This window comes from Desulfovibrio sp. SGI.133, from assembly GCF_050313955.1.
Lineage (GTDB): Bacteria > Desulfobacterota > Desulfovibrionia > Desulfovibrionales > Desulfovibrionaceae > Desulfovibrio.
Window position 1 is genome coordinate 55,755 of the sequence record NZ_JBNPMK010000001.1, and the last position, 56,926, is coordinate 112,680.

Below are 56,926 nucleotides of genomic sequence, written 5' to 3' on the forward strand. Positions count from 1 at the left end.
CATCTCGGCGCTGCATGTGGAACAGGCCCTGGAGCAGGGCGTGCTGGTGGCGGAAGGGGAGGGCACGGGCACTTGGGCCCGGGGCCGCCTGCGAGTGGTGGTGAGCCGTGACGGCATGGTCATCACGGCATGGCGCACGCCGCGCCGCAACCCCAAGCGGCGCATCCAGAAATCACAGAGCCGGAAGCGGCGGGAGAAGCGTCGTTTCCATGTACGGGAGGCACGATGAAGAAGGAACTGCCCATGAGGGCCCAGAGGGCCATCACGGTGACCATGCCGTACCAGCGCGCCTATGCGGCGCCGCTGCCCCGGCACAGATGGCAGATCATCCTGCCGGGTACGGGAGAGGTGCTGGAACTGGACGAGGTCAGCTTTGCCGAGACCTGGGTGCTGGAATCCGAATGCCCGCCGGCGGTGCGCAAGCTGTTCGACGGCTTCGAGAGCTACGCCAGATGGCGCTGGGGGAAGTGAGGATGAACTCCGATTTTCGCGTATCCGTCGATTTTTTCGCCCACCACAAGACCAAGAAGCTCAGGAGGCGTCTGGGCTACGAGGGCGTCGTGGCGCTGCTCCAGCTTTGGGCCTATGCGGCGCGGGTGCGTCCTGACGGCGATTTGTCCGGCATGGAAGACGAGGACATCGAGCTGGCCGTGGATTGGTGCGGCGAGGAAGGCACGCTCGTGCCCACGCTGAAGGGCGTCGGCTTTCTGGACGAGGACGAAGGCGGACTGCGCCTGCATGACTGGCAGGAGAACAACGCCTGGGCCGCGGCCGGTGAGTCGCGCTCCGATGCCTCCCGCCTGTCGCGCATGGCCAAGGTCTTCCCTGACGAATACCAGGCGCTGGTCGGCGCCGGTATTAGGGGCGTCAGCAAGCGGGACTACGAAGCCTTGCGGACATCCAACGACCGTTGGGCCGTCATCGACGGGATGATCAGGGGGTGCCGACGGGCCGGTGGCGACGCTCAGGGCGCGGACAACGACCAGACAACGGTCGTCAACGAGGCTCGAACGGTCGTCGAACGACCGTTAACGACCGTTGAACGACCGTTCGACGATGATTTGAGCCCTGCCCCTGCCCCTGCTCCTTCTCCAGCCCCTATGGCTTATAATAATACACACCCCTTACCCCTAGCGAGCGAGGGGGAGGTGGGTGTGCGGACGGGGACACGCCCACCGGACAGCCCGGCCCCGTCATCCGGCTCACGGAAGGACGGGACGAACCCGCGAGCGGTACGGACGAACCCCAGGGCCAGAGGGACGAACCCACGGGCCGGTGGGGATGCCTCCTGCGCCGATGGGGAGACCGGCAGCAAGGCCATGCCTGACTGCGGGCAGGACACAACGGCATCCGCGGGACCCGTGCCTGAGGGCCGGGGACGCAGCCCATGCCCTGACGGCCCTGCGAAGACCGACGCCCCCAGCAAAGGGCACCCGGAATGGCAGGCGTTCCTCTCCTGCTGGGAGCTCTGGCCCGTGAAGCAGGGGCAGGAAGAGGCCTGGCGCGAATGGATGCGCCTGCACGGCAACGGGACGCTGGCGCCCAGCTATGCCATCCGGGAGGCCATCGCCCGCCTGCTGGCCGAAGACAGCCGCTGGGCCCGGGGCATGGTGCCCAGGATGGCCCGATGGCTGCACGGCAAGGGCTGGCATGACGAGCCCTTCGTGCAGCCGGGGCAGGGCAGCGGGGGCGGCATCGTGGGCGTGGGGCGGGAGCCGCGGGCCCCGACGGAGTTCCAGCAGCGGCAGCAGGACAGCCGCAAGCTGGCACGCGCCCTGCTCGAAGCACGGGAAGCAGAACGGACACAGACGGGAGGACACCATGGACATGCGGATCGACAGGCTCTGGCTGATCATGCGCCTTGCAGAATGTGAGGCGGTTTACCGGACAGGGCGCTCACAGGAAGAGCTGGCCCTGCTGGCCGACATTTGGGCCCAGGACCTGGAAGGGCAGGACAGGGAGGCCGTGGGCCGGGCCTTCGTGCTGCACCGGCAGGAATCCGGCCGTTTCCCCTGCCCGGCGGACATCCTGCGCCTGCTGCCCCGTTGCCGTCATGCCGAGAGACGGCAGGATGCGGCGGCCCTGCCGGTGGAGACAGTGGCCGTGGGGCCCCGCTCGCACCGCGACATGGCCCGCCTGTTGTTGCAGGCCCTGCGCGGGGACAGCGAGGCCCGGAACGAGATGCAGCGCCTGCGGGTGCAGTAGGGGCAGGGATGGACAGGACAGAAGGCTTTCAACGACGCCAAGCGGGCGGAAGATAAGGACAGGTGAGTATGGCTGATATGCAGCAGACAGTCCCGCAGGTCTCAGGACAGTGGGCAGGGGTGGCCTATGTGCCGTGCATCCTGCGTACCATGGCGGAGATCTGCGAAGCCATGGGCGTGGGACAGAAGACCGTGAAAAAGTGGGTGGCTCAGGGCGCGCCCATCGCCGTAGAAGGCGACGGGCGACGGAAACGCTACAGCGCGGAGATGGCCGCACTCCAGGGGTGGCGGGGGAAGGGATAGCTCATCGGCCTGAGATGCGTAATATCATAGATCTGATGTATCGATTTTTATAGCCGCTGAGCTTTCGTACAGCGAAGGAGCTGATCTCGTTTTCTGAGATGGCCAACCGCGTTCGCTCGGGGATATCTTTGTATATCTTTTTATCGATAGATGCTATTTCATAGATATTTTTTTTATGGATGATATCAAAATGATCCGCCAGCCTGTCGATGTCATCCCGAAGCCCTGAGATCAAGAAATAAAACTGGGCATTGCTTAGGCTGGAAACAAGCAGGCGAAGGCGGAGGATGTCGTTATATATCCTTGGGATCGTCTGCGATATCGTTCCCTTCCGTATCCACTTCACCTCGAGGGCAAAACAAATGTTACTATTTTGCCCATTGCGGAGGATGACGAAATCTATCTGCGGGTTCCTCCCTGCATCATAGGATGACAGGACGGGATGGTCATATTCAGACTTCAGGATCCCTACCGTATTGGCCTGCAGATATTCCCCTATGGGCTTGGCAAGATAATATTCAGAGAAAAGTTCCTGCCGGTTGCAGGCAGATTCAAACGTCAGCCATGAGGTCACGGCCCGCGGAAGGTCGCTTGCCAGGTCGATCAGTGCAGCATGCCAGTTCGTATCGGACATAGTGGACTCCTTCCCAGATATTTTTGAGATCAACCAGGCTATCTTCGGTCTTCGCTTTCGTAAAGCCCGGTGCTGCGTTTTCGGCAAGAAGCAGGAGCAGGGGGCACACCGGCAGACGGGACCTCGCGGGCCTGTGGCCGTGGTCCATGCCGTGGACGAGGCCCTGGATGCCGTGGGCCTGCGCCCTGCGGCCATGATGCGGACAGTGGGGCCGCCGTCTTCGGCGGGCCGGGGCAGACGCGAGGGCCGGCAGGGAAAGGGACAGGTGCATCCCCCAGGGCCGGGGCGCTGCGCCGGAGACAGGACGGAGAGCGGGGCGGCAGGGCCGCGCCCGGAGCTGGAAAAAAAGAGCCCTCCACGAAGGGAGGGCTAAAAAGTGCGTGAGCCTGTGGGGTGACTTTCTAAAGTTAGATGGTAGCTTTAAGGCCGTCGATAAGCGGCAGGTACACAGGGAAAATGACAGAATTTACGTAATGAGCGCTGACAGAAAATCGAAAATTTTCAGAAAAATGAGGGATGATGCATGTAGGAACGTACCACAGTTCCTGCGGGTCTACGTAGCTGCACTGTCGCAAGGCTGGTACAAAATTCCTGTTGATCCAGAAATTACGCCTGTGCATACTGACGGAATGACTTGTCGTCGGCACAAAGACGGCATAGGACTTGTACGTGCAGATGAACAGTGCAGGGCGTCTTTTGGTCCTTGCTGTTTTCAGTGGGCAGAGTGCCTTCAGCCCATGGCTCCTGCTGGAAGCATAGAAAGCAGCAAATGAGGCCACAATCATGGGTGGCGGAGTCATCATGGTGATATCCTTTGCACCCCACTCCAACTCACGCTATACAATTATCATCTTCCCTAAATGACATCTTTGCAAAAATTTGTCAACCCCTCTAGTGCTATTGGGGAGAGCTTCCCCAGATCGTCCCCTGTCTTCCCTCCCGTCAACCCCATGCTACGCTTCCGGCAAAACCCCGGAGGCGTTTTTTATGTCCGACAACTTCCACCGCGCCCATGCCTTCACCGCCCATTGGGAGGGCGGCTTTTCCGACCATCCCGCCGACACCGGTGGCCTGACGGCCTACGGGGCCTCGATCAAGTTCGTGCAGGGCATCGCCGCGACCCAGCAGGGCCGCGACTGGTTGCAGCGCATCGGCTTCCGTCTGCCCGTCAACAAGGCCTCCATGCGTTCCGTGACGCCGGATATGGCCGAGGCCATGTTTAAGCGCGAGTTCTGGGACCGGCTGCGTCTGGACGACATGCCGTTCCGGCCCGCCTGCGCCCTGTACGACGCCGCCGTCAACAGTGGCTGTGCCCAGTCCGTCAAGCTGGCCCAGCGCGGCTACAACGCCTGTGTGGGCCCCTACGGCGTGAAAATCGAGGTGGACGGCATCCTGGGGCCCCGGACGCGGGCCTCGCTGGCCTGTGACACGGACGCCCTGATCCGGGCCGTCATCTAGGCGCGCTGCGCTTTCTACGAGGGGCTGGCCCGCGACAAGCCTTCGCAGGCCGTTTTCCTGGAGGGCTGGCTCAACCGGGCCGATGCCCTGGAAAAGTTCCTGCTGGCGCAGAGGAGGGCGTGATGGGCTGGCTTTCCGCATTGCTGGGCCTGGGCGGCAAGGCCCTGGAGAAGATTCTGCCCGACCGTGCCCGGCTCCAGCAACAGCAGATGGAGATCAACACCGAGACGGAGCGCACCAGCGGCGGACGCATGACGCCGCGCAAACTGCTCATGTACCTGCTGGCCGTGGCTGCGGGCTGGGAGTTGCTGCTGCGGCCCGTCATCGCCACCTACTGGCCCGACGTGCTGCTGCCGCCCAGCATGGGCAAGGAACTGTGGCTGGCCGTATCGGCCATGTTCGGCATGGGCTTTTAGGAGGGGGCATGGACAACGGGCATTTCATCACCGTCCTGCTGGGCGTGATCTTCGGCCTGTGGGTACTGCTGCTGGGGGTGGGCGGCTACTGCCTCAAGCGCATCAGCGACAAGCTGGACGACCTGGTGGTGCATCGTGAGGGCTGCATCATGGCCTTTGCCGACCGTGACGGGAACTCCCGCGACCACCGGGAGTTCTTTCGCCGTACCGATGACCATGAGCGCCGTCTGACCCGCCTGGAAGCGGAACGGGAAAGGAAGGGGTAGGGGATGGCTGTCCGTTACGACTGGGAGACCATCCGGGCCGAATTCGAGGCCGGGGCGACCATGGGGGCGCTTTCCCGCAGGCATGGCGTCAACAAAGCCGCCATCAGCCGGCGGGCCCGGAAGGAAGGATGGACGGCCGACCTGACCGACGTGGTGAACCGCAGGGCCGAGGCAAAGGTCAACGGGACGGTCAACGCCGTTGACCCTCAAAAAAAGGCCGCGGCGGTAGAGGCTGCCGCAGCGAGGAAAGCCGCCGTCATCAGCGAACAGCGGGAGGCGTGGGGCGGGTTCAAGAACGAAGTGCGCGCGGCTCTGGACGCCAACGACTTCGACCGCCTCAAGTGTCTGAAGATCGCATCGGAAGCATTGCGTAATGCCCAGGAATGCGAGCGCAAGGCCTGGGGCATCCAGGACAAGGCAGAGACCGAGGTCTCCGGCGGCCTCAGCATCACATGGGAGAAATAGCCATGCGTGTCACCATCCCCTACAAGCCCCGTGACCTTTCCGTACATGAGAGACTGGAGGCTGCGCGGTTTTCGGTCGTGGCGGCCCACCGCCGTTACGGCAAGACAGTGCTGGCCGTCAACCACACCATCAAGGGGGCCCTGACCTGCAATAAGCCCCGCGGCTCTTTCGCCTATGTGGCGCCCTTCCGCAACCAGGCCAAGGCTGTGGCCTGGGACTATCTGAAATACTACACGTCGCCCATCCCCGGCCGTACGGTCAACGAATCCGAATTGTCCATCATGCTGCCCAATGGGGCCCGCATCCGCATCTATGGTGCCGATAACCCGGACTCCTTGCGCGGCCTGTATTTCGACGGGGTGGTGCTGGACGAAGTGGCCGATATGAAGCCCGAAGTGTGGGGCGAGATCATCCAGCCGGCTTTGGCAGACCGTGAAGGATGGGCGCTGTTTATCGGCACCCCGCACGGCATCAACCTTTTCAGTGAACTGTACTACCGCGCCCTGGAGCGGCAGCAAAAGGGCGACCCGCTGTGGTGTGCCATGTCATTCCCGGTCACGGGCACCACCAGCCTGCCGCCTGCTGAAGTGGAACGCCTGCGAGCCGAACTTTCGGAGAACGCCTGGCGTCAGGAGATGCTCTGCGACTTCACGGCCAGCTCCGACGACATCCTCATCCCGTTGCCCGACGTGCTGGAGGCCGAGGCCCGGCAGCTGGCGTGGGACGATGTGGGCGGCATGCCCGTCATCCTGGGCGTGGACGTGGCCCGCTTCGGGGCCGACAGCAGCGTCATCGTCAGACGGCAGGGGCTCAAGGCCGACGGGCCGGTGGTCATGCGCGGGCTGGACAACATGCAGCTGGCCGACAGGGTGGCCGCCGCCATCATGGAGAACCGCCCCCACGCCGTGTTCATCGACGCCGGGCAGGGGCAGGGCGTCATCGACCGCCTGCGCCAGCTGGGCCACGATGTCATTGAGGTGCCTTTCGGCGGCAAGCCGTTGCAGGAAGGTCGCTTTGCCAACCGGCGTTCCGAGATGTGGTACGGCCTGCGCCAGTGGCTCAAGTCCGGCGGCAAGCTGCCGGATGAAGGGGACGACGTGCCCCGCCTGCGGGCGGAGCTCTCGGCCCCCCTGTACTGGTACGATGCCGCGGGCCGCATGGTGCTGGAGCCCAAGGACAAGATCAAGGAGCGCCTGGGGGCTTCGCCGGACATCGCCGACGCCCTGGCCCTGACCTTTGCCGCGCCCGTGGCCCTGCCGGAGCCTGGGCAGGAGATGTTCCTGCCGGAACAGGCCCGTGATGCCCACGGCTTTTTGTTCAGCTGGGATGGAGGAGAGGATGATGCTCGCCCCTGGTAGTCAGCATGCCTACCGCTTCATCCAGGCGGATACGCCGGAGTTGCGGCGTCTGCCCTGGGCCAGGATGCAGGACGAGGGGCTGGCCCATGCCGTGCTCTGGGACCGGGTCGACCCCACGGTGCTGGACTGGCTGGACACGGTCTCGCCGCGTACCACCCTGACGGGCCTCGCCTTCGATGATGTCCGGGAAGGGCGGCTGGCAGGGGCCCTGTGGGTGGTGCCCGCCGGCCTGAGCGGTACGGTGCATTTCGTCATCTTTCGGGACTGGCAGCATGACAGTCTCCGTCTGGGGCGCGAGGCCGTGGCCTGGATATTCCGCACCTGGCCCCTGCGTTCCCTGCTGGCCGCCTATCCCGCTTCGTACCGGCACCTGCACCGCTTCATGGCGGGACTTGGGTTCACGCTTTGGCCGCAGCGCCTGCGCGGCGGCTGTCACATGCCCGGTCCGGGCGCCCCGGCACGTTGCCGGGACATGGCCTTTGCCAGCCTGGACCGCAACGATCTTTGAGGAGGGGATATGGGAGGCGTCGTTTCGTCGATCTTTGGCGGCGGGCAGTCTTCGGGGCCGTCGGTCATCACCTATGAGGCGGAAGAGGCACCGCGCGAGGCCGAACAGGAAGCGGAAAGCCAGTCTATCCGTGACGAGGAGCAGCGCAAGCTCCGCCGCCGGCAGCAGATGGGCGGCACGGTACTGACTTCGCCCCTGGGTACTTCGGGCGGTGTCGCCAGCACCGGCTCCAGCCTGCTGGGGCGCATGGGGTAGACCATGGCAGCCCCGACGTTGAAGGAGCTCAAACAGCTGGTGGCCCATCTGGAAGGGCTGCGCAGCAAACGGCTGGCCCAGCAATGGGAGATCGGCAAGCTCATCCTGCCGTCGCGCGGCCTGTTCCAGGGCGAAGAGACGGAATGTCTGCGGGACGCCAACCTGCTCAACCCGGCGGCCCAGCGCGCCCTGGGCAAAGCCGCTGCGGGCATGACGCAGGCCATCACGCCGGCGTCCTCGCCGTGGTTCCGGCACCAGTTCCTGGACAGGGCCGACAGGGAAGTCACCGGCGGCAACGAATATGTGGACGTGGTGGATGCCCGCATCCGTGCCGTGCTGGCCGCGGGCGGCTTCTACAGTGCCATCCATGCCTTCAACCGCGAGCTGCTTGGGTTTGGCTGCGCGCTGCTTTCCTGTGATGCCTCGGCCCGTACCGTGGCCCGCTTCGCCTGCCAGACCTGCGGCACCTATGCCGTGGCCCTGGACGAAGACCGTACGCTGTCCTGCGTGGTGCGGCGCTTGCGCATGACGCCGGTGGAGATGGCCCGGCGCTTCGGCAGGGACAGGCTGTGTGAGGCCACGCGGCAAAAGCTGGAGAGCCAGCCCTATGCCCCCATCGAGGTGGTGCAGGTGGTGCGCAAGCGTGAGGAACGCGACCCGGAGCGCGGGGACAACCGCAACATGCCCTTTGCCTCCTTCTGGTACGAAGACCAGGGTGGCACGGAACTGCTGCGGGAAAGCGGTTTCCGCTCCATGCCGTTCTTCTTCTCCACCTGGGAGGATGCCCGCGGTGTCTACGGCACCGGTCCCGGTGACGATGCGCTGGCCGACCAGAAGGGCATCGAAGCCTGGGAGAAGCGCAAGGCCGTGGGCATCGAGATGATGATCCAGCCACCCCTGCTGGCGCCGGGCACGCTCAAGCGCCATGTGCGCGCCATGCCGGGCAGTGTCATTTCCGATACGGCCTACGGCCAGTCCAATGCCCTGCGCCCGCTCTATGAAGTGAATTTCGGCCCCGCCGTGGGGGCCGTGCAGCAGGAGATCGAACAGATCTCCATGCGGCTCGAAGACGTGATGAAGGCCAACATCTTCGCCAACATGAGCCTTGAGACACGCCCGGCGGGCATGACCATGACCGAATACATGGACAGGCGCCGCCGTTCTGCCGAGCTCATGGGCCCGACGGTCTCCAGCTATGAGCCGCGTGTCCTGACGCTCTGCATCGAGCGCGTCTACCAGCTGCTGGACGAAGAGGGGCTGTTGCCCCCGCCCCCGCAGGGGCTCAGCCCGTGGGCCACGCTGAACGTCTCGTACCAGTCGCCCATGGCCCAGATGCTGGAACAGGCGGCCGCGGTCTCCATCGGCCAGTTCATGGACCAGGTGGGGCCGTGGGCCCAGAGCCAGCCCACCATCCTGGACAAGCTGGATCTCGACCAGATGGTGGACGAGCTGGCCCAACGTCTGGGCGTACCTGCCAGCATCATACGCAGCGACGAACAGGTGGCCGCCATCCGCCAGCAGCGCGAGCAGGCAGCAGCCGCCCAGCAGCAGGCAGACATGGAGGCCCGGATGATGGAAAGCATGGCCAAAGTCGGCAATGTCAGGACACAGGGCACTGTGGCCGGTGAGGTCATGGGACGCCCACAGGAGGATGATGCCTGATGCCACAGCTCCTGACCCATGAAGAAGAAGCGGCCGAACAGGCCCGGCTGGACGAAGCAGAGCGCCTGGACTGGTTCGAGATGATGCAGTCCCCGGCAGCGGAACGCATCTGGCTCCAGCTGCTGCAGGAGCTGGGGGCAGGCCGCCTGATGGTCACGGAAAACGACATGAGGATGCGGAACATAGCCGACCAGATCCTCAACCGCATGGCCCAGGCCGTACCTGACATCTACATCCGCATCGTGTGCAAACTTCAAGGCATCCAATAGGAGGAATATTTCATGTCCAACGATATCGAGACCTCTACTGTCACCGATCCCGGTACCCCGCCTGCGGGCGACCCTGCGGAAACCACGCCCCAGGGTGGGACACCTCAAGGCGGTGAAGGGACGCCGGCCGGTGACGGCACCACGCCTCCTGCCGACTGGCGTGCAGGTCTGCCCGAAGGCTGGGGCGAAAAACTCAAGGACGTGGGAAGCGCGGAAGAGGCCCTCAAGGCCCTGGAACGTGGCCTTGGCTACCGCCCGGCGGAAAAGGTCGAGGACATCGCCCTGAAATATCCCGACAGCTTCAAGGGGCAGATCGACCAGGGCGTGGAAAACGGTTTCCGCCAGTTCTGCGTGGACAACGGTATCACCCAGGACCAGGCACAAAAGCTGCTGGACTGGCAGTTGGGTGCCAACAAGGAGATCACGGACAAGATCATCGCTGACGGCGTGAAGGAATTGCGCAGCGAGTGGGGCAGCCGCTTTGACGAGAACAAGGCGACGGCCCTGAAGGCGTTCACGGCCCTGGACAAACGCATGGGCGGCCGCCTGGCCACGTCCATCGAAGGTCGTGACATGGCCAATAACCCCGTGTTCGTGCGGGCCTTCCATGAGATCGGCAAGCTGCTGTCCGAAGATGTCCTGTCCGGCGGCAGTGGTACCGCTCCCTCCGATGCCCGGGAGAGCGCGGTCGATACCTACAAGGGCATGTTCAAGGAGTAGTGACGCATGGCTGTTGCACAGACGCTCAAAGAGATCGCCCTTGAGAAGGCGAAGAAGCGCCCGGAACTGGTGGACTACCTGACCGAGGAAGCCCCCATCCTGGCCCTGCTGAAATGGATCCCGGCCACCCACGGCCTGTGGAACGTGGAAGAAGTGCTGGACGAGATCACCGGCGCCAGCTTCACCGATCTGGGCGCGCCGCTGCCCACCATGCAGGCCGAGACCCAGCTGCGCCAGACCTACGTCAGTCTGATGGGCGGCGAGATCGAGGTCAGCAAGGACAAGGCCGCGCAGTTCGGCGGTGCCAAGCAGTATTTTGCCCGTCGCGAGAATGCGTTCTACCGGCAGGCGGGCATGGACACCGAGCTGGCCATCTGGCGCGACTACTGGCGCAAGGCGGCCCTCAAGGACAGGCTGTTCACCTCCTGCAAGGGGACGGGCAGCACGCTTTCCTCCATCCTCGTGGTGCGTTTCGACCAGGAGATCAATGTGGGCATCTATGACCCCACGCAGTTCAACTCCGGCCGTCTGCTCGATCCCACGCCCATCAACGGCGGCAATCTGTACCACCTGCGCTCTCAGCCCGGTGTGACCGGCTACGGCGTGGAGTACCGCGGCCGCTTCGGCTGGCAGCTGCTCAAGCCGTCCAAGGCCGTCCATGCCCTGGTGAATATCGACATCAACGGCGAGACGCCCAAACTGCCTACGCTGGCCCAGATCGAGGACGCCATCGCCAAGATCCACGGCTCGGCCCAGAACACCATGATCTTTGGCCATCACCGCGTGGTGCAGCGCGTGTTCGGCGCCATCAAACAGGCCGACATCATGTACGTCAATGGTGACAAGGATCTCCAGACCATCGTGGGCGCCATCAACGGCGTCAAGGTCGTGGGCTCCTACAACCTGCCCGACAGCAACGAAACGGCCGTGGCCTAAGGAGGAGGGAACATGTCTTTTTCCTACGGTTCCGAGAATCGCTGGTACGACCAGTTCTTCGAGAAGGGCAAAGCCATCAATGCCGCCGAATTTGTCTGCGCCAACGCCCTTGTCGTGGGCGAACATCACGGCGCCCTTGCCGTCACCGTCATGGCGGCCGGTGCGGTGAAAGTGGCAGCGGACAAGACCTTCAAGCTGACCCTGCAAGGCAGTGATACGGAAGACGGGCCGTTTGCCGACATCCCCGGCGCGCCCGAAGTGACCATTACCGGCACTACCGGTACGGGCACGTCCTTTGCCGACGGGGACATCCTCTGCAAGCTCGTGCTGCCGGACACCAAGCGCTACGTCAAGATCAAGGTCACGTCCGACACCACCAGCAGCGGCACGGTGGACGTCGTCCTTTCCTATCTGGCCCGCTAGCCGGGCCCTTTCGTGATGCGGTGGGGCCGTCCTGCCGCATCACGCCCTTTGTGGAGGCTCCATGATACCAGTCCAGAAAGTCCTTGTCCGCTACACCGTCACTGCCGGTGTGCTGGAATACGCCGTGCCCTTTGCCCTGTACGGCACGGGAGACGTGAACGTCTCCTGGGCCGCTGCCGGGGATACGGAGACGCAGACCACGCTTGCGCCGGGTTCCGATTACAGCGTGACGGTCTTCCGGGACATGACGGGCGGCAAGGTGACGCTGGCAGACGGGAAAGTGCCTGCCGGTGCCACGCTGGCCATCGAGTCTGCCGTGCCCCTGACGCAGGAACTCGACCTTTCCAATACGGCCACTGTGGACACCGAAGCCACCGAAGGCCAGCTGGACCGCATGGTGCAGATGATCCAGCAACTGGACGACGGCCTTTCGCGGGCGGTCAAGGTCAACGCCACGGACAGCGGCACGCCGGAAGACCTGCTGGCCTCGCTCTACAGGGCCAGGGACGATGCTCAGGGCGCCGCTACGGCCGCCGCTGCCAGCGAGCAGGCCGCGGAGGGGAGCGAGCAGGCAGCAGCTACCAGTGCTTCACAGGCCGCCGCCAGCGAACAGGCCGCGGCAGGGCACGAGCAGGCCGCACGGCAACTGCTGGAAGATGCCCAGGATAGCTACCTGAACATCGGCAGCCTCACGGCGGAGGCGGAGACGCTGGAGCCCGGGGAGGCTGCGGCCGTGGACTTCGTGCCGGATTCCATGCGCTTCTTCTTTAAGATCCCGCGCGGCATGCCCGGCGCACAGGGCCCAGCCGGTGCCACGGGGCAGCAGGGCGCCAAAGGGGACAAGGGAGACCCAGGTGAACGCGGCCCAGAAGGCCCGAAGGGACAGGAAGGCGCACGCGGTTTGCAGGGAATCCAGGGTGAACCAGGTGAGCGCGGCCCACAGGGCATCCAAGGAATTCCTGGCCCTGCTGGCGCGAAGGGCGATGAAGGCCAACCAGGAGCTCGCGGCCCGCAAGGCGTAAAAGGCGAAAAGGGCGACCAGGGTTTGACTGGGCCGAAAGGCGACACCGGCGATACTGGTGCACGCGGCCCGCAGGGGCCTCAAGGATTGCAAGGCGAGAAGGGGGAAAAGGGAGAACCAGGAGAGCCTGGTCCGCAGGGTCCTAAGGGCGATCCTGGCGATATTACCACGGCCCTTGATGCGCAGTTCATCCAGTTCGCTGTGAACGGCAGCGGGGACTTGATTCTGAACTACACGGGGCAGACCGCCCCGGACGCCACATACAAGATCAATGAAAATGGCGAACTGGAGGTGACGTATGCCTAGCATGACGCTTGGCAGGGTGCGCCCTGTCTTTCAGGGCGAATACAGCAGCGCGAAAGCGTATGTCGTGCTTGACCGCGTGACGCTGAACGGAGAGGTCTGGGAGTGCGTAAAGGATGCGTCTGCTGGCACTGCCCCGCAAGACAATTCCAGCACGTTCTGGGTGAAAATCGGGGCCAAAGGCCCGCAGGGTGAGCGCGGGTTACAGGGCATCCAAGGGCCTGCCGGTGCTGACGGCGCAAAGGGCGACCCTGGAGACACCGGCCCGCAAGGCCCGCAGGGAATTCAGGGGCCGAAAGGCGACACTGGCGATACCGGCCCGCGAGGCCCTGCTGGCGAGAAAGGCGATACTGGCACGCAAGGCCCTGCTGGCCCCAAGGGTGACCCAGGAATCCAGGGGCCGGAAGGCCCGCAAGGGCCGCAAGGGGAGAAAGGTGCAACTGGCAACCCCGGCCCCAAGGGCGATCAAGGGGAGAAAGGCGAGAAGGGAGACGATGGAGCACAGGGTTTGCCTCCGGAACATGAGTGGCAGGGGACAGCTCTGCGCTTCAAGGAGCCAGACGGCTCGTGGGGCCAAGCTGTGGACCTGCGAGGCCCTGCTGGCTCCTCTGCTACGGTACCCATCGCCACTAACTCGACGCCCGGCAAGGTCATGCCCCAGACCGGCGATGAGGATGGGCTAGAGCTGGGAGGGGATGGTGGCCTGTGTGTCCGCAAGGCCAGTGCTTCCCAGCGCGGCAGCGTACTGGCCAGCACCACGGCGGCGGCCGGGTCGGTGCCTCTGGGCGGGGCCGATGGATCTCTTGGTGAGGACTGGCTCAAAAAGGCGATGGACGCGGCTTCCGATGCAAAAGAAGCCGCTAACAAGGCGCAGCAGACCGCCGACATCTGCGCGTCTCTTGTCTTGAAAGCATCAAGAACTGGCGCAGGCCAGTTCACGGTTACAGACTGCGACCCTGATCGTCTGTTATACCTTTCTTTCGAGGGTGGGACAGGAAGAGCTGGTTTGGTTATCAACTGTATAAGCGGTACAGCATGCAACAGCCAAGACCTCGCTATCGGTCTTGTCAGCGAAATGGCGCGAAATTATGTAGTTCCAGTTAAAATCACCAATTCTACCCCGATTTTTAACATCGCTACTTGGACGTCCCAACCTGGGTGGACGCTTCGCTGCTATCAGTGAGTGGGAATATGAACAGAGTATTTATTTACAAAGGTGTTGCGCTCAATGTTGACAATGCCGAAGACGTGGAAATTATCCTCGAAAACGGCGGGGTAGAGCTTGATTCCGAGAAAATCAAAGCTCTTGGAATGCTTGGCTATGAGCATCTTGTTAGTCAGGCTAACACAAAGATCTCTCCAGACAATAAGATCACGTTTACGCCGCCTACGGAAGAAGAGCTAGTCTCGCAGGCAGTAGCGGCGGCCAAGGCGTGGTCTAATAATATACTCATGGCCCGGATGCCGGCGGACATGGTACAGACGGGCGCCTTCGCCGCCGCCGAGTTCGCCACCTTCGCCAGGGCCGGGCTGTTCACAGACTGGGCCTCCGGGCAGACCTACGCCAAGGGCTACCGCCTGGTCCACAAGGGCATCGTCTATGAGGTGATGCAGGAAGTGACCGCCATCGAGAACCAGCCCCCGGATGCTGCCGGGATGCTGGCCGTGTACCGCCCGCTGTCCGTGGACCCGGAGACCGGTGACGAGCCGGACGGCAGCCGGGAACATCCCTATGCCTTCCTCTACGGCATGGATGTCACGAAGAACAGCTACTACAGCTACGAAGGCAAGCTGTGGCTGGCCAAGGCCGATATGCCTGCCTGCGTCTGGGTACCGGGCACGGAAGGCCTGTGGCAGTGGGAAGAGGCGGGAACGATCTGATCCTGCATAGATGCTGCCGTCGCTCGCGTAAAAACTTAAAGTAAAACTTTATATTTTTCTGCCTACAGGCAGGGAATCACCGGTCTCAGGGCCGGATGTCCTGTCACGCACAAGGGAACATCGCCATGCAGAATAAGACTTCCGTCCTCAACACGGCCCTTGTCCGGGTGGGCGCCCGGATGGGCAATGCCGGCTTTCAGGATACGCCCGCCATGCAGGTGGCAGGGGCCGTCTATGACAAATGCCGTACCCTGTGTCTGTCGCTGTACCCGTGGTCGTTCGCCCTGCGCCGCCAGCGTCTGGCCTTGTCGGCAGAGGCCGCTCAGGGCCCGTGGCCCTTCGCCTTCGCCCTGCCGTCCGACAGTGTGCGCGTGGTGGGGGCTACACGCCCTGATCCATTCACGGCACAGCCGGGCCCTGACCTCCGTTTCGAGATCGTGGGGGACAGGCTGGAGACCGATGCGGACGGGGTGTTGCTGACCTATGTGAGCGGCCTCGTGACGACCTTCCCCGATCTGTTCGCCGACATGTTGGCCTGGCGCGTGGCCTTCGAGATGGCGCCCTACATCTCCCAGGGCGGCGCGCAGGCGGAAGGCTACCTGCAGATGTTCGAGCAGGCACTGGACAGGGCAAAGGTGGAGGACGATGCGCAGGCGGCCCCGCCCGCAGTCCCGTGGTCGTCCGTGTTTCTTGGGGAACGGAGGGTGGGCTGATGCCGGTCTTCCATACCCAGAACGTCCTCAACGGCGGCGAGATTTCGCCCCTGCTGCGCGGACGCGTGGACCAGCCCCGCTACAGCACCGGCGCACGGGAGATGCGTAACTTCGTGCCCATGCCGCAGGGCGGCGTCACGCGCAGGCCCGGTACACGCTACCTGGAAACGGCCCTGGGCGACGGCGGCAGGCTGGTGCCCTTCGTCTTCAGCGCCACGCAGGGCCGCATGCTGGAGTTCGGCGACAGGGCCATGCGGGTCTGGCTGCCGGACGGGCGCGTGGTGGCGGACGAGGAGGGCGCTCCCAAGATCTTCGAGTCCCCCTTCGCCGCCGCCGACCTGCGGGCGGTGCGTTATGCCCAGTCGGCAGACGTCATCTATTTCGCGCATCCTGGTTATGCGCCGCGCAAGCTCGCGCGCCATGCCGACGACGACTGGCGCTGGTCCGAGCTGACCTTCATGCCCGCCATCGCCACGCCCAAGAAGCCCACGCTCTCCACAGTGGGCACCCCGGAAGGGGACAAGAAGACGGACTACACCTATTGCGTCACGGCCATCGACGACAAGGGGCAGGAATCCTCGCCCTCCGAACCGGCCAGCATCTCGGCCCAGGCCCTCAACAGCGTGGATTTCCACATCCGCATCAGCTGGGAGGCTGTGGAGGGCGCCACGGGCTACCGGGTGTACAAGAAAAAGATGGGGGTCTTCGGCTACATCGGCAAGGGCGACGCGGACGAGACCCACATCGACGACAAGAACATCGGCGCGGACACCGAAGACACGCCCCCAGAGTACGAGAACCCCTTCGAGGGCGAGGGCAACTATCCCTCGCAGGTCTTTTTCCACCAGCAGCGCCTGGGCTTTGCCGCCAGCAACAGCCGCCCCATCACCATCTGGCTCTCTCGTTCCGGCGAGTTCGAGAGCATGGCCAAGTCCACGCCGCCCAAGGACGACGACGCCATCGAGGTCACGCTGGCCGCCACCCAGGCCAGCCGCATCGTCTGGCTGCAGCCTGACCGCAGCGCCCTGGCCTTTGGCACGGAAGGCAGTGAATGGACGCTGGAGCCTTCCGAGGGCGTGGCCCTGACTCCGGCCACGGCGTCCTTCCAGCTCCAGACCACCAACGGCGGCAGCGATGCCGTGGCGGCCCTCTCCGTGGGAGGGAGCGTGCTCTATGTGCAGCGCGGCGCCGGGGCCATACGGGAGTTCGCCTACAACTACAGCGCCGACAAATACCTGGGGCAGGACCTGAACATCCTGGCCCGGCACATGCTCAGGGACGTGGACGTGGTGGCCTGGAGCTGGCAGCAGGAGCCCTATGCCGTGCTCTGGAGCGTCCTTTCCGACGGCACGCTGGCCGGGCTCACTTACATGAAGGAACAGGAGATCGTGGGCTGGCACCGCCATACCACGGCGGGGAGCTTTGTGGACGTGGCCGGCATCCCCGGCACGCCCGACGACCAGGTGTGGTTCCTTGTGCGGCGGGGCGGGCAGGTCTTCGTGGAGCGGCTGGAGCCTTTTTTCGACAGCGATGATCTGGCCGAGGCCTACTATCTGGACAGCGCCCTGGACTATCAGGGCGAGGCGGCCGCGCGCTTTGACGGTCTTGTCCATCTGGCCGGACAGGCCGTGCAGGTCTTTGCCGACGGCGGCACCATCGACGGGCTGGAGGTCTCGGCCGACGGCAGCCTGACGCTGGGGCAGGCCGCCACGTCCGTCCATGTGGGGCTGCCCTACGTCTCGCGCGTGGTGCCCAACCTGCCCGAGATCCAGACGCAGCAGGGATGGAGCCTGATGCATGACCGCAAGATCCTTGCCGTGCGGGCGCGGGTCTACCGCAGCATGTCCTTCCTGGCCGGGGTGGGCGACAGCCTGGCCCCCATCATCGACCGCGACATCACCGGCGGCCTGTTCGCCACCACACCGTTCTTCAGCGAAGGAACGGATCTTGACCTCGATACCTGCGCCGGCTGGTCGGCGGCCTCTCCCCTGGTGTTCCAGGTGCAGAGCGCCACGCCCCTGACCATCCTGGCGCTGGTCACCACCCTGGAGATTTCTCCCTATACCGGAGGAGGGACGTTCTGATGGGAGCCATGACCCTGGCCCTGACCATGGGCGGCCTGTCGGCGCTGAGCAGCATCGCCAGTACCAGCCAGCAGAACCGGCAGGCCCAGTACAACAAGAAGATGGCCGAGGCCCAGGCCCAGGCCGCACGCAACCAGGCCAAGGTCACGGCGGAGAAAGGCCGTATCGAGGCCGAGAACCTTGACCGCGAGCGTAACTCCCTGACACGGCAATATGCCGACCTGCAGGCCGGGAACGTGGCCAGCTTTGGTGCCTTGGGCGTGGACATGAGCAGCGGCAGCGCCATGGACGTGCTTTCCGGCAATGCGTCCCGCTATGCCGGGGACGTGGGCCTGAACCGCTACCAGAAGGCCGTCAACCAGTGGGAGACGGACGAGAACGTCAAAGCCAGCCTGACCAACGCCGCCAACTACGACGCGGCAGCCAGCTGGTACGGCAATTCGGTGAAGGGGCTGGGCAGCACCCTGCTGACGGCCGGTCTTTCCGGCCTGACCAGCGGTATCGGCGCCTACGCCACGGCGGGAGGCTTTGGGGGTGCAGGGAGCAGCAGCCCCTCGTTGGCGGATATCGGCAATGATCTTTACGACAGTGCGGTCAAGCCCGTGCTGAAAGGAAACTGGACGACCTTCCGCAAGCTGACTTCCTAGGAGGCATCATGGCCATTAGGGTACAGACCTACGACTCCGGCCCCAGGCGCATCCAGGCGGGCCCCATCGACCCCGGCGCGCCGCGCGGAGCCATCCGGGACGTGCGCGGTACGGCGCAGGACAGCCTTTTGGCGGACGTGCTGGCGGCGGGGAAACAGCTCACCGGTATCGCCATCCAGGAATACGTCAAGGACGAGACCACGCGCGTCAGTCAGTCCTTGCTGGGGATGCAGCAGGAGCTCAATGCGGAGCGCGACCGCTACATGGCCGAAAACAAGGGGCAGGATGCCATCGGGGCCGGGCAGCATTTCGAGCAGTTCGCCCGTGCGGCCGTACAGCGTCGCCTGCAGGATGACAAGTTTTCCGGCCGCTTTGCGGAAATGTTCATGAAACAGGCGTCCGGGGCGGCCCTGCACTTCACCGAACAGGGGCAGGCCTATGGTCGGCAGCAGAAAAGCGCCTGGGAAGAATCCGTACTGCAGGGCGATATGGAGGAGTTCCGGAAGCTCGTGGCACAGAACTACGACAACCAGGAACTGATCGAGTTCAACCGGGACGCCCTGCGCCAGCGCATCGAAGGGATGCGGCCAGGCATGGACAACCGGGCGCTGTTCTCCCGCCTGGACAGCCAGACGGCGGGCAGCATCATCGAAGGCTATCTTGCCCACGATAACATCAGCGGTGCCCGCGGGGCGCTGGACAAATATCGAGACCTGCTGGGCGGGGAGGTGAACCGGGTCGAGGCATCCATCGCTTCCCATGCTAGGGCACTGGAGAGCCGGGCGCGGGCCGAGGCGGAACGTGCCAGGGCCGAGGCCGTCACCAACAGGGTCGGGCAGTGGATCGCCGAGACAAAAGGGCTTGCGCCTGAAGAGCGGACGGCGGAACTGTACAGCCGCCTTGACGGCATTGCGGACATGAAAGAGCGGGCGCAGATGGCTGGTCTGGTCAATAGCGAGCTGGCTTTTGAAAAGAGGCGGGATGATGCCAAGGTCATGGGAGAAGCATACGAGCTGGTGCAGGCCGGGAAACAGGCCGGGGAATCTCCTCTGGTGTTCCGGCAGCGGGTGCTGTCCTCTTCCGCCTCTGAAGCGGCCAGAAAGCAGGCATTGGAAGACTACAATGGGGAGCTGAAGACCAATGAGCTTAACATGCGCGCCCTGGATGACCTGCGTACGCAGATAGACACGCGGCAGACGCTGGGGGATCCCATGACGCGGGATGAGGTCTATGCCTTCGCCTATGACAGACGCATGACGACGGAGCAGACGAACAAAGCTCTGACGTATCTTGATGAAGGCGGCAATGCCGGACAGCTCAGGCAAACATCGGTCAATGAGGCATTCCTGACGCTGAATCCCGACAAAAAGAAAGCTGATGTCCCCGAATGGCTGTATGAGGCCGTGCGCATGCAGTTGCAGCAGGAGGGGGGAGGCAAAGCCCTGACACCGGCCCTGATACGGCAGTATGTAGCCCGTGCCATGATGCAAGGTACGCTGAAAGGTGGAGGCTGGTTTGGTGCCTGGGACAGTGGCGGCGTCCGTTACGGCAAGGCGTTGACGGAAGGTACAGCCCAAAACTGGGAACTTCCTGTGGAAGGAGATGATGAATGAGCCAGACCATGACCCCCGAGCTTTTTCCGTCGCATGGACCGTCCATCCGTGCTGCCCTGGAAGTGGCCGATGCCGACGGCGTGACCGCGCAACGTGTGGCCTCCGCCCGCGCGACCGCCCTGCAGCTTGGCCTGCCCGACAGCGTGGTCGAGGCTGACCTGCAATACGCGCAACGCGAAGCCCAGGCCCGAAGGATAGAACAGAACAGCCCCTTTGCCCTGTGGGCCGCACGCTCCAAAGAGCGGGCCGCCCTTGCCCGTGACGATACGGACGGGCTGGCCGGTGTGTTCTCCACGGCCAAAGCCTTTGGGGAATCTGTGGCGAACTTCGGCGACAGGGCCATGCACTGGGCCACCTTTGAGGCCGCCGACGATGTGCGGGATATGGGCCGCTCTCTGGTCCACGGCGCCGCTGACTTCAACCGCTCGCTGCTGGGCGGGGCGCAGGCTTTGTCCGACAACCTGTTCGGGGTGGGGAGCGCGCCTTCGCGTATGCTTGCTTCCGCCCAGGAGTGGGTCAAATGGGCGCGTCCTGAAGAAGTACGGGCCGATACCAGGATCGGGCAGCTCGGCTATGATTTCATCCGTTCCGCACCGCAGCAGCTTGGCAACATCATGGCGGCAGCGGCCAACCCTGCCGTGGCGCTTTCGCTGATGGGCGTGCAGCTTGGCGGCGGGAGCTACGCGGAGTTGCGGGAACAGGGCGTGACGCCGCAGCGGGCACTGGTTTCAGGCCTGGCCAACGCCGTTATGCAGGCCCCGCTGGAAAAGCTCTCGCTCGACCGTTTCATGGGCATCTTCAACTCCGCTTCTTTCAGGGACACCATCGGGCGCACTCTGGGGGCGATGGGCTCCGAGTTCGTGACGGAATACCTGCAAAAGTACCCGGAACTGGTAACGAACCTCTGGGGACTTGCCGAAAAGCAGGGGACAGATCCGGCTGATCAGATAGCCTGGTTCGGGCGGACGCTGTTCGATGCCGATACCCTGGCACAGGCCAATCGTGAAGGGCTGTATGAAGGCCTGATCGGCGCCATGTGGGGCGGCCTTGGCGGTGGTGTCCGGTCTTTGGCCGTCCGTAACCTGGAACGGCAGCGTGCCCGGGATTTTGTCCGCCAAAATATCGAGTTGCACAGCGCCGTGGAAGCCAGCCAGACAAAGCAGATCGCTCCAGACTACATGGAGGACGCACTGGACAATGCTGCCGGGGTGCTGTCCCAGTCCGTGTACATCCCGGCGCAGGCAGCCCTTGACCTGGCCGGGCAGGGACAGGACGTGCTCACGCCGCTGGGCATCAGCCAGGAAGCTGCCAGACAGGCGGCGGAAGCCGGGGTGGATCTGGAGGTCAAACTCTCCTCCCTGCATGCCCGTCTGGATGATGAAAGTATGGCGGTCGTGGCACCGCTGCTGCGGCAGACGGCTGATGCTCCCAATGCGCAGGAAGCGGAACGTGCGGACGATGCCGCCCGGGTGCAGGCCGTGGTCGAGGATGCACGGCAGCGTCGTCGCAGGACCGAGGCTGTGCGGCAGGAAGAACAGCGTCTGGTGCGGGAGATGGCGCCACTGGTGGGCAAGGAGGCCGCAGAGACCTACGGTAAGCTGAATAGCGCACAGGCCCGTGCTTTCGAGGCCGCCTATGGCGTGGATGCCGCCGGACTGATGCGGCGGCGCAGTGTGACGCTTGGGGAGGAAGGAGAAGCCGAAGGGCAGGTCTTCAGCCAGCAGGGCACCCTGCCTTCACGCTTTGCCGACATGCCTCTGATCGAGGCCGACAGCACGCAGTGGTTCGGGCCGGGAAAGGCTATTGATGCGGACAGCCGGAATATGCGCAAGGCCGTCCATGACTGGGCGCGTACCGCCTTTCCCCAGGGGACGACGGTCGCCAATGCGGATACCGGCTGGGGGGTGCAGGTAACGCCATCTGGTATCAAGGCCAGTCTTCATCATGGGTATGATGAGCTGCTGGCCCGTTCCGTGCCCTTCATCCCGCAGATTATCGAAAGCGGCATCCATCTTGATTCCATAGAAAAAAAGCCTGGTCTCATGTCGCATATCTTTGCGAACAAGATCAGGCTGGACGGTCAGGATTATGTGGTAGGCTTCGTGCTGCGGGAAGACGACAACGGCAACCGTTTCTACGACCACGAGTTGACAGAAATAATCAGCCCCGACTGGCTAAAGCCGGGCCGAGACACTTCCGAAGAAGCCTTGGGACACCGGACCAATCGGGGCATTCCCTCCGACTGGCTAAAGCCGGGACCCGCTCTCCAAGAAGGAAACGTTGTACACCGGACCAATCGGGGTGATGTGATGAATATACTCCGGGAACGTCTGGGCGTCAATGACGGGACGGGACAGATATTGTTCCAGCCTGATACCGCCGGAAAAGACCGTGCCCGGATCAGGCTCGATTCCCGGACAGCGGCCATCCGCATCTTCAAGGGCGCGGACCTGTCGTCCATCCCGCATGAGACGGCCCATATCTTCGTGGATGATCTGCGGCGCGTGGCGGCGGATGACGGCAGTATCGCCCGTGATCGTCTTCGGGCCGATCTTGAGCAGTCCGGGCGCGATGCGACGCCCTTTGCCGCCATCCTGTCCGGTGAGGTGGACGCCGAAGGGGCCCGGGCCATGCTGCGGGATGTCCGTGAAGAGCTGGCGTCCCTGGAAGACAGCGAGGCCGGTCTGCGTGACGCTGCCGCGGCTGCCGGAAGGGGAGCTGACAGTGCCTCCATGCGTGAGGACATCGCCGCTGCACGCAAGCAGAACACGGAGCGCCGACGCGAGCTGCTGCCCGTGGAGCGGATGCTGTCCGGCTATGTGCGTCATCTGGATGGTCTGGCGCAGGCCCGGCGGGATATGGCGACCCTGCGCCGTTTTGCCGGTATGCCGGAAGATGGCGACCTAAGCTTTGAGCAATGGCGCGAGGTGCAGGAGTACGCGGCCCGCGGCTTTGAACAGTACCTTTGGGAAGGCAAGTCCCCGGCTAAGGAACTGGACGGCGTTTTCCGGCGCATGATGCGCTGGCTGAAACAGGTCTATGCCAGTTTCGTGCAAATGCAGGGATATGTGGGCGCTGATCTCAATGACGACGTGCGCCGCGTGTTCGACCGGCTGCTTGTTTCCGAGCGTGAAGCCCGCACTGATCCTGCCGTGGAAGCGGCATTCGGGCTGGAAGAAGATTTCATACTTGATGCCGGATTGACGCAGGAAGAGCGCGCGCGGCTGGACGAATTGCGCGGACGTGCCGAGGCCGAAGTGACGGCAAGGATGGACGCGGCCACGGCCCGGGAGCGCGGCAAGCGGTATCGTGAGGCGTTCGCGCGGGCGAAGGAGGGGTTGCAGGCGGCTCCGTTCTGGACGTTCATCCGGGAAGTGTCGCACAGGGACAAGGCCCTGACGGATGGCGAACCGGGCACCGGCGGTATCGACCGGGCTTCCCTCGTGGAATACCTGGGCGAAGACATGGTGAAAGATATCGCCAGAAAGATGCCCAAGCTGGTGAATGCCAAAGGCAGGGGAGATACGGTCGATTCTCTGGCCACGCTGTACCCCCTGACGGATGGCGATGCCGACGCCCTTGCCCACCTGATCTATGACACTCTCGTGGTCGAAGACGCCAGCGTGAACAAGCTGGCGGCACGTCAGGCGGAACAGGCCCTGGCGGAGCAGGACCGTGCCATATCGCCCGAGGACGGTCTGCTGGCCGGCGATGCCTACGGTCAGTACCTTGAGGCAGTGGAAAAGGCCATGCGCAGGCTGGGCAAAGACCGGCAGGCGCAGAACGAGCAGGCCGCGGCGCGGCGCATGGAGCAGGAGAGCCTGCCCGAGCGGTACTACAGGGACCTTGCCCGCCGGGAAGTGGCGGACATGGCTGTGGCCCAGCTCGACGCGCAGCGCTTCGTGTCCGCCCTGCGCCGGGCCCTCAACGAGCGTTCCCGTGCCGTGCAGCGTGGCAAACCTGTTGAAGCCGTGCGAGCCATGCAACGGGCGCGCTTCGCCTTTGCCATGATGCAGGAAGTGCGCAAGGTCCGCGAGCTGGTGGACACAGTGCAGAAGAAGGCGCGCAAGGCGGCCCGCGTCAAGCCGGGGACGTATCCTGCGGCCCAGACGGAAGCCATCCGCAAGCTTGTGTCCGCCTTTGGCCTGCCCGCGCCGCAACAGGCCTGGGATGCCCAGTCCGGTGATATGAAGCTGCGCGATCTTGTGCAGCAGAGCGTGGACGATACGGAAGCCATCGACCTCATGCCCCTGTTCCCGGACTGGCTGCTGGATCTGGCAAATCCTGATCCAGCGGCAGCCCGGCGCGGCATGGCGCTGGACTGGAAGGCGCTGCGTCCGCTGGAGGTGGAGCAGGTGGGCAATCTGCTGGACTTCCTGGTGCATTCCGGGCGGGAGCAGAGCCGCACCGGCAAGGAGAGCCTGCGTGCCCGTGTGCAGGCCGTCGCCGATAAGGCGGCGGCATCCATGAGCGGCATGAAGACCAACTACGCCAGTCGCCGGGATTCCCTGGGCGACGATCTGGACAGGGGCTTTTCCTCCATCGACACCATCGAATGGCAATGTCGCAAGGCCGACGGGTTCCAGAACGTCATGGGCCGTGACGGCAGCACGGAAGGCGTCATGGAGCGTGAAGTCTACGGTCCGTTGCGGGCGGCCACGGACCGTTACCATGCCCGCCTGAACAGCACGCACAAGGCCGTCGTGCCGCATCTGGTGCGTCTGCTGCAAAGCGCCAAGGCCTGGGAAAAGAGATACGGCAGCAAGACCCTGAACGTCCGGGACGAGAAGGGGGCCGTAGTGCCTGTGCCCGAGGCCATCAGGCAGGCAGGCGATCCTGGATGGACGGCGGAAATGGTCATCGGCATGGCTCTGAACATGGGCAATACCGGCAACCGGGAGCGTCTGCGTTCCAGTTACATCGACGGGAACGGGAAGGGCGGGCTCACCTATGACATGGTGTCGCTGCTGCTGGGCGATGATGCGGCGGCCACGCTCTTTGAGCTGGACGCGGCGGCCATGACGCAGATGACAGCCGGCAGGGCGCGCCGGGACGGTATCCTTTCCGCCGCGGACTGGCAGGCCATCCAGGGCGTTTGGGACGTATTTGGTAACCAATGGCCTGATGTGCAGGCCGCGCACAAAAGGATCTACGGTTTCGCCCCACAGGGTATCGAGCCCGGGGCCTTCGCCGTGCGCGTTGGGGACGAGACCGTGCGGTTGCCCGGCGGCTATTATCCCATCAAGTACGATCCACGCCTGGATATGAAGATGCGGGCGCAGGAAGGCAAGGAAGACGTGCTCGACCGTTCGGAAGGCATCTTCGGCATCCCGGCGGCCCGCAAGGGCTTCACCATGGGACGTGTCACGCATACGGGCCGTTCCCTGCGGCTTGGCGTCCAAGCGCTGCAGAAGCATCTGGTGGATTCCGCCCGTTTCATCGAACTGGGATACGACGTGCGCATGGCGGACAGGATCATCAATAACCCGACGTTCGCTGCCGAATACCAGCGGGTGTTCGGCATGCAGGATTACGACCGGTTCCGGCCCAACCTCAAAGGCCTGGTCGTGGATGAAGCCGTGCCTGACAGCTCGCTGCTGAAGGCGGCTGAAAAGGCCCGCAAGCACCTGGTCTACTATGCGCTGTCCATGAACCTGAATACGGCCCTCATGCAGCTGACGGCTGTCTTCCCGGCCGTTGGCGACGTGGGGCTGGTCAACGTCTCGCGCGGGCTGGCCCAACTCGGTACACGGGGCATGGGCCTGGTGCGGGAGGTGTTCGCGGCCAGCCCTTACATGGAGCGCCGCTTCCGCAATATCGACGATGACCTGGCCCGCAAGGCCATGAAGTTCGAGCCGGGGCGGGGCATGACGCTGATCCGTGACGGCAAGGTCTATACCTGGGAGGATGTGGCGAACCTGGGCATGCTGCCCATCGCCGCGGCGGACTGTGCTGTCACCACGGCCATCTGGGCAGGGGCCTACCATAAAAAGATGAAAGAGCTGCGGGGCACGGCGGGCTGGAAGATGGACAGGGATTCCGAGTACCACAGCCAGGCCGTGGCCTATGCGGACAAGATCATCGCCCAGTCCAACCCGGACAACGACGCCCTGAGCAAGTCGGCCTTTGCCCGTGACAAGGGCATCGTCCGGCTGTTCAACGCCTTTTCCGGGGCCACGACGAAGTTTGCCCAGCGCACGCGCTACATGTGGCAGGGCGTGAAGCGGGGCCGGGTGACCAAGTGGGAATTTGCCCGCATGGAGCTGTACGACATGCTGTTGCCGGCCCTGGGCATGGTGGCCATCAAGGGGCTGGCGCAGGGATTGTTCACCGGTGAGGATGATGACAACGAAGAGCTGGCCAAGCTGGCGCTGTCTACTACGATGGGGCAGTTCGCCATGGCAGTGCCGGTGCTGGGCAATCCAGCTGCCGACATGCTCGTGGCTGCCATGGGTGCAGGCGGCGGGCGCCGGGCCGGTCTTTCGACGGCGCTGGATACGCCTCTGCAACTGGCGGGGAAGATCGCGGGGCTGGGCGGCAAGGCTACCCGTGGCGGAGACGTTGACGGGGAAAAGCTGGTGATGTCCGCCCTTGATCTGGGCAGCTACATCTCGAAGATCCCTGTCGGTCCGGTGACGCGCCGGGCACGCCGCGGCTATGAGCAATGGCAGGAAGGCGAAGGTACGCCGCTATCCGTCATCATGCCGCGGGCCAACTAGTCCCTTCACAGCACGCAAAAAAGCCCCCGCTCCGTGATGGGGCGAGGGCTTTCTATTATATGACTATGTCACAACTATTAAGAATTACTTAATAGTTCGTCAGTTACCTTCCCAGCGCCACGGCCACGTTGAGGCTCAGGCGCAGGTGCAGGCTGGCATCATCCAGCGCCTGGCGGAATCGTTGCTCGGCTTCCGTGCGGCTCTGGAACAGGCTGTCCAGCAGGCATTGCGGGCTGAACATGGTATCCGCATTGCGGCCCAGGTCGGACACGGCGTAGCTGAACAGGTCGCCGCGGCGGGCGTCCAGTTCCCGCAGCATGGCCATGAACTCTTGCCGGAGGCTGGCCTCACGCCGTGTCCAGTCCTGCCACAGCTCCAGCAGCGCGGCCTCCTGCGGGCCGGGGACGTGGCTCCGGTCGCGGTGCGGAGGGTAAAAACAGCCGTTGCGGTACAGGGGCAGGCGCTCCGGCTGCGGCGGCAGGGCCTTGGGCAGCGCGTCGATCTTGGCCTGCACCCACGCCAGAGCGTCCGGTATCCACTCCTGCGGCAGCTCCTTGATATTGGCGAGGTTGAAGGCAGCCTTGAGCTGGTTCCAGCAGGCGGCGAAGGGCAGGCCGGAAACCTGCGCCCACGAGCCAACCAGCGCCCGCAGGGGCTTGCGGTCTTCGGTGGTGGACGGCGTGATGGACAGGGGGCTGGTGAAGTCGTCGGGGGAGGAAGAGGCGGCGTGCTGTTCGGCGTCGAGCTTGTCCAGCACGTCCAGCACCCAGCGGCGGAAAGCCTTGGCTACCGGCGTGCGGGCGAACATGGCCACGAGATGGCAGCCGCGAAGGGAGAAGATGCGGGCCTTGCGCCTGAGGTTTTCCAAGGTGCCCATTTCGGGCACGTCGGCTATTTCAATGACTTGCGTCATCTCCGGTGTGAACTCGTCAGCATTGCGCTCATACAGGTGGGTAATCTTCCGAGTATCGGAATATCCCAAAGCGCGGGCGAGTTCGGTAGCCCGAATCCAAAGGCTATTTTGATAGGTGACAGGGGACAGGGTGATTTCGTTGAAAATCAAAGCCTGTGTCATGATGAACCTCGCTACGGTTTCTGATTGGCGTTGGCAGGACGCAAAAAAGGCCGGGAGCTCAGAACCGCGTAGCGTGCGGCAGGGGCATTACTGCTTACCTACTCCCGGCCAATATTGAATATGGCAATAATACCATACTTCTGGCACGAAAAAAGCCATTGACAAGCGGAATGGCGACCGTCGCTACGGAGTTTCTGAGGCTCCATGCGGAGACAACGCCACAAAACGCGGGGAATGTCAAGATTTTTTCTTTCCAAATCTTTTCCCTAGATATCCGAAAAATATTCCGTCAATTATACAAGCCAATACAAGAGAAAAATTGAATTCATCCCCAATATAATAAACACCGGCAGTTAATAAAATAGCATGAATTAGGCCAATGAGTGCCCCATACCAGACAGATTTGATAAAAAAACATATCCACAGTGTAGGGATGGCAAGTCCAGCCAAACATGCGCCCAGAACATATATCATAACTTATTCTCTCTAAATACTTTGTTTAGAATAAAATACTTAACTGTTTAGATCTAAGAGCATTTTTATAGCATGCATGCTATGGTTTTCTGCCCATTTGATTTGTTCTTGTTTGGATTCTTTATCTGTATATGACGCTCTGGTACTTATTGTAATCAGTTTATTTTTTATAAAAACATATGAAACGGATGAAACCGTGTAGACAGAAAAATTTTCTCCAATTATTGTCCATGTTGCGTGGTTTTTGGCTATTCTCTTGCCAATATATTCAATATTGCTGAGATTATTGTTTTCAAATCCATCACTTTGATTTTTGATACTGTTTTCAAAGAAAATTTTAGAAATATCATTTGTATATTTTTTATCATTTCCTATGGATAATGTTCTTATGTTTGAAGAAAACTTTTTTCCAGTTAATAAATCTTTAATCCATTGTTTTGCTGTTTCATCTGAGGCGTATGTTACATAAAAGTCATTTATTTTATCATTTAAATTAAAGTGATTATTAAGTTCTTCCCCAAATAAATTTGTATTTACACATCCTTGTGGTGATTCGTAAAAAATTTTTGTTTCACCTACGATAAAAAAATCTTTTGCATAAGAAAGATTAACACAAACAATGAGGAAAAATATCATCAAAAAAATTTTTTTCATTTTCACTCCCTCTCCTTTGTGTCCCTCAGCTTCCAGCACCGCCGCAGATCATGACGCGTCTTCTGCGGTGCTGCTCTCTGGTTACTCTGTGGTTGACGATAGCGGCAGGCTACCATGTCGACTGGGATGGGGCAATGGAGGGATGAGGAAAGAGAAAAGAAGGCGGCTCCGAAGAGCCGCCTCTCGTAGACAAAAGAGCTTGTCAACGCAGGTAGACAGCGAAGGCGAAACCTTCAGTAGTGGTAGCGGCACTGGAGGACGATCAGGGCCGCCCCCTGCTCGTCAAGGCGATACACAAGGCGGTCCTCCTGATTGATGCGGCGGGACCAGCATCCCGCAAGGTCAAAACGGAGCGGCTCCGGCTTGCCAAGGCCTTCAAACGGATTGCGGAGCGCATCACGCAGCAGCTCATTGATGCGCTTCACTGTCCGTTTGTCGGTAGCCTGCCAGTACAGATAATCTTCCCACGCTTGGGGCGTCCAGGTCAGCAGCATGGTCAGTCCTCAAGGTCATGCTGTACCGTCTTGCCCGCGTCAGCGGCGTGCAATGCTTCCCGCAACCGGGCGGCATTGGCCGGGGAACGCAGCAGGTAAGCTGTTTCCATGATGGCGTTGTAGTCCTCCAGGGACATCAGTACCACGGAGGGAGACTTCTGGCGCGTGATGATGACGGGTTCGTGGTGGTCACAAACCCGGTTCATGGTTTCTGCAAGGTTCTGCCGTGCCTCGGTGTAGGTGATGGCCTGCGACATATGCGCCTCCTTTTGTACAGATATAAGTACATATTTTATCAATTCTGTCAACACGCCATGGGGAGTCTGTGCTTAAGGCGCTTTTGACCCGCAGAAGTCCCTTTTGGGAAATTCCCAGAACTAAAAAAAGCCCATTTCGTCAAAGCGCTCCATATTTTCGTTCTAGGGAGTTTTTCGTATTTTTCCATACCACGTTGCAGAAAAATTTTTTTATGGGCTTAAAATCGAAATTTGAGCGCTGAAAAAAATTTTTCGCTCATTTCGATCACAGTTTCTTCCTTCGAAGGGGGCAGGGGAGTTGAACCCGTATAGCGGGCAAAGAGACGGGGTACATTCGGGGGTATTGAATTCGAGATATTTTAAAGATACTCTTATATTATAAATAGTTAAGCATATTGTTCTATGTCCCCCGCCTCCACCATCAGCGCATGTCCCAGAGGCCCACGGTGTACCAAAATGCACCGTGGGCCTTTTCTTTTCGCGGGGTTACAGTCCCTTGCCGTCCCGGTTTGTCCCTGTTTGTGTCATGGAAGTTCCTTCGTCCATCGAGAGTAGCATTTATCAGTATGCCATAGAAAACCATCTGGTATTATATCGCATATCCTTGCGACAAATCTAGCCTGGAAGTTATTTGATTGGTTTCGCAGATTTCGAAAGATGATTCCGTCCTTTGGAACGATTCTCGGACAGATTGTTTTCAAGAAACGTGCAGAGGTGATCTCATGATTGCGATGGGGGACAACGTGAAGCAAAATCAAATGCTCGTGGACATTTTGGAAAGATGCGTCATACAGCTTGGCATCCTCGTAGCTCAGGGGCAAAAGGGCGGCCCTTTGACGACGCAGGAATATGTTCAGACGCAATTGGATATTTGGCAGGTCATAGAAAAGATGCATGTAACACACCAGAAACACAGATCATCGTCTGGATGGGGAGAAAAGTCGCACATGGGGCGGACATGTCGTTTACCGCGCGCTGCAAACGGACGGCACAGACGGCGCCTGCTGCGGAAAGCACCGTGCATCCCGGTATCCGGCTAGGGAGAAGGGCAGGATTCGCAGGATATTCCGGCTTGCGCAGGCTGACGAAGCCGAAGAAAAAAGCTATGCTGTCCCAAAACTCCGGGAGCAGAATGTGCATTGACCGTCCTGGAGTGCCGGGAATGTTCCGGAGCTGCGTGTCCGCTTCCCGTGCGAACATTTTGAGCAAGGTTGGATACTATGTTTGAATCGGCAGCCCTTGGCAGAGCATGCAGTAACAAAGAATTTGAAGAAAAAGCCCCCCAGCTGCGCATGCGTCTTTTCAATGCTCAGTTGCAGTGCATCGAGCGCAAGATCCCTGTCCTGATCACGGTGGCCGGTCTGGTCGGTTCCGGGCGTGGTGCCATTATCAACCTTTTGTCGGAATGGATGGACAGCAAGCATGTGCAGAACCATGTTTTCTGGCTGGTGACCGACGAAGAGAAGGCCCGTCCCTGGCCCTGGCGTTTCTGGAGGCAGCTTCCGGCTGCCGGACAGACGGCGGTCTTTTATGACGGCTGGTATGGTGAGGCCATGCGGCAGCGCTGCTGCAAGGATGTGGGAGAAAACGAATTCTCCGCCAGCATGCATCGCTGGCAGGCCCTGGAATCCGGACTGGCGGAATCCGGGATGGCCATTATCAAGCTCTGGCTCCATCTCAACAAAAAGGACCATGCCCGCGCGCTCAAGGAGCGTCAGGAGAACCGGGCCCTGGTGCATTTTTCGCCATCCGACAAGAAGATCGCCGCGGATTACGACGGCATGGTCAGTGCCGCGTCCCGGGCCATCATGCTGACGGACCGCGACAATGCGCCTTGGAGCATCATCGACGCCGCGGATCCCAATTTCCGCAACCTGTCCGTGGTGAAAGCCATCATCGCAGGCATCGAGCGGACCATCGCCGCCCACGATGCCCGTGCCGCCCGCCTCAAGGTGCTGGAATCCGTGCCCGAAGTGGAAGAGGACGCTCGTGAGTCCCTGGTCTCCACCCTGGATGCCATCGACCTTTCCAGCGTGCAGGCTCCCGAACATTACCAGAAGGAACTGAAACGCCTGCAGAAGGAGATCTATCAGCTCTCGTTCCGGGCGTACAAAAAAGGCATCTCGTCCACGCTCATCTTTGAAGGCTGGGATGCCGCCGGCAAGGGTGGAGCCATCCGGCGCCTCACGGCCGGGACAGATGCCCGCATCACGCGTGTCATCCCCATCAGCGCACCTTCGGACGAAGAGTTGGCGCACCATTACCTGTGGCGTTTCTGGCGGCACATCCCCCGCGCCGGTTTCATCACCATCTATGACCGCTCCTGGTACGGCCGTGTCCTGGTGGAACGGGTAGAAAAGCTGACCCCCAAGGAAGACTGGGCCCGCGCCTATGCCGAGATCAATCATTTTGAGCATCAGCTGACCAACAACGGCAACATATTGCTCAAATTCTGGCTGCACATCTCGCCGGAGGAACAGCTGCGACGCTTCCGGGAGCGTGAGGCCATCCCGTGGAAGCGCTACAAGATCACCGATGAAGACTGGCGTAACCGTGACAAGTGGCCCGAGTACGCCCGCGCCGCGGATGAGATGTTCCTGCGTACCAGCACGGAAGATGCCCCCTGGCATGTGGTCCCCGCGGAGAACAAAAAGTATGCCCGCCTGATGGTCCTGCGCATTTACAGGGATGCCCTGAAGCGCGCCCTGCGCTGACAGGATCCCTGCAGCAGAGCCCAGGCATGGAAAAGAGCCGGAGAGCTTCTCCGGCTCTTTTTTTATGCCCGGCCGGGGACCTTCGTCAGCTGCAGGACATGGCGCGACGGAAGGATACAGATTTCAGGCTCTTGCGGAAGAGCCTGCTGTGCGGCCATTTCAGGAGAGGACACGAGATGGGGCGAGACTCATGAGGAAAGGCCGAAGGCTTCTGTACACCGCTGTGCGCCGCCGCAAGTGGAGCGGAATTGTCACCGGGCGCTCACAGCGTTGACGAATGAACAGGACAGTCTGAAGGCATATCCGGGCAGGAAGCAGACCGGCGGCAAGATGCTGTCTTTTGTTCCTCCTTGCTCGATCCTGTCCGGCACCCAGCCCCTTTCAGGGAGGTGGCGCATGATTCCCTCATTTTGTCCTGTCATTTGCAGCCGTTGTGGTCGTTCGTTCATTGCCCCCGGACCGCGTGGGCATATCTGCCCCCAGTGCCAGAAGGAACGGCGCATGAATCGGGAAAAATCGTCTGTCAGAAGCCCCCGAACCACCCGGACGGCAGAATCCCGGGTACAGAAGAACGTGGAGGCGCGTTCTTCCAGAGCCGTGGAGCCGGTACGCGTACCTGTGCAGCTTGTGGAATCCCGCTGGCAGGACATGCTTGACCAGGGGATGCTGGCTACCTGCCCGCGCATGCACCTGACGGCATCGCGTCTTCCCTGTGGCGAGCGTTCCGAATGCTTTGGTCTTTCCCGCTGTCAGTTCGTCCCCCAGAACATGAACCGTCCTTTGCGACGTATCTTCTTCTGATATGTTTGAAAGCAACCTGTCCCAGCCGGAATTTACGCGTGTTTCTGTGGAGAAGATGATGGCAGGCAGTCCGGATATCCCGCCCCTGTGCCGTGCCTGTCCGGATTATGAACGCCAGTGCATCATTTGCGGGCATGGGCCCGTGGTCGATTTTTATACTGTGGACGGCCGTTTTGTAGACAGTTCCGACATGTGCGGCGTCTGCACCTTCGGGCGGCAGGAATGCCGCGATCCCAGCTGCTGGTGAGCCGGTAGCCGCTTTCATCTACCTGAAAACAAAAGGCATCCTTTCCTCCGTGGAAGGATGCCTTTTGTCGTTGGAGAAGGCGGGGACGCTGCCGAATCGTCACATTCCCTCTTGCAAACGGTGACGGAAACGTCGGCCTTTCATCACGGACGCGTCACTGTTTCGCCATGCGTTTTGCCCATTGTGAGCCAGTCAACTTCAACGGGAGCATTCGCATGATCCACATCAGCAATCTCAATAAAACGTTCGGCAGCAGCAAAGGCCTTTCTCACATCAACCTGCATGTGGCCCCGGGAGAGATGGTGGCCCTCATCGGCTCTTCCGGTTCCGGCAAATCCACGCTCATGCGTCACATCTGCGGTCTGACCGCCGCAGACAAGGGCGAGAGCTTGGTGCGGGTCGATAACGAAATCGTGCAAAAGAACGGCTGTATCAGCCGGGACATCCGCCGCATCCGCGCCGGTATCGGCATGATCTTCCAGCAGTTCAATCTGGTGGAGCGCATGAGCGTGGCCCGCAACGTCATGCTGGGGGCTCTGGCCCGTACCAGTTTGTGGCGCAGCCTGACCGGTGCTTTCCACACGGATGACAGGGAGCTGGCCCTTCGGGCTCTGGCCCGCGTGGGGATCGGGGAAAAGGCCTGGCAGCGCACCGGTACCCTTTCCGGCGGGCAGCAGCAGCGTGCCGCCATCGCCCGTGCTCTGGTGCAGCGTGCCCGCGTGCTGCTGGCTGACGAGCCCATCGCCTCGCTGGACCCTGAATCGGCCCGCAATGTCATGCAGACCCTGCGCGACCTCAACCAGAAGGATGGCCTCACCGTTGTGGTGACCCTGCACCAGGTGGATTACGCCATGCGCTTCTGCCCCCGTACCGTGGCCCTGAAAAAGGGCGAGATCGTCTACGACGGCCCCACGGAACGTCTGACGCCCCAGTTCTTGGCGGAACTGTACGGCGCTGAAAGCGACGAGCTTTTTGCCGCCAAGACCAGCGCCGCTCAGGAAACGGTGACGCTGCCCGGCAGCCCTGTCCGCGAGACGTCCCGCGCTGCCTAGGCCCCATCCTGATCCCTCTGATCCCTTTGCCTCACCACTTTATCCAAGGAGAAAATACATGTTTTCCCGTCTTCTTTCCGGCCTGCTGGTCTCTGCCATGCTGCTGGGCAGCGCGCTGACCGCCCAGGCGCAGCAGACCCTCAATTTCGGCATCATCTCCACCGAGGCCAGCCAGAACCTCAAGGTGCTTTGGGATCCTTTCCTCAAGGATATGAGCAAGGCCCTCGGCATGGAAGTCAAAGCCTTCTTTGCCAGTGACTATGCCGGTGTCATCGAAGGCATGCGCTTCAAGAAAGTCGACCTGAGCTGGATCGGCAACAAGGGCGCCATGGTGATGGTGGACCGCGCCAATGGCGAGGTCTTTGCCCAGACCACCGCCCCTGACGGCAGCAAGGGCTACTACTCCTGCCTGATCGTCAACAAGAAGAGCCCGCTCCAGAACCTTGACGACATGTTTGCCCAGGCCTCCAAGCTGAGCTTCAGCAATGGCGATCCCAACTCCACGTCCGGCTTCCTGGTGCCCGGCTATTATGTCTTTGCCAAAAACGGCAAGGATCCCCAGAAAATCTTCGCCCGTACCGTATCGGCCAACCACGAGGCCAATGCGCTCTCCGTAGCCAACAATACTGTGGACGTGGCGACCTGCAATAATGAAGGTCTGGCCCGCCTGGCCATCACCGCTCCCGAAAAGGCCAAGGAACTGCGTGTGATCTGGAAATCTCCCCTGATCCCCAGCGATCCACTGGTCTGGCGCAAGGACCTGCCCGAAGAGACCAAGAAAAAGATCACGGACTTCATCTTCAGCTACGGCGTGAAGGGCGAGAACGTGGAGCAGGCCCGCAAGATCCTGACCGCCCTGCAGTGGGGCCCCTTCATCAAGTCCGACAACAGCCAGCTGATCCCGCTGCGCCAGCTGGAGCTGTTCCGCGCCAAGACGGTGCTGGAAGGCAACAAGGATAAGGATGCCAAGGAAAAGGCCGCCAAGATCGCCGAGATCGAACGTAAGCTGGCCGAACTCGGCAAGTAGCGGGGACAGGGCACAAGGAACGCATCGTTATGGAAGCTGAAATGAAAATGGCCCTGCAGCCGCCGCGCGATCTGCGCGCCGAGACCTGCCGCCTGGTCATCTGGGGCCTTGTTCTGGCCATGCTGGCCTGGGCCTGGCGCGGCGCCGAGATGAAGCCCATGGCGCTGTTGGAGCAGGGCGGCAACATCCTTACCCTGATATCCGATTTCTTCCCGCCGGACTTTACGGACTGGCGCATGTATGTGGAAGAAATGATCGTCACCCTGCATGTGGCGATCTGGGGCACCTTGCTGGCGGTCATCTGCGCGGTGCCGCTGGGCATCATGTCTTCCGAAAATATCGCTCCCTGGTGGATCTGCCAGCCGGTGCGCCGCCTCATGGATGCGGCCCGCGCCATCAACGAGATGGTCTTCGCCATGATGTTCGTGGTCGCCGTGGGGCTTGGCCCCTTTGCCGGTGTGCTGGCCCTTTGGGTGCACACTACGGGCACGCTGGCCAAGCTCTTTTCCGAGGCGGTGGAGGCCATCGAGGTCTCGCCGGTGGAAGGCGTCCGCTCTACCGGGGCCAGCTTTCTGGAAGAGATCATCTTCGGGGTCATCCCGCAGGTGTTCCCCCTCTGGATATCCTACTCGCTGTACCGCTTCGAGGCCAATGTGCGCTCTGCCACGGTGGTGGGCATGGTCGGTGCCGGCGGTATAGGCATGGTGCTGTGGGAACTGTTCCGCAGCTTCAACTTCCAGCAGACGTGTGCGGTCATGGCCATCATCGTGCTGGTGGTGACCCTGTGCGACCTGCTTTCCCAGCGTCTGCGCAAGATGGTGCTGTAAGATGGCCGCCCGTTACGCTCTCTACTACGCCCCCCACAAGGACGAGCCCCTGTATCGTCTGATGGCCCCTCTGTTCGGCCGGGACTGCCGGGACGGCAGCCGCCTGCCGGGCGGCCCCGTGGCTCCTGCGGGGGTGGAACATGGTCTTTGGACATCCCTGGCAAAAACGCCGGCCCATTACGGTCTGCATGCCACGCTCAAGGCGCCTTTTGAGCTGCGCTCCACCTCGGAGGGCATGCTGGCCGCCCTGAAGAATACCTGCCGGAAGGTGGCGGAACGCCATGCCTCCTGGCTGACGGCGCCGCTGGGTTTGCAGCGGCTGCCCGTCCACTCCGGTGAGCGCCAGGCCTCCTTTCTGGCCCTGGTCCCCCGGCAGGGGGATAGCGCGTCGGAATCGGCCATGGCCGCTCTGGAGCGGGATTGCGTGACGGAACTGGACCGTTTCCGGGCCCCTCTCGACCAGAGGGACGTGGAACGGCGGGAGCCTTTGAGCCTTGATGAGCGGCGCAATCTCCTGCGCTGGGGCTATCACCATGTGCTGGATCTGTTCCGTTTCCACATCACCCTGACGGGTCCCCTGCCTCATGAGGGGGCGGAGCAGGTGGAAGCAGCCCTGAACCAGTATCTGGAACCGGTGATCGACAAGCCCCTGGCCATGGATTCTGTGTGTCTTTTTTGCCAGGCGGACCGGGCATTGCCCTTCCGCCTGACGACCCGCTTCGCTTTGGCGCGGACCGGGAATGCCTAACATAATGACTATTGGAAGTATCATGAACATGAGTTTGCGGCAGGAACGCATGCGCCTGCTGGCGCTTGTCCCGGAGACCTGCCTTGATGAGGCCCTGTCCGGGATCAGCCTGCCTGGCTACCGCATCGTGCGCGGGCCCGAAACGGGGCTCGTGATGGCCCGGGGACGCGTCGGCAATGTCGGCGATGTCTTCAACGTAGGGGAAGTGCTGGTCACCCGCTGTGTCGTCCAGCTGGAAGAAAAGACGCTTGGCCATGCCTGGATCATGGGGGAATCCCCCCGCCATGCGGAACTGGCGGCCCTGTGCGATGCCCTGTGGCAGCAGGAAGGCTACGCGGCGTTGCTGGACGAAAAGCTGCGCCCCTGCCTGGAACGGGCCATAGAGGAAAAAAGAAAGGCTGCCGCCCGCGATGCGGCAGGTACGAAAGTCAACTTTTTCACCTTTGTCCGCGGAGAAGACCAGTGAGCGATCAGCAATGTTCCCGCCTGTCCTGGGCAGATCCTGTGGGACAGGCACAGCAGGTGTTCCGTCTGGCCCTTACCGCGTTGTCCCGGCCTGCCCGGGCGCATGCTTTCGTGCCCTGCCCGGCGGATACCGCTGGGGATGAACTGCCTGCCGGGCTGAGCCCGGAGCTGGCGGCCTTGGCCCTTTCGCTGTGCGATAACGAGACCACGGTCTGGCTGGCGCCCGGACTGGATACAGAAGACGTCAGAGCCTGGTTCCGTTTTCACTGCGGCACGGTCCTGGTGGCCGAACCTGCCCAGGCCGCATTCGCCTTCGTCCCCGGTACTGAAGCGCTGCCTGACCTGCGCTGCTTCCATCAGGGAGAGGCTGAATACCCGGATCGCTCCACGACCATCTGCCTTGGCGGAGTAGAGGAGGGAGAAAAGGCCGGCATCGCCGCTTCCGGTCCCGGCATCGTGGGCAGCTGCACCTTTGCCTGTCGTATGCCGGAAGATTTTCTGGCCCAGTGGCAGAGCAACCATGAGCAATTCCCGCTGGGTGTGGACATGCTACTTTGCGGGCTGGGCCGCCTGACCGGTCTGCCCCGTACGACCTGCCTGACCCCTGCCGCAGACGAGGTGTCCAAATGTATGTAGCTGTAAAAGGTGGCGAAAAAGCCATTGCCGCGGCACATGCCCTGCTTGCTCGGGAGCGGCGGGGCGATGTGCAGATTCCTGAAGTAACACTTGAACAATTGGCAGGACAGCTCAAGCTGGCCGTGGACCGCATCATGGCCGAGGGCTCCCTGTACAGCCCCGAACTGGCCGCACTGGCCTTCAAGCAGGCCCAGGGCGATGCCGTGGAAGCCATCTTCCTGCTGCGCGCCTATCGCACGACCCTGCCTCGTTTCGGTGTTTCTGAGCCCATGGATACTTCCCGCATGCGGGTGGAGCGGCGCATCTCCGCCACCTGGAAGGATCTGCCCGGCGGCCAGATCCTGGGATCCACCTTTGACTATACGCACCGCCTGCTGGATCGCGGTCTGGCCGTGCCCGGGACCGCTCCCCGGGACGTGGAGCCCGAAAGGACGGCGGAAGATCTGGCGATGATGGCGGCCGATGCGCAGGCCCTGCTGCAGGAGCCGCTGCCCAGAGCCATGGACGCTCTTGGTCGCGAAGGCCTGATGGAATCCGTGGTCCCTTCGCATGAAGGCAATGATTGCCCGGACATCACCCGTCAGCCGCTGGAGCTGCCGGCCGACGGTTCCGGGGACCGGGCCGTGCGCCTGCAATCCATGGCCCGTGCCGATGAAGGCTTCTTGCTGGGCATGGCCTATTCCACCCAGCGCGGTTACGGCGCTGTCCACCCCTTCACCGGGGAACTGCGCCGCGGTTTCGTGGAGCTGACCGTCATCCCGGAAGAGCTGGGCTTTGCCATCACCTTGGGCGAAGTGGAGCTCACCGAATGCGACATGGTCAGCCGGTACACCGGCCGTGCCCTCGAGCCCTGCTTCACCCGCGGTTACGGGCTCGTCTTCGGCAACAACGAGCGCAAGGCCCTGTCCATGTCCATCGTGGACCGCGCCCTGCGTGCCCGGGAATTGCAGGAAGACCAGATCGGTCCTGCCCAGAACCCCGAATTCGTGCTCATGCATGGGGATAACGTGGATGCGTCCGGTTTCGTGCAGCACATCAAACTGCCGCACTATGTGGACTTTCAGGCGGAACTTTCCCTGATCCGCCAGCTGCGGGAACGTAAGCACGCGGAAGAGCAGGCTGCTGCCGCGTCCGAAAAACATGCGGAGGCCAGCCATGCCTGAGAACCTGACGACCACGCCTGCGGCCTCCGGGCTGGAAGGCTACAACTTTGCCTATCTCGATGAAGGCACCAAGCGCATGGTGCGCCGGGCCCTGCTCAAGGCAGTGGCCATCCCCGGCTACCAGGTGCCTTTTGCCAGCCGTGAGATGCCCATGCCCTACGGCTGGGGGACGGGCGGCATCCAGGTCACGGCCAGCATCATCGGCCGGGACGATGTGCTCAAGGTCATCGACCAGGGCTCGGACGATACGACCAATGCCGTTTCCATCCGCCGCTTCTTCGAACGCACCGCGGCCGTGACCACGACTACCCACACCGGGGAAGCCAGCATCATCCAGACCCGTCACCGCATCCCCGAGCAGCCTCTGCGCGAGGATCAGATCATGGTCTACCAGGTGCCCATGCCGGAGCCTCTGCGCTGGCTCGAACCCAGCGAAAAAGAGACCCGTACCCTGCATGCTTTGGAAGAGTACGGTATCATGAGCATCAAGCTGTATGAGGATATCATGCGGCATGGCGATATCGCCACCGGCTTCGACTATCCCGTGAAGGTCAATGGCCGCTACATCATGAGCCCGTCGCCCATCCCGCGTTTCGACAATCCCAAGATGCACCAGTGTCCGGCGCTGCAGCTTTTCGGTGCCGGCCGGGAAAAGCGCATCTACGCCATCCCGCCCTATACGGATGTGGTCAGTCTCGACTTTGAGGATTACCCCTTCACGCCCCAGAGCTGGGATCAGTGCTGCGCCATCTGCGGCGCCACAGACACCTATCTGGACGAGATCGTCATGGATGACGCCGGTACGCGTATGTTCGTCTGTTCCGATACCGACAATTGTGCCCGGCGCGTGGCCGAGCAGGGCGGCACTGCCGCTCCCAGGGAGGAGAAATAGCCGTGAGCCTCTTGGATACCAATCTTGATCCCGTCCTTTCCGCCCGCCAGCTGACGCGGCGTTACGGCAGCCGCATCGGCTGCAAGGACGTTTCGCTGGATCTGTGGCCCGGGGAAGTCCTCGGCATCGTGGGCGAATCCGGCTCCGGCAAGAGCACGCTGCTGAACATGCTTTCCGGCCGCCTGGAACCTTCCGCCGGGCATGTCCACTACACGGCAGCTGACGGCAAGGTACTGGATATCCACAGCCTGGATGAAGCCCAGCGCCGCCGTCTGCTGCGTACCGAACTGGGCTTCGTCCACCAGCATCCCCGCGACGGCCTGCGCATGTCGGTCAGCGCCGGCGCCAATATCGGCGAGCGCCTCATGGCCAATGGGGCCCGGCATTACGGGAACCTGCGGGCCACGGCTCTGGACTGGCTGGAACGGGTGGAGATCCCCGTGCAGCGTGTGGACGATACGCCGTCCCAGTATTCCGGCGGCATGCAGCAGCGTCTGCAGATCGCCCGCAATCTGGTGACCACGCCGCGCCTCGTCTTCATGGACGAACCTACCGGAGGTCTGGACGTGTCTGTCCAGGCCCGCCTGCTGGACCTGCTGCGCCATCTGGTGCGCGACATGGGGCTGGCCGTGGTACTCGTGACCCACGATCTGGCGGTGGCCCGGCTGCTCTCGCACCGTCTGATCGTCATGTACCACGGTGAAGTGGCGGAGACCGGTCTGACGGACCAGGTACTGGACGATCCGCAGCATTCCTATTCCCAGTTGCTGGTCTCCTCCATCCTGCAGTGCTGACAAGGAGCGTTCACATGCATCAGTTCAACCATCCTGACGGCGACGCTCCTGTGGTGGAGGTGCGTCACCTGTGCAAAACCTTTGTCCTGCACCAGCAGGGCGGCATCCGCATCCAGGCGCTGCAGGACGTCAATTTTGATGTGCGTGCCGGAGAATGCGTGGCCCTGCACGGGCCTTCCGGAGCCGGGAAGTCGACCCTGCTCAAGACCCTATACGGTAACTATCTGCCCAGTTCCGGGAAAGTAATCGTCCGCTGCGAAGACTGCGAGACGGATATGGCCACGGCCTCCACGCGCGCCATCAGCCGTGTGCGCCGGGAATGCATCGGTTATGTCAGCCAGTTCCTCCGTGTCATCCCGCGCGTGAGTGCGCTGGATCTGGTGGCCGAACCTCTGCTGGATGCCGGTGAAGACCGTGAGACGGCCCTTGATGCCGCGCAGAAGATGCTGACCCGCCTCAACCTGCCCGAGCGCCTCTGGCATGTGGCCCCGGCCACGTTTTCCGGCGGGGAACAGCAGCGTGTGAACATCGCACGCGGGCTCATCCGGCCCATGCCCCTGCTGTTGCTGGACGAACCCACCGCCTCTCTGGACGGCATCAACCGGCAGGTGGTCATCGACCTCATCCATGAGGCCCGGCAGCGGGGCAGCGCCATCGTGGGCATCTTCCATGATGACGTGGCCCGCAATGCCGTGGCGGACAGGATCGTCCCCATGGACAGGCCGTAGCCGCGCCGACCCGAAGAACCAACGATCACAGAAGCATAATCGGAGATCATCCATGAAAGAATATGTGTTGCGTAACGCCCGGGTGGTGACGCCCACCACCGTGATGCATGGCCATGTGCTGGTGCGTGACGGCTTGGTTGCCGATGTGGACGAAGGCGACGTCCAGCCCACTGCCGCCCTGGAATGCATCGACTGCGAAGGTGACTATCTGTTGCCCGGTTTTGTGGAACTGCACACCGACAATCTGGAAAAGCATCTGGTGCCCCGTCCCAAAGTTGTCTGGCCGCAGGCGGAACCCGCCTTTTTCGCCCATGACGCCCAGATCGTGGCGGCCGGTATCACCACCGTGTTCGATGCCCTGTCCGTGGGCGAATACCACGACAAAGGGCGTATCGCCATGCTGGGCCGCGGTGTGGATGCCCTGAACCATTGCCGCCAGTCGGGCATGCTGCGTGCCGACCACCTGCTGCATCTGCGCTGTGAAGTGGCCGATCCCCGCATGCGGGACCTGTTCTTCCCCCTGTCGGACACGCCCTGCCTGAAGCTGGTCTCGCTGATGGATCATACGCCCGGGCAGCGCCAGTGGCGTGATACCACGGCCTACCGGACCTATTACAGCAATATCAAGTCCTGGACCGATGAAGAGTTCACGGCCATGATGCACGAGCTGGAAGAGGTGCGGGACAGCTGCGCCAATGATAACGCCGCCTCGGTCATGGAATTTTGCCGACAGCACCATCTGCCCATGGCCAGCCATGACGATACGCTGGTGGAGCATGTGGAGGAGGCCCTGAGCAACGGCATCTCCATCAGCGAGTTCCCCACCACCACGGAGGCTGCCTGCTGCGCCTCGGAAAACGGGATGCTGGTCATGATGGGGGCCCCCAATGTCGTGCGCGGCGGGTCCCATTCCGGCAATGCCTCGGCTCTGGATGTGGCCAAAGAAGGGCATTTGGGGGCCCTGTCCTCCGACTATGTGCCCGCCAGCCTGCTGGCCGCGGTCTTTGAGCTGGCCGCCAAGGAGATCATGCCCCTGCCCGCAGCCGTCAATCTGGTCAGCGCCAATCCGGCCGAAAGCGTGGGCCTGGATGACCGCGGCCGCATCGATACCGGACGCCGTGCGGACATGGTCCGCGTCCACCATATGGACGACATGCCGGTGGTCCGCAATGTCTGGCGTCAAGGCGTGCAGGTGTACTGATGCGCGGCACACTCATCTATGTCATAGGACCGTCGGGATCCGGCAAGGACAGCCTGCTGTCGGCCCTGCGGCCCCGGTTGCGCGGCCTGCCGGTCGCCTTTGCCCGGCGCTACATCAGCCGTCCCGCCTGCGCCGGAGGGGAACAGCATATGGCCCTTTCCGCCGGGAGTATCCTTTCCATGGAGGCTCAGGGGCGTCTGGCCATGCGCTGGAGCAGCCACGGCTGCCAGTACGGCATCGGCCGGTCCATCGACGGCAGTCTGGAGCACGGCATCTGCGTGATCGTCAACGGTTCTCGGGAATATCTGCCGGAAGCCCTGCGGCGTTATCCTGATCTTCTTCCCGTGCTGGTGGAGGTGGAGCCGGCCATCCTGCGGCAACGCCTGCTGGCCCGGGGAAGAGAGCAGGGCAAAGACCTGGAAGAACGTTTACAGCGCGCGCTGGCACCATTGCCTGCCGCTGGCCTGGAGCGGCTCGTGCGCATCGACAACTCCGGCAAGCTGGAAACGGCAGTCGATAGCCTGGAGAATATCGTGCGGGCTGTCCTGCCGGTGCGCAGCATGCCGGGCACCCCCCAGGGAGCGCAGGGCAGCGCTGCCTGAAGCAAACCTTTTGAGCAGATCTGATGAAAAAAGGGCTCCTTCCCTGTGGGGAAAGAGCCCTTTTGCTGTCCATGTCGTTGTGTCGTACGCACAGCCGGCGTGTTTCCATGCGCACGGCACGACACGCGCATGCGCCGAACAAATGCGCCGGAAGCCCCAGCGACTGGGGGGAGAGCTTACTTAAAAATTAAAGCGATACTTTAAGAATTGAATGTTTAGAACATCGTCAGCTGATAACTGCGCCCTTCAAGGCTGGCCGCCAGGGCTTCGCCCTGCTGGCCTCCCCCTGCCATACGCACCAGCTCCGCATGGCGCTGGCGGGCATCGAGCGGGACGCAGGTCGTGAATGTGGCATTGTCCCGGATAGTCTTGCTGATCTGGAAATGCTTTTGTGCCCGGGCTGCCAGCTGCGGCCAGTGCGTGATGACCAGCATTTGCCGCTGCTTTGCAAGATTTTCCAGCTTTTCCGCAAGCTTGTTTAATGTAAAACCGCCCACACCGGCATCCACTTCGTCAAAAATGTAGGTTGCACTTTCCGCTTTGGGACGGACGCTCATCAGGGCGAGCAGGAAGCGGGAAAGCTCGCCGCCCGAAGCGATCCGGTCCAGCGGCTGGGGAGCCTGCCCGGGGTTGGGGGCCCAGAGGATACGCACCTTTTCATCCATGAGGCCGGGCCAGACTTCCTGCGGCATGAAATCGGGGATGACCCGGACCTGTTCGGAGAATCCCAGCTGGCGCAGCTCTTCTTCCAGCTGTCGGGCAAAGTCCGCGGCAGCTTCGCGGCGCTGGGGGAGCAGAGCGGAAAGCACCTCCTGCAGCTGGGTGGCCAGCTGTTTTTCTTCCTTGTCCAGCAGGGTGATATCCAGCGCGCAGGCATCGAGGAAGGAGATGTTTTCACGGATCTCTTCGCGCAACTCCAGGATCTCATCCAGCGAACGGTGCAGCTTGCGCTTAAGCTGGGCCAGAGTGTAGAGCCGCTCTTCCATCTGTTCCACATCGGGCATGTCTTCCGGCAGGGGAGGACGGCGCAGGCGGCCGCTCAAATGGGAAAGCTGCTGGCGCAGAGCCGTGACGGCATCGGCATCTTCGCTGACGGAGTCGTCTGTCCGCGCCATCTGGTGCAGGCAGCGTTCCAGCCGCCCCAGCATATCGAGCAGGCCGGGTTCTTCCTCACCATGCAGCAGGCCCAGCGCCAGCTCATACTGTTCGCGGGTCTGTTCGGCGGCACGGACGATGGCCCGCTGCTCTTCAAGGCGTTCTTCTTCCCCGGCTTCGGGAGCGACCCTGTCGATCTCCTGCTGTTGCATCTCCAGGATGTCCCGGCGCTCCAGCAGGTGGGCCTCCCGGGCCCGCAGCTCCTTGCGGCGGGCCTCCACGGAGCGCAGCTGTTCCAGCAGCTCGTCACGCCGGCGCAACAGGTCGGGATCCTTCAAAGTGCTTTCCATGAGCCGGGCCTGGAAGGCAGGCTGCAGCAACTGCTGCTGTCCGTGCTGGCTGGCATGGGCCAGCAGCTGTTCCCGCAGGGAACGCACACATTCCTGGGAGCGCAGGGCATCATCGACGTACAGACGGCTGCGGCCGCTCTCGGCCAACAGGCTACGCCGGATGACGATTTCCCTTCCGTCCATCTGGAACTGTGCTTCGACCTGGGCCTTTTCCGCTCCCTGCCGTACCATATCGGCGCCCAGCCTGTCGCCCAGCAGAAAGCCCAGGGCTTTGAGGATAAAGCTTTTTCCTGCCCCTGTTTCGCCGGTGAGCACGTTCATGCCCGGGGCAAAGTCGAGTTCGGCGTCTTCGATGAGAGCGAGATTGCGGATACGCAAATATTCCAGCATGGATAGGACCTATTTTTTGAGACGGGGATCAAGAAGGTCACGCAGGCTTTCGCCCAGCAGGTTGTAGCCCAACACGGTCACCAGGATGGCGACACCCGGATAAAAGGAAAGCCAGGGGGCATCTTCCAGGACGGTCTTGCCTTCCATGAGCATATTCCCCCAGCTGGCTGTAGGCGGCTGGACACCAAGCCCGAGGAAACTGAGCCCCGATTCCACCAGGATGGCACCGGCCACGCCCAGCGTAGCGGAAATGAGCACCGGGGCCAGCGTGTTGGGCAGGATGTGGCGCAGCAATATCCGGCAGGTAGAGCAGCCGGACAAACGTGCCGCCGATACAAAATCCCGCTGGCGCAGGCTCAAGGTCTCGGCACGGACCAGGCGGGCGACCCCCATCCATGAGGTCAGGCCGATGACGATCATGATGTTGGTCAGGCTCGGTTCCAGAAAGGCGATGACCGAAAGAATCAGGAAAAACGAGGGAAAGCAGAGCATGATGTCCACACCGCGCATGATCCCTTCATCCACCAGACCGCCAAAATAGCCGCTGATCAGGCCCAGTCCCGTCCCGATGCTGACGGAAATGCCCACAGCGACAAAGCCGACCCACAACGAGATCTGTCCGCCGTAGAGCAGCCGGGAAAAAACGTCCCGTCCCAAACGGTCCGTACCCAGCCAGAACATGGAGGACGGCGGCTCCAGAATATGATCCAGATGCAGGGCATTGGGATCATAGGGCGCGAGCAGGGGAGCGCACAGCGCTGCCAGAGACATGACCAGCACGATGCCCAGCCCCAGACAGAGCATGAGATGGCGCCCAAGGAAACGGCGCAACAAGGGACCACACATATCAGCGGACCTCCCGGCTGCTGCGGATGCGCGGATCGGCCAGGCCGTAGCAGACATCCGCCAGCAGGTTCCCCAGCAGGGTCAGCACGGCCCCCAGAACCAGGTTGCCCATGATCATGGTGTAGTCGCGGGCCATGACCGCGGCATAGAACAATTGCCCCAGTCCGGGCAGGGCGAAGATGGACTCGATGATGACGCTGCCGCCGATGAGCCCGGGTACCGAGAGGCCCAGCAGGGTGATGACCGGGAGCAGGGCATTACGCAGGGCATGGCGCCAGATGATCGTGCGGGGGGACAGGCCTTTGGCCTGGGCCGTCAGGATGTAGTCCTGACGCAGGACCTCGAGCATGCAGGCTCGCATGTAGCGGGACATGCCCGCCAGGCTTCCGATGGTATAGACCAGGATCGGCAGTGCCAGATGCTGCGCCAGATCAAGCACCTTGTCCACAGGCCCGAGACTGTCGAAATTCATGGACGTCAGGCCGGAAATAGGCAGCCATTGCAGATGGATACCGAAAAACAGCATCAGCAGCAATGCCAGCCAGAACGAGGGCATGGCAAAACCGAGATAGACGAAGACCGTCACGCCCCGGTCCAGAAGGGAATTCTGGCGGCAGGCCGAAAGGATGCCGATGGGGATGGCGATGATGAGCGTCAGGATCAGGGAGATGACGTTCATACCCACGGTCAGGGGCAGGCGCTCCATGATCTTGTCCAGCACGGGCCGCCCGTCCGCTGACATGGACAGGCCGAAATCCAGGCGTACCAGGCGTGAGAGCCAGTCCAGATATTGTACATGCAGAGGTTTATCCAGGCCGTATAGGGCCTCCAGCCGCTGGCGGGCCGCCTCACCGGCCAGAGGATTGAGGGTCGTTTCCATGTCGGTGGGCGAACCGGGCGCGAGATGGATGACCCAAAAGCTGATGAGGGTGATCCCCCATAAGACCAGCAGCATCCACAGCAGTTTGCGCACGATGCGCAAGGTCAGCTGCAGCAGGGCCGCATTGCGGGATGAACAGACCGCCTGCACGCATATCCTCCGTTATTATTCCGTCCGGGTCATCCACTGCCGCATGTCGGCCACCTCCTGCTGCCATTGCGGCGAAAGGCGCAGCTGGAGGAAGCGGGCATACAGGCTGTCCAGCAGGCCGAGGCAGACTTCCATCAGGTAGATCTTTTCCAGCAGCATGGCGTCCGGGTCGTCATCCTCTTCAGGCTTTTCCACCTTGGGAGTCTTCAGGCTGCCCAAAGTGAAGTCTTCGGCCTTGAGGGTGAACTGGAAGGCCAGTTCTTCCTTTTCAAGCCGGATGAGGGCGCGGGTGACTTTTTTCCCCGTGCCAAGGCCGAAACGGGCCTCGCGAAGAGGGGAGAGCGTCCCGGCAACGGTCGCCGTTTCTTTGGCGTCCCCTTCGCCGCCTTGGACGACGATACGCTGCTCCATGGAAACAGAGACGGGCTGGCCTTCCTTGTCCACAAAGGCCCCGGGCGCCACATCGCTCTGGTACCACAGCCAGGTAAGGAACTCCTGGCCAAGAATGTTGTCCGTAGAATCCAGGCAGGGTGTATCACTCATGGGATGACCTCGTGAATCAGGAAAGGGCGGCGAACTGTGTGGCTTCGATACGATCCAGCCGGCTCATGGCCGCTTCGTCGAGCATGGTCTCGGCCAGGCTGTACGGGGTGATCTGCTCAAGATGCAGTTCGAAGGAGTTGAGGAATGCCTCCATGAACAGATCGATCATCTTCCCCTGGGTGGAGGCAAACCAGACCTCATTGCGATCCGTTGCCCAGATGACATTGAATTCAGCCGGGATGGGCAGGAAGCGCTGCCGCAGGCGAAGCAGGACCTGTTCCTTGAGTTCCTTCTTGCGCTCACGGGAAATGAACTTTTTGCCCTGTTCCTGCATTTTTTCCTTTTCGGCCTTCAGTGCCAGGGTCAGATGCTTTTTGATGACGGCGGCCGGGATACGCCGGGTATCCAGACGCAGGGAGAAGAGCAGATAGGCGCCCTTGTGCGGCGGGGCCGTCCGCCATTCGGAGTCCAGCATATCCTCGAAGCATACCCAGCCATAGGCCTGCATCTCGGGCAGGTCGTCGATGTCCCGGAAGGCGAACTGGCGCAGCTTGTCGGGGATCTGCGTCCAAAGCTCCGAAGGGATGGGGTCGATGATCCTGAAACGGGTAAAGCTGCACGAAGCATTACAAAAACCCATACTGGCTCCTTTCTGTGATATCCGCCAGGAGGCGTGTCATTCTTGTACGCAGTGCGGCAGATTCTTGCAAGCCCGAAGCCTGTGGATTTCCGTGGGGCAGGGCAGATGCAACATTATATAATATACGCAGTGGATATTTGAGCCTGGTAGTCCGAGTGGATGCGCCATCGCCGGCGCAGGACAAAGGCCTGGATCGGCTTGTCAGGACGATTTTTCGCCGGGGGCCATAGTGAGCGTTTCCAGAAGGCTTTTGGTAGCTGGTGCAAGGCGATACGGATGATCCGCATATTTATTGGTACTAATTATCAGATATCAAAAGGGCGGTGTACAGGCATCGCGCGGGACGTTCACGATTTTGGGAACTCGGATCAAATGCCGGGCCTGGAAACCATCTGTGGGACATGAGACCGCTTCAGATCTCAACGTCCGTTTTTCCATTGCGGCCTCCAAAGCAGCAGAGCCCATGGTGAGGAAAAAAAAGACTTTCGGCATGAAAAACCCTTATTCGCAAAATGCATGATAACAATGTGTAAAAATTAACTATTATAATTGTCCCATAATGATAATTATGTAAACTTTTATCCATGAGACGACGAAGAAGGCACTCCTCTCTCCAGGATCAGACAAAAAATTTTCCGCCATATATTTTTTCTTAAGCTGTACTTTAAGAATAGTCCTGGGGCAGTCAGCATGTACCTGAACTTTTCTGGCGTCTGCCTCTGCCGCCTATGGCATTCCCCCGTACGCTTGACATGGCTGCTTTTTTGCCACACCTCTAAGGCATGCACGCCAAATCCTCTTTTTTCCGCAGCCGCGATGGACGCCCCCAGCGTCGTTCCAATCAGCTTGCTCCCAGATCGCCCCAAAATGGTCATTCCTCCCCTGCTCCACGGAACAACAGCTCTTTTCCATCTGGGCTAGAGGAAGATCTGCAGGACGGGACCCGACTCAACAAGTTCATCGCAGCTTCCGGCTATTGCTCTCGCCGCAAGGCCGATGAGCTTATTTTTGCCGGAGCTGTCCAGGTCAACGGGGTGGTGGAACGTTCTCCCGGCAGGCGCATTCTTCCTGATGACCTCATCCAGGTCGAAGGCCATCAACTTGCGGCTCTGCCCGCCTCTTTTTCCTATATCATGCTGCACAAGCCCATCCAGGTCATGTGTACGGCATACGATCCGCAGGGACGTCCTACAGTTTTGGATTGCCTGACAGCGGAGATGCGGCGAAATAGAGTTTATCCTGTTGGAAGACTTGACTATTTTTCTGAGGGCCTGTTGCTGCTGACCAATGATGGCGAGCTGGCACAGCGCCTGATGCACCCCCGGCATCATCAGCCTAAAACCTACGATGTCCTTGTTCGGGGGACTGTCCCGGCTGCCGCGCTGGCAACCATGCGCCGTGGCATGACATTGGCAGAGGGAGAGCATTTGCGCCCAGTCGAAGTGGAAAGCCGCTTGCAGGCCAATGGGCATACGCGGTTGCGGATGGTTCTGCATCAGGGGGTCAACCGCCAGATCCGCCGCATGTGCCGGGATCTTGGCTTGACCATCCTGCGCCTGAAACGCATCCGTCTCGGCCCCCTTGGGCTTGGCGATCTTCCTGTGGGAGGATGCCGTTTTTTGTCAGCCGCAGAGACCGCTGCCCTGCTCCAGGCTGCGGAGATCCGACGCTCATGAGGGGATTTGGCCTGGTGAGTGAGTACAGGGAAGCTCTGTCCTGGATGGCAGATCCCCAATAGCCCACGCACATGGAATGAAGTATAAAAAAGGACGCCTGACGGCGTCCTTTTTTTACGGTTCAAATTTGCTTATTTGCTCAGGCCAGCAAGCGCTGCAGCAAGGCCTGGGCTTCTTCATGCAGGGCATGCAAATGCTGCTCACCAAGGAAGCTTTCCGCGTAGACCTTGCAGATAGCCTCCGTCCCGGAAGGCCGGATGGCAAACCAGCCGTTCCGGCTGCAGACCTTGACCCCGCCAATGGCAGCTCCGTTCCCCGGCGCTGTTGTCAGGATCTCAGTGACTGGGGATCCCGCTACTGTCTGCATCTGGACATCCTCTGCCTTCAATGACTTGAGGCAGGCACGCACATGATCGTCGGCCGGGGCATCCTGGCGCTGGTACAGCGGAGCGCCGAACTGTTCCGTCAGACTACGATAGATCTCGTCCGGCCCGCGCTCTTCGCGGGCGGCCATTTCCGCTGCCAGCAGGCAGAGCAAGGGACCATCCTTGTCGGTGCTCCAGGGGCTGCCGTCAAAGCAGAGGAAGGAAGCGCCGGCACTTTCCTCACAGCCCATGCCGCAGCTGCCGTCTGTCAGATAGGGCACGAACCACTTGAAACCGACCGGGACTTCGATGACCTTGCGTCCCAGCTCCTGGCCTACTCTGTCCAGCATGGCGCTGGTCACCAGAGTTTTGCCGATACCGGCATCGGCCTGCCACTGGAAGCGGCTGCGGAACAGATGCCAGGCAACGGTGGCCAGATAATGGTTGGGATTCATCAGACCGCTTTTGGCTACGATGCCGTGACGATCCGAGTCCGGGTCACAGGCAAAGGCCAGGTCGAAGCGGTCGCGCATATCAAGCAGGCCACTCATGACATACGGCGAAGAGCAGTCCATCCTGATTTTGCCGTCTTTGTCACAGGGAACAAAGCGGAATGTGGGGTCGATGACTTTGTTGACCACGGTCAGGCGCAGTTTGTAGCGCTCGGCTATGGGCTCCCACAGGGAAAGGCTGGCTCCCCCCAAAGGATCGACCCCCAGAGAAATACCGGAAGCCGCGATGCTGTCCATATCCAGGATGCGCGGCAGGTCTTCCACATAGCGGGCGGTAAAATCATAGCCCTGCACCAGCGAAGACCGTCGGGCACTGCTGTACGGCAGGCGATGGACGTCACAATTGAGGTGATCAAGATAGATATTGGCCTGCTTTTCGATCCAGGCGGTCACCGCTGTTTCGGCCGGGCCGCCATGCGGCGGATTGTATTTGAAACCACCGTCAGCCGGAGGGTTGTGAGAAGGCGTGATGATGATGCCGTCAGCCAGAGCCTGACTGCCGTGCTCGCTATTCCAGCACAGGATGGCATGGGAGACCGCAGGGGTCGCTGTGGCGGAACCGTCGTGGGAGATGCGGACCTGCACGTCATTGGCCGTCAGGACTTCAAGCGCACTGCGAAAGGCCGGTTCCGACAGGGCATGCGTATCTCCGCCCATGAACAGCGGACCGGTGATGCCGTGTTGTTTGCGGTAATCACAGACGGCCTGAGTGATGGCGTGGATGTGGCGTTCGTTGAAGGTCTGCTTCAACGAAGAACCACGATGCCCGGACGTTCCAAAAGACACACGTTGTGCGGCCTGATGCGGGTCAGGCGATTCCGTATAGTAGGCACTGACGAGCGCGGGGATATTCTCCAGAGTCTCGGGCGCCGGCAGTTTACCGGCATGGGGATGTACTGCCATGATGTATCCTCCTGCCCCTTTCTATCGTTTACCCTGTCGGCCCGCAAGCCCCGGACAAAAAAAGAGGGGGGCTTGAAGCCCCCCTCTTTCGATTGCATATCCGGATTATTTTCCGCTGCTGACAGGAACTGCGCGGAAGATGTTCTCACCACGACGGTTGATCTGCAGCATGACGGCGCCTCGCTTGCTGCCCTCGCCTGCCACGATCTTTGACAGGTCTTCGGGCGAAGACACCGCCTGACGGTTGGCCTTGACGATGACATCACCGGGGCGGACACCGGCTTCGGCAGCAGGCTTGCTGGGATCCACATCCAGGACCAGCAGGCCACCCTTGCCTTCCAGCTTCAGTTCGCGGCGTTCCTCATCCTTGATGGGACGCACCGTCAGGCCGAGCTGGCCCTGATTCTGCTGCTTCTGACCGGCTTCGGAAGGCTTGCCGCTGTTGACGCCGGTCTGGCGATCGCCCAGCGTCACATCCAGCGTCACAGCCTTGCCGTTACGCCACACGTCCAGGCTCACCGAAGTGCCGGGCTTGTGGGCAGCGATGGCTCGCAGCAGGGCCGAGGCATCTTCCACGCTCTTGCCGTTGACCTTGGTGATGACGTCGCCGGCTTCGATGCCGGCCTTGGCCGCCGGTTCACCGTCCAGCACACTGGCCACCAGGGCACCGGAAGGATGTTCCATGCCAAGGGCCTTGGCCGTATTTTCATCCACATCCTGGATGGTCACACCGATCCAGCCGCGGCTGACCTTTTTGCCGCTCTTGATCTGCTCCACGATACCGGCCGCCATGTTGCTGGGGATGGCAAAGCCGATCCCCTGCCCGCTGGCGATGATGGCCGTATTGATACCGATGACCTCACCCTTCATGTTCAGCAGCGGACCACCGCTGTTGCCGGGGTTGATGGAGGCATCCGTCTGCAGGAAGTTGTCAAACGGACCGGCATGGATGTTGCGGTTCTTGGCCGAAAGGATACCGGCCGTGACCGTGTGATCCAGAGCAAAAGGATTGCCGATGGCCAGCAGCCATTCCCCTACCAGCAGGGCGTCGGAATCACCGAACTTGAGGAAAGGCAGATCCTTTTTAGCATCGACCTTGAGCAGAGCAAGGTCAGTATCTTCGTCTGTCCCCACGACCGTGGCCGTCAGCGGGGCAGTCTTGCCGTTGCTTTCGTCCAGCGTCACCTGGATGCTGTCGCCGTCGGCCACCACGTGATAGTTGGTCACGATGTAGCCGTCAGGCGAGATGATGAAACCGGAACCACGCGACATCTGTTTTTGCGGAGGACGCTTTCCGCGCGCATTGGGACCGCCGAAGAATTCGAAAAAGCGATCCGCTCCCGGCGGCATGCCACGGAACATCTCGCCGAAGAATTCCTCAGGGCCGGCCGCAGCCGGGGAGGTCCGCTCCGCACTGATGTTGACGACAGCCGGGCCGCATTTGGCAGCCAGTTCACTGAACTCAGGAAGGCTGGCCGCCTGGGCGAATTGCGCTGCCGTGAACAGGACCAGAGTCAGCACGGCAGGGAGAAAGTGTTTAATCCTCATACAGGGCACACTCCTTAGCGTTTGTTTTGCAGAGCCTTCTGCAAAGCCTGTGCCATGATGCTCATACCGGCATCCTTGGGAGCGGAACTGGTGTGCTGTTTCCAGGATTTGTCTTCGGCGGCGGAAGCTTCTTCCATGCCTTCGGGGGCCAGGCTGATGCGGCGGGCCGTGGTATCCACGGACTGCACGACCAGGGTCACGCTGTCGCCCTTGTCCAGTTTGGAGAATTCACCGCTGTTCTTGGCATTCTTGATGACGCCGGCGGGCAGCAGACCGGTGATGCCGGGAGCCAGGCTCACGAACAGACCGAACTGGCTGCGGCTTTCCACCGTACCGGTCACCACGGTACCGGCAGCGAAGCGCTGGTCGGCATCCTGCCAGGGATCGCCTTCGGCGTCACGCAGGCTCAGGGAGATACGGCGGCTTTCCACATTGATCTCCTTGATCTTGACGGAGATCACGTCGCCCACGTTCACCACGTCTTCGGCCTTGTTCACGCGCTTGGTCCAGGACATTTCGGAAAGGTGCACCAGGCCTTCCACGCCGGGCAGCAGTTCCACGAAGGCACCGAAGGGAGCGATGCGCACGACCTTGCCTTCCACAACGGTACCGGCGGCCAGGCGGTCAGCGGCCTGCAGCCAGGGATCGCCTTCAGCCTTCTTGCGGGACAGGGAGATGCGGGTGCGGCCCTTGTCGTCCTTGCTGACGGACAGCAGCTTGGCGCGCACCATGTCGCCCACGGCCACGGCTTCGTCAGCGCTGTTCACGCGGGACCAGGACAGTTCGGAAAGATGGATCATGCCTTCCACACCGGGGGCCAGTTCCATGAAGGCACCAAAGGAGGCCAGACGGGTGATGCGGCCTTCCACGGTATCGCCCACATTGAGGGAAGCCAGGACCTTTTCCAGGTTTTCCTGGCGTTCGCGATCCAGCAGGGCGCGGCGGGAAACCACGATGTTGCGGCCGCGGTTTTCCACACGGATGATGAGGAACTGCATGGTGCGGCCCACCAGAGCTTCGGCGTCAGCCACGCTCACGCTGTCCATCTGGCTGCCGGGGCAGAAGGCATTCTTGCCCATCACGCTGACAGTGTAACCGCCCTTGCAGGTGCCGGTCACGCGGCCATCCACGGGCACACCGGCGTCACGGGCGTCTTCCAGGGCGGCCATACCGGCGCCACTCATGGAGCGGGACAGACGGATCTCACCAGCGGAGGTACCCACAACATAGACTTCGATGCTGTCACCGGGGGCAACGCTTTCGTTGCCTTCGGCATCGAGGATGTCCTTGCGGTCCATGATACCATCCAGCTTGATGCCCACATCCACAAAGACAGAGTCACCGGTGATGGTGATGATGGTGCCCGTCACTTTCTGACCAGGCTGCAGGCGCACAGTGCCGGCTTCCTGGGCCGCGAACATGGCGGCGAAGTCTTCGCTGCCTTCTTCGAAGGTGGACAGATTCTTTTCGTCAGTCATGGTATATTTGCTCCTTAAACAAATAATTTCCTGTGAAGTCCCCTTGTATAGCGCATTCACCGCCAGAAAACAACAAAGATGCTGGCAGCAATCCCGGCACAGGATATGGCTAATTTTTGGACAGGTGGACAATTTTTGGACGATGCTCTCTGACAGGACGACAGAGGAAACAATTCTTGCAAAAAGTTAATGTGAAGCTTTAAGAAAAAAGGATTTAAAAGGGCAGGTCGGCCGTATATGTTTGGCATCCATATCTCACGTGCTGCAGGAACCAAATTTTCCGGAACCATTCTCAAAAATACATAGCTCAAATTTTGATTTTAAGCCTTTAAAAAATTTTTTTCGACCCAATATCATAAACTCCAGAAAACGGCTTAAAATCGATTTTGGGCCGTTTTCTGGAGTTTTGCCATTCTTTCGCTATAAACGAGAGGAATTATCAATTATCAAGGTCGGTTTTGCTCCGGCACCCGGGACCAAGAATGCGGCTTCTGCCACCCCCGATGGGAAGGACTTCTATCTGGGTGGGGACCCGCTCCTTCAATCCCTGCACATGGGAGATGATACCGATGAGTTTCCCTCGCTGCTGCAGGCTGGCCAAGGTGCTCAGTGCCGTATCCAGGGCATCCTCATCCAGCGTACCGAAACCTTCATCAAGGAACAGTGAATCGACCCGGGTAGTACGGCTGGCCATCTGGGAGAGCCCCAGAGCCAGAGCCAGGCTGACAAGGAAGCTTTCTCCACCGGAGAGATTCTTGGTACTGCGCAGCTCCCCGGCCTGGTAATTGTCTCGGATATTGAGCTCCAGCGTCCCGTTGCCCACTTCCAGCAAATAACGGTCAGTCATTTTGACCAGTTGCCGGTTGGCATGGGCGACCATCAACTCAAGATTCATCTGCTGGACGATGTTCCGGAATTTTTTCCCGTCAGCGGAACCAATCAGCTCCTGCAACGCGGACCACTGTTCGAACACACGTTCCTGCTGCTCGATGCGCTCCACGAGTACGCGCTGCTCCTGCCGCAAACGCTCATTGTCCGCCAGTCGTTGCAGGCAGGAGCCCTGTTCCTGCTGCAATGCTGCCTGATGCTGTTCCAGTGCTGCCAGCTCCTGCCCCAGCTCTTCCCTGTTCTTTGTCGTCAGGGCCTTCGCGGTCTCAGTGGCCAGATGTTCCCTGGCCGCCCTGCCCCGCCCTGCCAGTTCCATACGGGCTGCGTGCAGTTCCTGCGAAAGACGCTCCAGGCTTTCCCGTTCCTCTGCGGGCAGACAGGCTTGCAAAAAGCTCCGCTCATCGGCAAAGGCTTCCTGTTCCAGGCCCTGTGCAAAGGCCTGCCCGGCATGCACGCTCTGTTCGGCGATGCTGGCCAGCAAGGCATCTTTTTCTCTGATGGCGGATTCCGTCATGGTGACGACATCCGACATCCTGCTGACAGCGGCGGTCTGATCGGCAAGCCGCTGTTCATCCCGTGACACGGCCTGGGCCAGATCAGCTTCGACTTCCTGGACATCTTTTTCAGCAAACAGCGCCAAACGCTGCTCGTGCAGCTTTTTCCACTGCCCTTCCCTTTCACGGGCTTCCCGTTGCTGCGACTCCAGATGGGCCTGTTGCGATTTCACTTCCTGATCATGCTGGCCTGCCGACAGCTCGAGCTCCTGCCGCGAAGCGTTCAGGCGCGTCATCTCTGCCGTCCGGCTTTCCCATTCCGCACGGCGGGCCTTCAAGACAGACAATATGGACAAGAGCTCGGTATCGGTTGTGCCGAGACCGTAGGCAGCCAGCATCGTATCAAGCGCCTGTTTCCCCTGCTCTCCCTCTTGCCGCAATTGCCCGGCTTCCTGCCGT

55 protein-coding genes (2 of these 55 only partly in view) are annotated in these 56,926 nt (G+C 61.4%); 41 read left to right on the forward strand and 14 right to left on the reverse strand.

Annotation, left to right across the window (positions count from 1 at the left end):
* The 5 genes from ACQRBR_RS00270 to ACQRBR_RS00290 all read left to right on the forward strand — a co-directional run.
* On the forward strand, positions 1-229 hold the 3' portion of the coding sequence (locus ACQRBR_RS00270) for a DUF4258 domain-containing protein (RefSeq protein WP_300644938.1). 74 nt of this gene lie to the left of the window's left edge; 229 of the gene's 303 nt are visible here — the last part of the coding sequence; the start codon falls outside the window, past its left edge; its stop codon occupies positions 227-229.
* A complete protein-coding gene (locus tag ACQRBR_RS00275; protein ID WP_289616257.1) occupies positions 226-471 on the forward strand; it encodes a hypothetical protein in 246 nt (81 codons plus the stop codon). Before ACQRBR_RS00270 ends, ACQRBR_RS00275 begins: the two co-directional genes overlap by 4 nt.
* A 2-nt stretch (positions 472-473) precedes the next feature.
* Entirely contained in the window at positions 474-1,874 is a 1,401-nt protein-coding gene (locus tag ACQRBR_RS00280) for a hypothetical protein (protein ID WP_427811971.1), read from the forward strand.
* Positions 1,822-2,205, forward strand: coding sequence for a hypothetical protein (locus ACQRBR_RS00285; protein WP_006005906.1), 384 nt, complete (start codon positions 1,822-1,824; stop codon positions 2,203-2,205). The genes ACQRBR_RS00280 and ACQRBR_RS00285 overlap by 53 nt, the downstream gene beginning before the upstream one ends.
* A gap of 68 nt (positions 2,206-2,273) precedes the next feature.
* Positions 2,274-2,507 (forward strand): MerR family transcriptional regulator, encoded by a 234-nt coding sequence (locus ACQRBR_RS00290; RefSeq protein ID WP_427811972.1) that lies wholly within the window; start codon positions 2,274-2,276, stop codon positions 2,505-2,507.
* 1 nt (position 2,508) lies between these two features.
* Here ACQRBR_RS00290 and ACQRBR_RS00295 read toward each other — a convergent pair whose 3' ends face one another.
* Positions 2,509-3,141 carry a hypothetical protein gene (locus ACQRBR_RS00295; protein WP_427811973.1) on the reverse strand — a complete coding sequence of 211 codons (633 nt, stop codon included), beginning with the start codon at positions 3,139-3,141 and terminating at the stop codon, positions 2,509-2,511.
* 987 nt (positions 3,142-4,128) lie between these two features.
* Between ACQRBR_RS00295 and ACQRBR_RS00300 the strand changes: the two genes are divergently transcribed.
* From ACQRBR_RS00300 to ACQRBR_RS00395, 20 genes are all read left to right on the forward strand, one after another.
* Complete coding sequence (locus ACQRBR_RS00300) at positions 4,129-4,599, forward strand: glycosyl hydrolase 108 family protein (RefSeq protein ID WP_427811974.1); 471 nt, start codon at positions 4,129-4,131, stop codon at positions 4,597-4,599.
* 122 nt (positions 4,600-4,721) lie between these two features.
* The gene (locus ACQRBR_RS00305) at positions 4,722-5,015 is read left to right on the forward strand and encodes a hypothetical protein (protein ID WP_427811975.1); all 294 of its coding nucleotides are present in this window, start codon (positions 4,722-4,724) and stop codon (positions 5,013-5,015) included.
* Between the two features lie 8 nt (positions 5,016-5,023).
* On the forward strand, positions 5,024-5,281 hold the full coding sequence (locus tag ACQRBR_RS00310; protein ID WP_278882758.1) for a hypothetical protein: 258 nt from the start codon (positions 5,024-5,026) through the stop codon (positions 5,279-5,281).
* Between the two features lie 3 nt (positions 5,282-5,284).
* On the forward strand, positions 5,285-5,746 hold the full coding sequence (locus tag ACQRBR_RS00315; RefSeq protein WP_278338112.1) for a hypothetical protein: 462 nt from the start codon (positions 5,285-5,287) through the stop codon (positions 5,744-5,746).
* A 2-nt stretch (positions 5,747-5,748) separates the two neighbouring features.
* Positions 5,749-7,104: a terminase large subunit domain-containing protein gene (locus tag ACQRBR_RS00320; RefSeq protein WP_300644919.1), complete on the forward strand. Its 1,356-nt coding sequence runs from the start codon at positions 5,749-5,751 to the stop codon at positions 7,102-7,104.
* On the forward strand, positions 7,085-7,612 hold the full coding sequence (locus ACQRBR_RS00325) for a hypothetical protein (RefSeq protein WP_427811976.1): 528 nt from the start codon (positions 7,085-7,087) through the stop codon (positions 7,610-7,612). Before ACQRBR_RS00320 ends, ACQRBR_RS00325 begins: the two co-directional genes overlap by 20 nt.
* 9 nt (positions 7,613-7,621) lie before the next feature.
* Positions 7,622-7,867, forward strand: coding sequence for a hypothetical protein (locus ACQRBR_RS00330; RefSeq protein ID WP_278338114.1), 246 nt, complete (start codon positions 7,622-7,624; stop codon positions 7,865-7,867).
* 3 nt (positions 7,868-7,870) lie between these two features.
* Positions 7,871-9,529 (forward strand): portal protein, encoded by a 1,659-nt coding sequence (locus ACQRBR_RS00335; RefSeq protein WP_300644913.1) that lies wholly within the window; start codon positions 7,871-7,873, stop codon positions 9,527-9,529.
* Positions 9,529-9,798, forward strand: a complete 270-nt coding sequence (locus ACQRBR_RS00340) for a hypothetical protein (RefSeq protein WP_289616264.1) — start codon at positions 9,529-9,531, stop codon at positions 9,796-9,798. Before ACQRBR_RS00335 ends, ACQRBR_RS00340 begins: the two co-directional genes overlap by 1 nt.
* A 12-nt stretch (positions 9,799-9,810) precedes the next feature.
* Positions 9,811-10,518 (forward strand): hypothetical protein, encoded by a 708-nt coding sequence (locus ACQRBR_RS00345; RefSeq protein ID WP_427811977.1) that lies wholly within the window; start codon positions 9,811-9,813, stop codon positions 10,516-10,518.
* 6 nt (positions 10,519-10,524) lie between these two features.
* Positions 10,525-11,454: a major capsid protein gene (locus tag ACQRBR_RS00350; RefSeq protein ID WP_427811978.1), complete on the forward strand. Its 930-nt coding sequence runs from the start codon at positions 10,525-10,527 to the stop codon at positions 11,452-11,454.
* A gap of 12 nt (positions 11,455-11,466) precedes the next feature.
* Positions 11,467-11,877: a hypothetical protein gene (locus ACQRBR_RS00355; protein ID WP_278882766.1), complete on the forward strand. Its 411-nt coding sequence runs from the start codon at positions 11,467-11,469 to the stop codon at positions 11,875-11,877.
* A 61-nt stretch (positions 11,878-11,938) separates the two neighbouring features.
* Complete coding sequence (locus ACQRBR_RS00360) at positions 11,939-13,204, forward strand: hypothetical protein (protein WP_427811979.1); 1,266 nt, start codon at positions 11,939-11,941, stop codon at positions 13,202-13,204.
* Entirely contained in the window at positions 13,197-14,384 is a 1,188-nt protein-coding gene (locus ACQRBR_RS00365) for a hypothetical protein (RefSeq protein ID WP_427811980.1), read from the forward strand. The genes ACQRBR_RS00360 and ACQRBR_RS00365 overlap by 8 nt, the downstream gene beginning before the upstream one ends.
* Before the next feature lie 8 nt (positions 14,385-14,392).
* Positions 14,393-15,082, forward strand: coding sequence for a hypothetical protein (locus ACQRBR_RS00370; RefSeq protein WP_427811981.1), 690 nt, complete (start codon positions 14,393-14,395; stop codon positions 15,080-15,082).
* Positions 15,083-15,207: 125 nt separating this feature from the next.
* Entirely contained in the window at positions 15,208-15,795 is a 588-nt protein-coding gene (locus tag ACQRBR_RS00375) for a hypothetical protein (protein WP_427811982.1), read from the forward strand.
* Positions 15,795-17,879, forward strand: a complete 2,085-nt coding sequence (locus tag ACQRBR_RS00380) for a hypothetical protein (protein ID WP_427811983.1) — start codon at positions 15,795-15,797, stop codon at positions 17,877-17,879. Before ACQRBR_RS00375 ends, ACQRBR_RS00380 begins: the two co-directional genes overlap by 1 nt.
* Positions 17,879-18,526, forward strand: coding sequence for a virion core protein, T7 gp14 family (locus tag ACQRBR_RS00385; RefSeq protein ID WP_427811984.1), 648 nt, complete (start codon positions 17,879-17,881; stop codon positions 18,524-18,526). Before ACQRBR_RS00380 ends, ACQRBR_RS00385 begins: the two co-directional genes overlap by 1 nt.
* Positions 18,527-18,534: 8 nt before the next feature.
* Entirely contained in the window at positions 18,535-20,139 is a 1,605-nt protein-coding gene (locus ACQRBR_RS00390; protein WP_427811985.1) for a hypothetical protein, read from the forward strand.
* Positions 20,136-26,858 carry a hypothetical protein gene (locus ACQRBR_RS00395; RefSeq protein WP_427811986.1) on the forward strand — a complete coding sequence of 2,241 codons (6,723 nt, stop codon included), beginning with the start codon at positions 20,136-20,138 and terminating at the stop codon, positions 26,856-26,858. Before ACQRBR_RS00390 ends, ACQRBR_RS00395 begins: the two co-directional genes overlap by 4 nt.
* A 103-nt stretch (positions 26,859-26,961) precedes the next feature.
* Here ACQRBR_RS00395 and ACQRBR_RS00400 read toward each other — a convergent pair whose 3' ends face one another.
* The 4 genes from ACQRBR_RS00400 to ACQRBR_RS00415 form a co-directional block, all read right to left on the reverse strand.
* A complete protein-coding gene (locus ACQRBR_RS00400) occupies positions 26,962-27,933 on the reverse strand; it encodes a BRO-N domain-containing protein (protein ID WP_427811987.1) in 972 nt (323 codons plus the stop codon).
* A gap of 513 nt (positions 27,934-28,446) precedes the next feature.
* Positions 28,447-29,067, reverse strand: coding sequence for a hypothetical protein (locus ACQRBR_RS00405; RefSeq protein WP_427811988.1), 621 nt, complete (start codon positions 29,065-29,067; stop codon positions 28,447-28,449).
* Between the two features lie 227 nt (positions 29,068-29,294).
* Positions 29,295-29,555, reverse strand: a complete 261-nt coding sequence (locus tag ACQRBR_RS00410; protein WP_072332989.1) for a Txe/YoeB family addiction module toxin — start codon at positions 29,553-29,555, stop codon at positions 29,295-29,297.
* Between the two features lie 2 nt (positions 29,556-29,557).
* Entirely contained in the window at positions 29,558-29,812 is a 255-nt protein-coding gene (locus ACQRBR_RS00415) for a type II toxin-antitoxin system Phd/YefM family antitoxin (RefSeq protein ID WP_006005864.1), read from the reverse strand.
* 1,220 nt (positions 29,813-31,032) lie between these two features.
* Between ACQRBR_RS00415 and pap the strand changes: the two genes are divergently transcribed.
* The 15 genes from pap (at position 31,033) to phnN (ending at position 43,709) form a co-directional block, all read left to right on the forward strand.
* Positions 31,033-32,526, forward strand: coding sequence for a polyphosphate:AMP phosphotransferase (pap, locus tag ACQRBR_RS00420; RefSeq protein ID WP_427811989.1), 1,494 nt, complete (start codon positions 31,033-31,035; stop codon positions 32,524-32,526).
* Positions 32,527-33,027: 501 nt separating this feature from the next.
* Positions 33,028-33,327: a hypothetical protein gene (locus ACQRBR_RS00425; protein WP_427811990.1), complete on the forward strand. Its 300-nt coding sequence runs from the start codon at positions 33,028-33,030 to the stop codon at positions 33,325-33,327.
* A gap of 55 nt (positions 33,328-33,382) precedes the next feature.
* Positions 33,383-33,574 carry a hypothetical protein gene (locus ACQRBR_RS00430; RefSeq protein WP_427811991.1) on the forward strand — a complete coding sequence of 64 codons (192 nt, stop codon included), beginning with the start codon at positions 33,383-33,385 and terminating at the stop codon, positions 33,572-33,574.
* Between the two features lie 215 nt (positions 33,575-33,789).
* On the forward strand, positions 33,790-34,626 hold the full coding sequence (phnC, locus tag ACQRBR_RS00435) for a phosphonate ABC transporter ATP-binding protein (RefSeq protein WP_239463806.1): 837 nt from the start codon (positions 33,790-33,792) through the stop codon (positions 34,624-34,626).
* A gap of 58 nt (positions 34,627-34,684) precedes the next feature.
* Positions 34,685-35,653: a phosphonate ABC transporter substrate-binding protein gene (phnD, locus tag ACQRBR_RS00440; protein WP_427811992.1), complete on the forward strand. Its 969-nt coding sequence runs from the start codon at positions 34,685-34,687 to the stop codon at positions 35,651-35,653.
* Between the two features lie 29 nt (positions 35,654-35,682).
* A complete protein-coding gene (phnE, locus tag ACQRBR_RS00445; protein ID WP_427811993.1) occupies positions 35,683-36,480 on the forward strand; it encodes a phosphonate ABC transporter, permease protein PhnE in 798 nt (265 codons plus the stop codon).
* Position 36,481: 1 nt separating this feature from the next.
* A complete protein-coding gene (locus tag ACQRBR_RS00450; RefSeq protein ID WP_303740007.1) occupies positions 36,482-37,228 on the forward strand; it encodes a DUF1045 domain-containing protein in 747 nt (248 codons plus the stop codon).
* A 22-nt stretch (positions 37,229-37,250) separates the two neighbouring features.
* Positions 37,251-37,694: a phosphonate C-P lyase system protein PhnG gene (gene phnG, locus ACQRBR_RS00455; protein WP_427811994.1), complete on the forward strand. Its 444-nt coding sequence runs from the start codon at positions 37,251-37,253 to the stop codon at positions 37,692-37,694.
* On the forward strand, positions 37,691-38,329 hold the full coding sequence (gene phnH, locus ACQRBR_RS00460) for a phosphonate C-P lyase system protein PhnH (RefSeq protein ID WP_427811995.1): 639 nt from the start codon (positions 37,691-37,693) through the stop codon (positions 38,327-38,329). The genes phnG and phnH overlap by 4 nt, the downstream gene beginning before the upstream one ends.
* Positions 38,320-39,492, forward strand: a complete 1,173-nt coding sequence (locus ACQRBR_RS00465; protein ID WP_427811996.1) for a carbon-phosphorus lyase complex subunit PhnI — start codon at positions 38,320-38,322, stop codon at positions 39,490-39,492. Before phnH ends, ACQRBR_RS00465 begins: the two co-directional genes overlap by 10 nt.
* Positions 39,485-40,384, forward strand: coding sequence for an alpha-D-ribose 1-methylphosphonate 5-phosphate C-P-lyase PhnJ (locus ACQRBR_RS00470; protein WP_289616008.1), 900 nt, complete (start codon positions 39,485-39,487; stop codon positions 40,382-40,384). Before ACQRBR_RS00465 ends, ACQRBR_RS00470 begins: the two co-directional genes overlap by 8 nt.
* Before the next feature lie 2 nt (positions 40,385-40,386).
* Positions 40,387-41,178 (forward strand): phosphonate C-P lyase system protein PhnK, encoded by a 792-nt coding sequence (phnK, locus tag ACQRBR_RS00475; protein ID WP_427811997.1) that lies wholly within the window; start codon positions 40,387-40,389, stop codon positions 41,176-41,178.
* A 14-nt stretch (positions 41,179-41,192) separates the two neighbouring features.
* Complete coding sequence (gene phnL, locus ACQRBR_RS00480; protein WP_321128190.1) at positions 41,193-41,906, forward strand: phosphonate C-P lyase system protein PhnL; 714 nt, start codon at positions 41,193-41,195, stop codon at positions 41,904-41,906.
* 52 nt (positions 41,907-41,958) lie between these two features.
* Entirely contained in the window at positions 41,959-43,107 is a 1,149-nt protein-coding gene (locus ACQRBR_RS00485) for an alpha-D-ribose 1-methylphosphonate 5-triphosphate diphosphatase (RefSeq protein WP_303880075.1), read from the forward strand.
* Positions 43,107-43,709 (forward strand): phosphonate metabolism protein/1,5-bisphosphokinase (PRPP-forming) PhnN, encoded by a 603-nt coding sequence (phnN, locus tag ACQRBR_RS00490; protein WP_427811998.1) that lies wholly within the window; start codon positions 43,107-43,109, stop codon positions 43,707-43,709. Before ACQRBR_RS00485 ends, phnN begins: the two co-directional genes overlap by 1 nt.
* Before the next feature lie 215 nt (positions 43,710-43,924).
* On the opposite strand, the gene ACQRBR_RS00495 is transcribed toward phnN, so the two are convergent.
* From ACQRBR_RS00495 to rdgC, 5 genes are read right to left on the reverse strand one after another with little or no spacing between them, the layout of a single operon-like run.
* On the reverse strand, positions 43,925-45,544 hold the full coding sequence (locus tag ACQRBR_RS00495) for a DNA repair protein RecN (RefSeq protein ID WP_427811999.1): 1,620 nt from the start codon (positions 45,542-45,544) through the stop codon (positions 43,925-43,927).
* Between the two features lie 9 nt (positions 45,545-45,553).
* On the reverse strand, positions 45,554-46,390 hold the full coding sequence (locus ACQRBR_RS00500; protein ID WP_040369298.1) for an ABC transporter permease: 837 nt from the start codon (positions 46,388-46,390) through the stop codon (positions 45,554-45,556).
* A gap of 1 nt (position 46,391) precedes the next feature.
* The gene (locus ACQRBR_RS00505; protein WP_204625657.1) at positions 46,392-47,420 is read right to left on the reverse strand and encodes an ABC transporter permease; all 1,029 of its coding nucleotides are present in this window, start codon (positions 47,418-47,420) and stop codon (positions 46,392-46,394) included.
* A 15-nt stretch (positions 47,421-47,435) separates the two neighbouring features.
* Positions 47,436-47,963 carry a hypothetical protein gene (locus ACQRBR_RS00510; RefSeq protein ID WP_427812000.1) on the reverse strand — a complete coding sequence of 176 codons (528 nt, stop codon included), beginning with the start codon at positions 47,961-47,963 and terminating at the stop codon, positions 47,436-47,438.
* Between the two features lie 16 nt (positions 47,964-47,979).
* Positions 47,980-48,603, reverse strand: a complete 624-nt coding sequence (rdgC, locus tag ACQRBR_RS00515) for a recombination-associated protein RdgC (protein WP_204625658.1) — start codon at positions 48,601-48,603, stop codon at positions 47,980-47,982.
* 782 nt (positions 48,604-49,385) lie between these two features.
* Here rdgC and ACQRBR_RS00520 point away from each other — a divergent pair.
* A complete protein-coding gene (locus ACQRBR_RS00520; protein ID WP_320854456.1) occupies positions 49,386-50,279 on the forward strand; it encodes a pseudouridine synthase in 894 nt (297 codons plus the stop codon).
* Positions 50,280-50,418: 139 nt separating this feature from the next.
* On the opposite strand, the gene pgm is transcribed toward ACQRBR_RS00520, so the two are convergent.
* The 4 genes from pgm to ACQRBR_RS00540 form a co-directional block, all read right to left on the reverse strand.
* Positions 50,419-52,059 (reverse strand): phosphoglucomutase (alpha-D-glucose-1,6-bisphosphate-dependent), encoded by a 1,641-nt coding sequence (gene pgm, locus ACQRBR_RS00525; protein WP_427812001.1) that lies wholly within the window; start codon positions 52,057-52,059, stop codon positions 50,419-50,421.
* Between the two features lie 105 nt (positions 52,060-52,164).
* Complete coding sequence (locus ACQRBR_RS00530; RefSeq protein ID WP_303880050.1) at positions 52,165-53,607, reverse strand: DegQ family serine endoprotease; 1,443 nt, start codon at positions 53,605-53,607, stop codon at positions 52,165-52,167.
* 14 nt (positions 53,608-53,621) lie between these two features.
* On the reverse strand, positions 53,622-55,085 hold the full coding sequence (locus tag ACQRBR_RS00535) for a 30S ribosomal protein S1 (protein ID WP_168935737.1): 1,464 nt from the start codon (positions 55,083-55,085) through the stop codon (positions 53,622-53,624).
* A gap of 439 nt (positions 55,086-55,524) precedes the next feature.
* A protein-coding gene (locus tag ACQRBR_RS00540; protein ID WP_427812002.1) for an AAA family ATPase crosses the window boundary here: on the reverse strand, positions 55,525-56,926 show its end. Its footprint extends 2,291 nt past the window's final position; the window shows 1,402 of its 3,693 coding nt (coding positions 2,292-3,693); the start codon falls outside the window, past its right edge; the stop codon is at positions 55,525-55,527.

Coding starts and splice junctions, on each gene's coding strand:
- ACQRBR_RS00290 (WP_427811972.1), top strand. CDS start 2,274: ATGGCTGATATGCAGCAGACAGTCCCGCAGGTCTCAGGACAGTGGGCA.
- ACQRBR_RS00535 (WP_168935737.1), bottom strand. CDS start 55,085: ATGACTGACGAAAAGAATCTGTCCACCTTCGAAGAAGGCAGCGAAGAC.
- ACQRBR_RS00355 (WP_278882766.1), top strand. CDS start 11,467: ATGTCTTTTTCCTACGGTTCCGAGAATCGCTGGTACGACCAGTTCTTC.
- ACQRBR_RS00345 (WP_427811977.1), top strand. CDS start 9,811: ATGTCCAACGATATCGAGACCTCTACTGTCACCGATCCCGGTACCCCG.
- phnG (WP_427811994.1), top strand. CDS start 37,251: ATGAACATGAGTTTGCGGCAGGAACGCATGCGCCTGCTGGCGCTTGTC.
- ACQRBR_RS00500 (WP_040369298.1), bottom strand. CDS start 46,390: ATGTGTGGTCCCTTGTTGCGCCGTTTCCTTGGGCGCCATCTCATGCTC.
- ACQRBR_RS00350 (WP_427811978.1), top strand. CDS start 10,525: ATGGCTGTTGCACAGACGCTCAAAGAGATCGCCCTTGAGAAGGCGAAG.
- ACQRBR_RS00285 (WP_006005906.1), top strand. CDS start 1,822: ATGGACATGCGGATCGACAGGCTCTGGCTGATCATGCGCCTTGCAGAA.
- pgm (WP_427812001.1), bottom strand. CDS start 52,059: ATGGCAGTACATCCCCATGCCGGTAAACTGCCGGCGCCCGAGACTCTG.
- ACQRBR_RS00360 (WP_427811979.1), top strand. CDS start 11,939: ATGATACCAGTCCAGAAAGTCCTTGTCCGCTACACCGTCACTGCCGGT.
- ACQRBR_RS00495 (WP_427811999.1), bottom strand. CDS start 45,544: ATGCTGGAATATTTGCGTATCCGCAATCTCGCTCTCATCGAAGACGCC.
- ACQRBR_RS00340 (WP_289616264.1), top strand. CDS start 9,529: ATGCCACAGCTCCTGACCCATGAAGAAGAAGCGGCCGAACAGGCCCGG.
- ACQRBR_RS00380 (WP_427811983.1), top strand. CDS start 15,795: ATGCCGGTCTTCCATACCCAGAACGTCCTCAACGGCGGCGAGATTTCG.
- ACQRBR_RS00470 (WP_289616008.1), top strand. CDS start 39,485: ATGCCTGAGAACCTGACGACCACGCCTGCGGCCTCCGGGCTGGAAGGC.
- ACQRBR_RS00415 (WP_006005864.1), bottom strand. CDS start 29,812: ATGTCGCAGGCCATCACCTACACCGAGGCACGGCAGAACCTTGCAGAA.
- ACQRBR_RS00280 (WP_427811971.1), top strand. CDS start 474: ATGAACTCCGATTTTCGCGTATCCGTCGATTTTTTCGCCCACCACAAG.
- rdgC (WP_204625658.1), bottom strand. CDS start 48,603: ATGGGTTTTTGTAATGCTTCGTGCAGCTTTACCCGTTTCAGGATCATC.
- ACQRBR_RS00400 (WP_427811987.1), bottom strand. CDS start 27,933: ATGACACAGGCTTTGATTTTCAACGAAATCACCCTGTCCCCTGTCACC.
- ACQRBR_RS00330 (WP_278338114.1), top strand. CDS start 7,622: ATGGGAGGCGTCGTTTCGTCGATCTTTGGCGGCGGGCAGTCTTCGGGG.
- ACQRBR_RS00485 (WP_303880075.1), top strand. CDS start 41,959: ATGAAAGAATATGTGTTGCGTAACGCCCGGGTGGTGACGCCCACCACC.
- ACQRBR_RS00275 (WP_289616257.1), top strand. CDS start 226: ATGAAGAAGGAACTGCCCATGAGGGCCCAGAGGGCCATCACGGTGACC.
- phnD (WP_427811992.1), top strand. CDS start 34,685: ATGTTTTCCCGTCTTCTTTCCGGCCTGCTGGTCTCTGCCATGCTGCTG.
- ACQRBR_RS00390 (WP_427811985.1), top strand. CDS start 18,535: ATGGCCATTAGGGTACAGACCTACGACTCCGGCCCCAGGCGCATCCAG.
- ACQRBR_RS00450 (WP_303740007.1), top strand. CDS start 36,482: ATGGCCGCCCGTTACGCTCTCTACTACGCCCCCCACAAGGACGAGCCC.
- ACQRBR_RS00370 (WP_427811981.1), top strand. CDS start 14,393: ATGAACAGAGTATTTATTTACAAAGGTGTTGCGCTCAATGTTGACAAT.
- ACQRBR_RS00335 (WP_300644913.1), top strand. CDS start 7,871: ATGGCAGCCCCGACGTTGAAGGAGCTCAAACAGCTGGTGGCCCATCTG.
- ACQRBR_RS00365 (WP_427811980.1), top strand. CDS start 13,197: ATGCCTAGCATGACGCTTGGCAGGGTGCGCCCTGTCTTTCAGGGCGAA.
- ACQRBR_RS00520 (WP_320854456.1), top strand. CDS start 49,386: ATGCACGCCAAATCCTCTTTTTTCCGCAGCCGCGATGGACGCCCCCAG.
- ACQRBR_RS00300 (WP_427811974.1), top strand. CDS start 4,129: ATGTCCGACAACTTCCACCGCGCCCATGCCTTCACCGCCCATTGGGAG.
- ACQRBR_RS00425 (WP_427811990.1), top strand. CDS start 33,028: ATGAATCGGGAAAAATCGTCTGTCAGAAGCCCCCGAACCACCCGGACG.
- ACQRBR_RS00385 (WP_427811984.1), top strand. CDS start 17,879: ATGGGAGCCATGACCCTGGCCCTGACCATGGGCGGCCTGTCGGCGCTG.
- ACQRBR_RS00305 (WP_427811975.1), top strand. CDS start 4,722: ATGGGCTGGCTTTCCGCATTGCTGGGCCTGGGCGGCAAGGCCCTGGAG.
- pap (WP_427811989.1), top strand. CDS start 31,033: ATGTTTGAATCGGCAGCCCTTGGCAGAGCATGCAGTAACAAAGAATTT.
- ACQRBR_RS00510 (WP_427812000.1), bottom strand. CDS start 47,963: ATGAGTGATACACCCTGCCTGGATTCTACGGACAACATTCTTGGCCAG.
- ACQRBR_RS00410 (WP_072332989.1), bottom strand. CDS start 29,555: ATGCTGCTGACCTGGACGCCCCAAGCGTGGGAAGATTATCTGTACTGG.
- phnN (WP_427811998.1), top strand. CDS start 43,107: ATGCGCGGCACACTCATCTATGTCATAGGACCGTCGGGATCCGGCAAG.
- ACQRBR_RS00320 (WP_300644919.1), top strand. CDS start 5,749: ATGCGTGTCACCATCCCCTACAAGCCCCGTGACCTTTCCGTACATGAG.
- phnL (WP_321128190.1), top strand. CDS start 41,193: ATGCATCAGTTCAACCATCCTGACGGCGACGCTCCTGTGGTGGAGGTG.
- ACQRBR_RS00375 (WP_427811982.1), top strand. CDS start 15,208: ATGCAGAATAAGACTTCCGTCCTCAACACGGCCCTTGTCCGGGTGGGC.
- ACQRBR_RS00395 (WP_427811986.1), top strand. CDS start 20,136: ATGAGCCAGACCATGACCCCCGAGCTTTTTCCGTCGCATGGACCGTCC.
- ACQRBR_RS00310 (WP_278882758.1), top strand. CDS start 5,024: ATGGACAACGGGCATTTCATCACCGTCCTGCTGGGCGTGATCTTCGGC.
- ACQRBR_RS00295 (WP_427811973.1), bottom strand. CDS start 3,141: ATGTCCGATACGAACTGGCATGCTGCACTGATCGACCTGGCAAGCGAC.
- ACQRBR_RS00430 (WP_427811991.1), top strand. CDS start 33,383: ATGATGGCAGGCAGTCCGGATATCCCGCCCCTGTGCCGTGCCTGTCCG.
- ACQRBR_RS00530 (WP_303880050.1), bottom strand. CDS start 53,607: ATGAGGATTAAACACTTTCTCCCTGCCGTGCTGACTCTGGTCCTGTTC.
- ACQRBR_RS00325 (WP_427811976.1), top strand. CDS start 7,085: ATGATGCTCGCCCCTGGTAGTCAGCATGCCTACCGCTTCATCCAGGCG.
- phnC (WP_239463806.1), top strand. CDS start 33,790: ATGATCCACATCAGCAATCTCAATAAAACGTTCGGCAGCAGCAAAGGC.
- ACQRBR_RS00465 (WP_427811996.1), top strand. CDS start 38,320: ATGTATGTAGCTGTAAAAGGTGGCGAAAAAGCCATTGCCGCGGCACAT.
- ACQRBR_RS00315 (WP_278338112.1), top strand. CDS start 5,285: ATGGCTGTCCGTTACGACTGGGAGACCATCCGGGCCGAATTCGAGGCC.
- phnE (WP_427811993.1), top strand. CDS start 35,683: ATGGAAGCTGAAATGAAAATGGCCCTGCAGCCGCCGCGCGATCTGCGC.